Annotated in this window: 54 protein-coding genes (1 of these 54 running past the window's edge); 28 read left to right on the top strand and 26 right to left on the bottom strand. The window is 73.6% G+C overall.

Annotation, left to right across the window (positions count from 1 at the left end):
- The 4 genes from ACPXCS_RS25035 to ACPXCS_RS25020 all read left to right on the top strand — a co-directional run.
- Positions 1-475, top strand: partial view of a hypothetical protein gene (locus tag ACPXCS_RS25035; protein WP_425949401.1) — the 3' portion only. It extends 71 nt beyond the left edge of the window; only the last 475 of its 546 coding nucleotides appear in the window; the start codon falls outside the window, past its left edge; it ends in the stop codon at positions 473-475.
- Between the two features lie 232 nt (positions 476-707).
- Positions 708-3,356, top strand: a complete 2,649-nt coding sequence (locus ACPXCS_RS25030) for a SpoIIE family protein phosphatase (RefSeq protein WP_425949400.1) — start codon at positions 708-710, stop codon at positions 3,354-3,356.
- 128 nt (positions 3,357-3,484) lie between these two features.
- The gene (locus ACPXCS_RS25025; RefSeq protein ID WP_425949399.1) at positions 3,485-4,849 is read left to right on the top strand and encodes an FAD-dependent oxidoreductase; all 1,365 of its coding nucleotides are present in this window, start codon (positions 3,485-3,487) and stop codon (positions 4,847-4,849) included.
- 144 nt (positions 4,850-4,993) lie between these two features.
- A complete protein-coding gene (locus ACPXCS_RS25020; protein ID WP_425949397.1) occupies positions 4,994-5,497 on the top strand; it encodes a lamin tail domain-containing protein in 504 nt (167 codons plus the stop codon).
- 78 nt (positions 5,498-5,575) lie between these two features.
- On the opposite strand, the gene ACPXCS_RS25015 is transcribed toward ACPXCS_RS25020, so the two are convergent.
- On the bottom strand, positions 5,576-6,175 hold the full coding sequence (locus tag ACPXCS_RS25015) for a TetR/AcrR family transcriptional regulator (RefSeq protein ID WP_425949396.1): 600 nt from the start codon (positions 6,173-6,175) through the stop codon (positions 5,576-5,578).
- Positions 6,176-6,303: 128 nt separating this feature from the next.
- Between ACPXCS_RS25015 and ACPXCS_RS25010 the strand changes: the two genes are divergently transcribed.
- Positions 6,304-7,746: an FAD-dependent monooxygenase gene (locus ACPXCS_RS25010; RefSeq protein WP_425949394.1), complete on the top strand. Its 1,443-nt coding sequence runs from the start codon at positions 6,304-6,306 to the stop codon at positions 7,744-7,746.
- A 2-nt stretch (positions 7,747-7,748) separates the two neighbouring features.
- On the opposite strand, the gene ACPXCS_RS25005 is transcribed toward ACPXCS_RS25010, so the two are convergent.
- Positions 7,749-8,168, bottom strand: coding sequence for an arsenate reductase ArsC (locus tag ACPXCS_RS25005; protein WP_425949393.1), 420 nt, complete (start codon positions 8,166-8,168; stop codon positions 7,749-7,751).
- 79 nt (positions 8,169-8,247) lie between these two features.
- Between ACPXCS_RS25005 and ACPXCS_RS25000 the strand changes: the two genes are divergently transcribed.
- Positions 8,248-8,562: an ArsR/SmtB family transcription factor gene (locus tag ACPXCS_RS25000; RefSeq protein WP_425949391.1), complete on the top strand. Its 315-nt coding sequence runs from the start codon at positions 8,248-8,250 to the stop codon at positions 8,560-8,562.
- A 77-nt stretch (positions 8,563-8,639) separates the two neighbouring features.
- Positions 8,640-9,452: an aquaporin gene (locus ACPXCS_RS24995; protein WP_425949389.1), complete on the top strand. Its 813-nt coding sequence runs from the start codon at positions 8,640-8,642 to the stop codon at positions 9,450-9,452.
- Between the two features lie 47 nt (positions 9,453-9,499).
- Here the strand turns inward: ACPXCS_RS24995 and ACPXCS_RS24990 are convergent, their stop codons facing one another.
- Positions 9,500-9,889, bottom strand: a complete 390-nt coding sequence (locus ACPXCS_RS24990; protein WP_425949387.1) for an ArsR/SmtB family transcription factor — start codon at positions 9,887-9,889, stop codon at positions 9,500-9,502.
- Between the two features lie 135 nt (positions 9,890-10,024).
- Between ACPXCS_RS24990 and ACPXCS_RS24985 the strand changes: the two genes are divergently transcribed.
- Both ACPXCS_RS24985 and ACPXCS_RS24980 read left to right on the top strand, forming a co-directional pair.
- Positions 10,025-11,419, top strand: a complete 1,395-nt coding sequence (locus ACPXCS_RS24985; RefSeq protein WP_425949385.1) for an NAD(P)-binding domain-containing protein — start codon at positions 10,025-10,027, stop codon at positions 11,417-11,419.
- A gap of 114 nt (positions 11,420-11,533) precedes the next feature.
- On the top strand, positions 11,534-12,553 hold the full coding sequence (locus ACPXCS_RS24980) for an alpha/beta fold hydrolase (RefSeq protein WP_425949383.1): 1,020 nt from the start codon (positions 11,534-11,536) through the stop codon (positions 12,551-12,553).
- 93 nt (positions 12,554-12,646) lie between these two features.
- On the opposite strand, the gene ACPXCS_RS24975 is transcribed toward ACPXCS_RS24980, so the two are convergent.
- From ACPXCS_RS24975 to msrA, 5 genes are all read right to left on the bottom strand, one after another.
- On the bottom strand, positions 12,647-13,021 hold the full coding sequence (locus tag ACPXCS_RS24975) for a hypothetical protein (protein WP_425949382.1): 375 nt from the start codon (positions 13,019-13,021) through the stop codon (positions 12,647-12,649).
- A gap of 142 nt (positions 13,022-13,163) precedes the next feature.
- The gene (locus tag ACPXCS_RS24970; protein ID WP_425949380.1) at positions 13,164-13,742 is read right to left on the bottom strand and encodes a roadblock/LC7 domain-containing protein; all 579 of its coding nucleotides are present in this window, start codon (positions 13,740-13,742) and stop codon (positions 13,164-13,166) included.
- A gap of 38 nt (positions 13,743-13,780) precedes the next feature.
- Positions 13,781-14,719 (bottom strand): hypothetical protein, encoded by a 939-nt coding sequence (locus ACPXCS_RS24965; protein ID WP_425949378.1) that lies wholly within the window; start codon positions 14,717-14,719, stop codon positions 13,781-13,783.
- Positions 14,716-15,120 carry a hypothetical protein gene (locus tag ACPXCS_RS24960; protein ID WP_425949376.1) on the bottom strand — a complete coding sequence of 135 codons (405 nt, stop codon included), beginning with the start codon at positions 15,118-15,120 and terminating at the stop codon, positions 14,716-14,718. The genes ACPXCS_RS24965 and ACPXCS_RS24960 overlap by 4 nt, the downstream gene beginning before the upstream one ends.
- Positions 15,121-15,417: 297 nt before the next feature.
- Complete coding sequence (msrA, locus tag ACPXCS_RS24955) at positions 15,418-15,933, bottom strand: peptide-methionine (S)-S-oxide reductase MsrA (protein WP_425949374.1); 516 nt, start codon at positions 15,931-15,933, stop codon at positions 15,418-15,420.
- 250 nt (positions 15,934-16,183) lie between these two features.
- On the opposite strand from msrA, the gene ACPXCS_RS24950 reads away from it, so the two are divergent.
- From ACPXCS_RS24950 to ACPXCS_RS24930, 5 genes are all read left to right on the top strand, one after another.
- The gene (locus tag ACPXCS_RS24950) at positions 16,184-16,672 is read left to right on the top strand and encodes a TetR/AcrR family transcriptional regulator (RefSeq protein ID WP_425949632.1); all 489 of its coding nucleotides are present in this window, start codon (positions 16,184-16,186) and stop codon (positions 16,670-16,672) included.
- Positions 16,673-17,046: 374 nt separating this feature from the next.
- Positions 17,047-18,219 (top strand): hypothetical protein, encoded by a 1,173-nt coding sequence (locus ACPXCS_RS24945; RefSeq protein WP_425949373.1) that lies wholly within the window; start codon positions 17,047-17,049, stop codon positions 18,217-18,219.
- Positions 18,220-18,310: 91 nt separating this feature from the next.
- Positions 18,311-18,841 carry a (2Fe-2S)-binding protein gene (locus tag ACPXCS_RS24940; RefSeq protein ID WP_425949372.1) on the top strand — a complete coding sequence of 177 codons (531 nt, stop codon included), beginning with the start codon at positions 18,311-18,313 and terminating at the stop codon, positions 18,839-18,841.
- The gene (locus ACPXCS_RS24935) at positions 18,838-19,842 is read left to right on the top strand and encodes an FAD binding domain-containing protein (protein WP_425949371.1); all 1,005 of its coding nucleotides are present in this window, start codon (positions 18,838-18,840) and stop codon (positions 19,840-19,842) included. The genes ACPXCS_RS24940 and ACPXCS_RS24935 overlap by 4 nt, the downstream gene beginning before the upstream one ends.
- On the top strand, positions 19,839-21,941 hold the full coding sequence (locus ACPXCS_RS24930) for a xanthine dehydrogenase family protein molybdopterin-binding subunit (RefSeq protein ID WP_425949370.1): 2,103 nt from the start codon (positions 19,839-19,841) through the stop codon (positions 21,939-21,941). Before ACPXCS_RS24935 ends, ACPXCS_RS24930 begins: the two co-directional genes overlap by 4 nt.
- Before the next feature lie 60 nt (positions 21,942-22,001).
- On the opposite strand, the gene ACPXCS_RS24925 is transcribed toward ACPXCS_RS24930, so the two are convergent.
- A complete protein-coding gene (locus tag ACPXCS_RS24925) occupies positions 22,002-23,948 on the bottom strand; it encodes a hypothetical protein (protein WP_425949369.1) in 1,947 nt (648 codons plus the stop codon).
- A 246-nt stretch (positions 23,949-24,194) separates the two neighbouring features.
- On the opposite strand from ACPXCS_RS24925, the gene ACPXCS_RS24920 reads away from it, so the two are divergent.
- The 3 genes from ACPXCS_RS24920 (at position 24,195) to tgmB (ending at position 25,829) form a co-directional block, all read left to right on the top strand.
- Positions 24,195-24,506, top strand: a complete 312-nt coding sequence (locus tag ACPXCS_RS24920) for a YkvA family protein (protein WP_425949368.1) — start codon at positions 24,195-24,197, stop codon at positions 24,504-24,506.
- Between the two features lie 132 nt (positions 24,507-24,638).
- Positions 24,639-24,830 carry a putative ATP-grasp-modified RiPP gene (gene tgmA / locus ACPXCS_RS24915; protein WP_425949366.1) on the top strand — a complete coding sequence of 64 codons (192 nt, stop codon included), beginning with the start codon at positions 24,639-24,641 and terminating at the stop codon, positions 24,828-24,830.
- Between the two features lie 15 nt (positions 24,831-24,845).
- Positions 24,846-25,829, top strand: coding sequence for an ATP-grasp ribosomal peptide maturase (gene tgmB / locus ACPXCS_RS24910; RefSeq protein ID WP_425949365.1), 984 nt, complete (start codon positions 24,846-24,848; stop codon positions 25,827-25,829).
- A gap of 45 nt (positions 25,830-25,874) precedes the next feature.
- On the opposite strand, the gene ACPXCS_RS24905 is transcribed toward tgmB, so the two are convergent.
- Together ACPXCS_RS24905 and ACPXCS_RS24900 are read right to left on the bottom strand one after the other, a co-directional pair.
- Positions 25,875-26,078: a hypothetical protein gene (locus ACPXCS_RS24905; RefSeq protein ID WP_425949363.1), complete on the bottom strand. Its 204-nt coding sequence runs from the start codon at positions 26,076-26,078 to the stop codon at positions 25,875-25,877.
- Positions 26,079-26,217: 139 nt separating this feature from the next.
- Positions 26,218-26,691, bottom strand: a complete 474-nt coding sequence (locus tag ACPXCS_RS24900; RefSeq protein ID WP_425949361.1) for a hypothetical protein — start codon at positions 26,689-26,691, stop codon at positions 26,218-26,220.
- 184 nt (positions 26,692-26,875) lie between these two features.
- On the opposite strand from ACPXCS_RS24900, the gene ACPXCS_RS24895 reads away from it, so the two are divergent.
- Complete coding sequence (locus ACPXCS_RS24895; RefSeq protein ID WP_425949359.1) at positions 26,876-27,886, top strand: GlxA family transcriptional regulator; 1,011 nt, start codon at positions 26,876-26,878, stop codon at positions 27,884-27,886.
- A 2-nt stretch (positions 27,887-27,888) separates the two neighbouring features.
- Here the strand turns inward: ACPXCS_RS24895 and ACPXCS_RS24890 are convergent, their stop codons facing one another.
- The 3 genes from ACPXCS_RS24890 to ACPXCS_RS24880 form a co-directional block, all read right to left on the bottom strand.
- On the bottom strand, positions 27,889-28,140 hold the full coding sequence (locus ACPXCS_RS24890; RefSeq protein ID WP_425949357.1) for a DUF5133 domain-containing protein: 252 nt from the start codon (positions 28,138-28,140) through the stop codon (positions 27,889-27,891).
- 114 nt (positions 28,141-28,254) lie between these two features.
- Positions 28,255-30,024 carry an ABC transporter ATP-binding protein gene (locus tag ACPXCS_RS24885; protein ID WP_425949356.1) on the bottom strand — a complete coding sequence of 590 codons (1,770 nt, stop codon included), beginning with the start codon at positions 30,022-30,024 and terminating at the stop codon, positions 28,255-28,257.
- A gap of 144 nt (positions 30,025-30,168) precedes the next feature.
- Positions 30,169-31,026 carry an aldo/keto reductase gene (locus ACPXCS_RS24880; RefSeq protein WP_425949354.1) on the bottom strand — a complete coding sequence of 286 codons (858 nt, stop codon included), beginning with the start codon at positions 31,024-31,026 and terminating at the stop codon, positions 30,169-30,171.
- A gap of 782 nt (positions 31,027-31,808) precedes the next feature.
- On the opposite strand from ACPXCS_RS24880, the gene ACPXCS_RS24875 reads away from it, so the two are divergent.
- Entirely contained in the window at positions 31,809-32,039 is a 231-nt protein-coding gene (locus ACPXCS_RS24875; RefSeq protein ID WP_425949352.1) for a hypothetical protein, read from the top strand.
- Positions 32,040-32,127: 88 nt separating this feature from the next.
- On the opposite strand, the gene ACPXCS_RS24870 is transcribed toward ACPXCS_RS24875, so the two are convergent.
- Positions 32,128-32,988, bottom strand: coding sequence for an aldo/keto reductase (locus ACPXCS_RS24870; RefSeq protein ID WP_425949350.1), 861 nt, complete (start codon positions 32,986-32,988; stop codon positions 32,128-32,130).
- Between the two features lie 173 nt (positions 32,989-33,161).
- Here ACPXCS_RS24870 and ACPXCS_RS24865 point away from each other — a divergent pair, with 173 nt between their 5' ends.
- Positions 33,162-33,575: a VOC family protein gene (locus ACPXCS_RS24865; protein ID WP_425949348.1), complete on the top strand. Its 414-nt coding sequence runs from the start codon at positions 33,162-33,164 to the stop codon at positions 33,573-33,575.
- A gap of 427 nt (positions 33,576-34,002) precedes the next feature.
- A complete protein-coding gene (locus ACPXCS_RS24860; RefSeq protein WP_425949346.1) occupies positions 34,003-34,887 on the top strand; it encodes a Gfo/Idh/MocA family protein in 885 nt (294 codons plus the stop codon).
- A gap of 5 nt (positions 34,888-34,892) precedes the next feature.
- Here ACPXCS_RS24860 and ACPXCS_RS24855 read toward each other — a convergent pair whose 3' ends face one another.
- The gene (locus ACPXCS_RS24855) at positions 34,893-35,801 is read right to left on the bottom strand and encodes a GNAT family N-acetyltransferase (RefSeq protein ID WP_425949344.1); all 909 of its coding nucleotides are present in this window, start codon (positions 35,799-35,801) and stop codon (positions 34,893-34,895) included.
- 372 nt (positions 35,802-36,173) lie between these two features.
- On the opposite strand from ACPXCS_RS24855, the gene ACPXCS_RS24850 reads away from it, so the two are divergent.
- Positions 36,174-37,370: a glycoside hydrolase family 64 protein gene (locus tag ACPXCS_RS24850; protein ID WP_425949342.1), complete on the top strand. Its 1,197-nt coding sequence runs from the start codon at positions 36,174-36,176 to the stop codon at positions 37,368-37,370.
- 72 nt (positions 37,371-37,442) lie between these two features.
- Positions 37,443-38,555, top strand: coding sequence for a PP2C family protein-serine/threonine phosphatase (locus ACPXCS_RS24845; protein WP_425949340.1), 1,113 nt, complete (start codon positions 37,443-37,445; stop codon positions 38,553-38,555).
- Between the two features lie 64 nt (positions 38,556-38,619).
- On the opposite strand, the gene ACPXCS_RS24840 is transcribed toward ACPXCS_RS24845, so the two are convergent.
- Positions 38,620-38,856 (bottom strand): chaplin, encoded by a 237-nt coding sequence (locus ACPXCS_RS24840; RefSeq protein WP_425949338.1) that lies wholly within the window; start codon positions 38,854-38,856, stop codon positions 38,620-38,622.
- Between the two features lie 218 nt (positions 38,857-39,074).
- On the opposite strand from ACPXCS_RS24840, the gene ACPXCS_RS24835 reads away from it, so the two are divergent.
- Entirely contained in the window at positions 39,075-39,281 is a 207-nt protein-coding gene (locus ACPXCS_RS24835) for a hypothetical protein (RefSeq protein ID WP_425949337.1), read from the top strand.
- An 80-nt stretch (positions 39,282-39,361) separates the two neighbouring features.
- On the opposite strand, the gene ACPXCS_RS24830 is transcribed toward ACPXCS_RS24835, so the two are convergent.
- The 4 genes from ACPXCS_RS24830 to ACPXCS_RS24815 form a co-directional block, all read right to left on the bottom strand.
- Positions 39,362-39,853, bottom strand: coding sequence for a DUF5709 domain-containing protein (locus ACPXCS_RS24830; RefSeq protein ID WP_425949630.1), 492 nt, complete (start codon positions 39,851-39,853; stop codon positions 39,362-39,364).
- Positions 39,854-40,419: 566 nt separating this feature from the next.
- A complete protein-coding gene (locus ACPXCS_RS24825) occupies positions 40,420-41,898 on the bottom strand; it encodes a hypothetical protein (protein WP_425949335.1) in 1,479 nt (492 codons plus the stop codon).
- Positions 41,899-42,003: 105 nt separating this feature from the next.
- A complete protein-coding gene (locus ACPXCS_RS24820; RefSeq protein ID WP_425949333.1) occupies positions 42,004-44,358 on the bottom strand; it encodes a glycoside hydrolase family 65 protein in 2,355 nt (784 codons plus the stop codon).
- The gene (locus tag ACPXCS_RS24815; RefSeq protein ID WP_425949331.1) at positions 44,355-45,092 is read right to left on the bottom strand and encodes a beta-phosphoglucomutase family hydrolase; all 738 of its coding nucleotides are present in this window, start codon (positions 45,090-45,092) and stop codon (positions 44,355-44,357) included. Before ACPXCS_RS24815 ends, ACPXCS_RS24820 begins: the two co-directional genes overlap by 4 nt.
- A 120-nt stretch (positions 45,093-45,212) precedes the next feature.
- Here ACPXCS_RS24815 and ACPXCS_RS24810 point away from each other — a divergent pair, with 120 nt between their 5' ends.
- Together ACPXCS_RS24810 and ACPXCS_RS24805 are read left to right on the top strand one after the other, a co-directional pair.
- Positions 45,213-45,857, top strand: coding sequence for a nucleoside/nucleotide kinase family protein (locus ACPXCS_RS24810; protein WP_425949330.1), 645 nt, complete (start codon positions 45,213-45,215; stop codon positions 45,855-45,857).
- Positions 45,858-45,896: 39 nt separating this feature from the next.
- A complete protein-coding gene (locus ACPXCS_RS24805) occupies positions 45,897-46,406 on the top strand; it encodes a GNAT family N-acetyltransferase (RefSeq protein ID WP_425949329.1) in 510 nt (169 codons plus the stop codon).
- 119 nt (positions 46,407-46,525) lie between these two features.
- Here the strand turns inward: ACPXCS_RS24805 and ACPXCS_RS24800 are convergent, their stop codons facing one another.
- The 4 genes from ACPXCS_RS24800 to ACPXCS_RS24785 form a co-directional block, all read right to left on the bottom strand.
- The gene (locus ACPXCS_RS24800; protein ID WP_425949328.1) at positions 46,526-48,241 is read right to left on the bottom strand and encodes a hypothetical protein; all 1,716 of its coding nucleotides are present in this window, start codon (positions 48,239-48,241) and stop codon (positions 46,526-46,528) included.
- Positions 48,242-48,246: 5 nt separating this feature from the next.
- The gene (locus ACPXCS_RS24795; protein ID WP_425949326.1) at positions 48,247-49,149 is read right to left on the bottom strand and encodes a carbohydrate ABC transporter permease; all 903 of its coding nucleotides are present in this window, start codon (positions 49,147-49,149) and stop codon (positions 48,247-48,249) included.
- A complete protein-coding gene (locus ACPXCS_RS24790; RefSeq protein WP_425949325.1) occupies positions 49,146-50,060 on the bottom strand; it encodes a carbohydrate ABC transporter permease in 915 nt (304 codons plus the stop codon). Before ACPXCS_RS24790 ends, ACPXCS_RS24795 begins: the two co-directional genes overlap by 4 nt.
- Before the next feature lie 116 nt (positions 50,061-50,176).
- Entirely contained in the window at positions 50,177-51,505 is a 1,329-nt protein-coding gene (locus ACPXCS_RS24785) for an extracellular solute-binding protein (protein ID WP_425949323.1), read from the bottom strand.
- A gap of 71 nt (positions 51,506-51,576) precedes the next feature.
- On the opposite strand from ACPXCS_RS24785, the gene ACPXCS_RS24780 reads away from it, so the two are divergent.
- Positions 51,577-51,744, top strand: a complete 168-nt coding sequence (locus ACPXCS_RS24780; protein ID WP_425971019.1) for a hypothetical protein — start codon at positions 51,577-51,579, stop codon at positions 51,742-51,744.
- Between the two features lie 41 nt (positions 51,745-51,785).
- On the opposite strand, the gene ACPXCS_RS24775 is transcribed toward ACPXCS_RS24780, so the two are convergent.
- Positions 51,786-52,907, bottom strand: coding sequence for an ROK family protein (locus ACPXCS_RS24775; protein WP_425949322.1), 1,122 nt, complete (start codon positions 52,905-52,907; stop codon positions 51,786-51,788).
- A gap of 241 nt (positions 52,908-53,148) precedes the next feature.
- Here ACPXCS_RS24775 and ACPXCS_RS24770 point away from each other — a divergent pair, with 241 nt between their 5' ends.
- Positions 53,149-54,048: an N-acetylglucosamine kinase gene (locus ACPXCS_RS24770; RefSeq protein ID WP_425949320.1), complete on the top strand. Its 900-nt coding sequence runs from the start codon at positions 53,149-53,151 to the stop codon at positions 54,046-54,048.
- Positions 54,049-54,375: the final 327 nt, after the last annotated feature.

Raw genomic sequence — 54,375 nt, 5'->3', positions numbered from 1 at the left:
CCGGAAGACACCGCTCACGGCACTGGACCGCGTGCCGTGGAGTGACATCCAGGACTCCACCGGTTCGGCGGCGGCCATTCCCGTGCTGCTCAGCGGCATCGCCTGCGGCGACGCCGACACCGCCCGCTCCGCCCTCGACGACCTGCGGAAACGGATCTGCCAGTTCGGTTTCGTCGTGGAGCAGGCGACCGCCGCCACGGTGCCGTTCCTGTGGGAGCTGGCGAAGCTGCCGCAGGTGACCGTCCGCGCCCAGATCATCCAGTTGCTCAAGAGCATCGCCGACGCCCGGCAGTGGGAGAGCACCGCCGCGGTCTACCCCAAGTTGCTCAACCACCGGGAGAACCCGGTGGTGTGGGAGCGGGCGGCGCGCCAGGCGGTGCGGGCCCGCAGCGGCGAGCTCGGCCGGCTGATGGCGGACGAGGACACGGAGATCGCACGGGCCACCACCGAGCTGGCCCGCTCACTGGGGGCCTGACACCGGCGAACCGTGTGCGTGGCCGTGCCCCCGCGGTGTCCCGGAGACGTGACGATACGGTGAGGGCCCCCTGCCACCACGGGTGATGCCCCTCGCCTCCCGGGGCCGGGCAGTGTAGACATGGCACATGGTCCGACTCTTGGGTCGATCCGGGACTCGATCGCCCCTGCGGCCCGGCTCCGCGCCGTCCGCACGGCAGCGGAGCGAGCCGGGTCCGTCGCGGTGGCATCCGATGGCGGGGCTGCGGTCGGTGCTGGGCGGGCGCAGCGTCGCCGGGCAGGTGTTCCTGCTGGTCGTGGTGATCGTGGTGCTGCTGGTCGTGTCGGCCGTGGTCGCCCTGGTGCTGCAGGTGCGGCACGACACGACGCAGGAGGCCCGCAACCGCTCGCTCGCCGTGGCGGAGACCTTCGCCAACGCGCCGGGCACCGTCGAGGCGCTGCGGGGCCCCGATCCCACAGCCGTGCTCCAGCCGCGCGCCGAGGCCGCCCGGGAGCGGTCGAAGGTCGACTTCATCGTCGTGATGAACACCGACGGGATCCGCTACACCCACCCCAAACCGGACCGCATCGGCAAGCAGTTCGTCGGCACGACCGCGCCCGCGCTGGCCGGCAAGGCGGTCACCGAGGAGATCGAGGGCACCATCGGGCCCCTCGTCCAGGCCGTGGTCCCGGTGACGGCCCCGGACGGCCGGGTGGTGGGCCTGGTCTCCGCGGGCATCACGACCAAGAACGTGGGCGGGACCGCCGACCGGCAGCTGCCGCTGGTGCTGTCGGCCGCCGCCGCGGCGCTCGTGCTGGCGACCGCCGGCGCCGCGCTGGTGAGCAGGCGGCTGCTGCGCCAGACCCACGGGCTCGGGCCGCACGAGATGACCCGGATGTACGAACATCACGACGCCGTGCTGCACGCCGTCCGGGAGGGCGTGCTCATCGTCGACGACGAGGGCACCCTGGTCCTCGCCAACGACGAGGCACACCGGCTGCTCGGGCTGCCCGACGACGCGGAGGGGCGGCACGTCCTCGGGCTGGGTCTGGACCCCGGCACCGCCGACCTGCTCGCGTCGGGCCGCGTCGCCACGGACGAGGTGCACCTGGTCGGCGACCGGCTCCTCGCCGTCAACCAGCGGACCACCGACCGGGCCGGTGTGCCGCCCGGCAGCGTCGCCACGCTGCGCGACTCCACGGAGCTGCGGGCCCTGTCCGGCCGGGCCGAGACCGCGCGGGAGCGGCTCAACATGCTCTACGACGCCGGGGTGGGCATCGGCACCAGCCTGGACGTGACCCGGACGGCCGAGGAGCTGACCGAGCTGGCCGTCCCCCGGTTCGCCGACTTCGCCGCCGTGGACCTGTTCGACGCGGTGCTGGGCGGCGGGCAGCCGGACGCCGCGGCCACGCTCAGCCGCGCGGCGCTCGGCGGTATCCGCAAGGACGCCCCCCTCTATCCCGTCGGCGAGCGGATCCGGTTCGTCCCGTCCTCCCCGCAGGGCCGCAGCCTCGGCACCGGCCGGCCCGTCCTGGAACCCCGGCTCGGCGAGGCGCCCGGCTGGCAGGCGCAGGACCTGGAACGCTCGGCGCAGATCGTGGAGTACGGCATCCACTCGCTGATCACGGTGCCGCTCAGGGCCGGTGCGCTGGTGCTGGGCGTGGTCAGCTTCTGGCGCTGCGAGAAGCCGGAGCCCTTCGACGAGGACGAGCTGGCGCTGGCCGAGGAACTGGTCGCGCGGGCCGCCGTCTCCATCGACAACGCGCGCCGCTACACCCGCGAGCACAGCATGGCGGTGACGCTGCAGCGCAGCCTGCTCCCCCGCAACCTGCCCGAGCAGGGCGCGCTGGAGATCGCCTACCGCTATCTGCCCGCCCAGGCCGGAGTGGGCGGTGACTGGTTCGACGTGCTGCCGCTGTCCGGGGCCCGGGTCGCGCTCGTGGTCGGGGACGTGGTCGGGCACGGGCTGCACGCGGCCGCCACCATGGGGCGGCTGCGCACCGCCGTGCACAACTTCTCCTCGCTCGATCTGCCGCCGGACGAACTCATCGCCCTGCTGGACGAGTTGGTCGGCCGGATCGACCAGGACGAGACGGAGGAGGAGGGCAGCGCCCCGGTCACCGGCGCGACCTGCCTGTACGCCGTGTACGACCCGGTCTCGCGGCGGTGCACCGTCGCGCGGGCCGGGCATCCGCCGCCCGCCCTGATCCACCCCGACGGCACGGTGGAGTTCCCGGACGTGCCGGCCGGTCCCCCGCTCGGGCTCGGCGGGCTGCCGTTCGAGACGGCGGAGCTGGAGCTGGCCGAGGGCAGCCGGCTCGTGCTGTACACCGACGGGCTGGTCGAGGACCGGGAGCGGGACATCGACGTCGGCCTGGAGATGTTGCGCGAGGCCCTGGGCCGGGCCGGTGAGTCGCCGGAGGACACCTGCCGGGTGGTGCTCGACGCGCGGCTCACGGCCCGCTCCCGCGACGACATCGCGCTGATCGTCGCCCGGACCCGGGCTCTCGCCGCCGACCACGTCGCCGAGTGGCCGGTGCCGGCCGACCCGGCCGCCGTGGGCGAGGTGCGGGCGGCGGTGAGCCGCCGGCTGGCCGCCTGGGGCCTGGAGGAGCTGTCGTTCACCACCGAGCTGATCCTGAGCGAGCTGGTCACCAACGCGCTGCGGTACGGCGGCGGTCCGATACGGGTCCGGATGCTGCGCGACCGCAACCTGATCTGCGAGGTGTTCGACAGCAGCAGCACCTCACCGCACCTGCGGTACGCCACCATGACCGACGAGGGCGGACGCGGGCTGTTCCTCGTCGCCCAGCTCGCCGAGCGCTGGGGGACGCGCTACCTGCCCGCGGGTAAGGTGATCTGGGCCGAGCAGCCCCTGCCCACAGCCGGCCGGGGGTCATAAGCCGGACCGGGGACTGCTCATAAAGTAACCTTATGAGCTCATAGACTGGACCCGCGTACCAAGTAAGGCTTGCCTTAGTTTAGGCTTCCCGTCGAGATCGCTTGTCGCCGCTCGAAGGGAACCTGACCATGCCCCGCCCCCTGCGGGTAGCCATCGTCGGATCCGGCCCCGCCGGGATCTACGCCGCCGACGCCCTGCTCAAGTCCGAGGTGGCCGCCGAACCCGGCGTGTCCATCGACATCTTCGAGCGCATGCCGGCGCCGTTCGGACTGATCCGGTACGGCGTCGCCCCCGACCACCCGCGGATCAAGGGCATCATCACGGCCCTGCACCAGGTGCTCGACAAGCCCCAGATCCGGCTGTTCGGCAACGTGGACTACGGCACCGACATCAGCCTGGACGACCTGCGGGCCTTCTACGACGGCGTGATCTTCGCCACCGGCGCGATGGCGGACCGGTCGATGTCGATCCCCGGCATCGACCTGGACGGCTCCTACGGCGCCGCGGACTTCGTCTCCTGGTACGACGGCCACCCGGACGTGCCGCGCACCTGGCCGCTGGAGGCCGAGAAGGTCGCCGTGCTCGGTGTCGGCAACGTGGCGCTGGACATCGCCCGCGTCCTGGCCAAGACGGCGGACGAGCTGCTGCCGACGGAGATCCCGCCGAACGTCTACGAGGGCCTGAAGGCCAACCGGGCCAAGGAGATCCACGTGTTCGGCCGCCGGGGCCCGGCGCAGGCCAAGTTCAGCCCGATGGAGCTGCGGGAGCTGGACCACTCCCCCACCATCGAGGTCATCGTCGACCCCGAGGACATCGACTACGACGAGGGCTCGATCGCCACCCGGCGCGGCAACAAGCAGGCCGACATGGTCGCCAAGACGCTGGAGAACTGGGCGATCCGCGACGTCGGCGACCGTCCCCACAAGCTCTTCCTGCACTTCTTCGAGTCGCCGGTGGAGATCCTCGGCGAGGACGGCAGGGTCGTCGGCCTGCGCACCGAGCGCACGGAACTCGACGGCACGGGCAACGTCAAGGGCACCAGCACCTTCAAGACGTGGGATGTCACCGCGGTCTACCGGGCCGTCGGCTACCTCTCCGACAAACTCCCCAAGCTGCCCTGGGACATCGACTCCGGCACCGTCCCGGACCAGGGCGGCCGGGTCGTGCAGGAGTCCGGTGAGCACCTGCAGTCCACGTACGTCACCGGCTGGATCCGGCGCGGTCCCGTGGGCCTGATCGGGCACACCAAGGGCGACGCGAACGAGACCGTGGCCAACCTGCTGGACGACTACGCGAACGGCCGGCTGCACACGCCCGCCACCCCCGCCCCCGAGGCGGTGGACGCGTTCCTCGCCGAGCGGAACGTCCGCTTCACCACCTGGGACGGCTGGTACAAGCTGGACGCCGCGGAGAAGGCGCTGGGCGAGCCCGAGGGCCGCGAACGCGTGAAGATCGTCGAGCGTGAGGACATGCTGCGCGCCAGCGGCGCCTGACCTCCTCCACACCCCCGGGGCGGATTCGGTGGCAGTGTCACCGGATCCGCCCTTCCGTGTTCTTGAACCCTGTACGATCCGGAGTGCTTCACCAGATCATCACATCGCCTTCACCAGAGGGCCATGCAGGGGGGACGAACGTCCATGCGCATACGCCTTGTCACCACCGCCGCCGTCGCGGCCGCCGCGGCCGGCGCCCTGACCGCGCTGAGCGCGGTTCCGGCGCACGCCGCCGAGTACAACTCCGCGCTGAAGATCCGCGGCATCCAGTACGACGCTCCCGGCAGCGACTCCAACCGGTGCTCCGGGGGGAACACCAAGGACGAGTTCCTGACCATCAAGAACTACTCGCGGTCCACGACGGTCAACCTCAAGGGGTACGTCGTGAAGGACGCCGCGGGGAACCGGTTCACCTTCACCGCGAGCCACACGCTCCAGCCCGGCGACTACGTGAAGCTGCGCGGCGGCAACGGGACCGACTCCGACGCGGGCAACGTCGTCTACCGCGACAACTGCAACTTCATGTGGAACAACGACAAGGACACGATCTACGTGTACAAGCCGTCCGGGGCCGGCGCCGACGTGCATTCCTACACCAAGAGCGGCTCCGACAAGGACGGCAACGGGTACATCACGTACCACGGCTGAGTCAGGCCGAGTCGAGATCCGTCACGAGCCCGGGTTCGTCCGCCACGAGCCCGGGCTCCGTCATGCGCTCGGGCTCCCTCAAGGGCTCGGTGCCGTCAGGTACCGCTGCAGGGTCGGGGCCAGCCAGGCCACGATCTCCTCGCGGGCCAGCCCCACGGCGGGCGGAAACCTCAGGACGTAGCGCGCGAGCGCCAGTCCGAGGAGCTGGGCGGCGCAGAGCCCGGCCCGGGTGGACGCCTGCTGGGGATCGGGGCAGACAGCGCGGGCGACCGGGACCAACTGGTCGCGGAAGACCGACTGCATCCGCTCGGCCCCGGCGCTGTTGGTCACGCCGACCCGGAGCAGCGCCGTCAGCACCTCGTTCTCCTCCCACATGCCGAGGAAGTGCGTCACCAGCGCCTGTCCCACGTCTTCGCGGGGCAGGGCGGCGAGGTCCGGCATGGACAGGTCGATGGAGACCGCCGCGGCGAACAGGCCCTCCTTGTTGCCGTAGTAGCGCATGACCATGGAGGGATCGATCCGCGCGTCCCTGGCGATCGCGCGGATGGTGGCCCGGTCGTAGCCGTCGGTGGCGAAGCGCTCCCGGGCGGCCGTGAGGATGGCGCCGCGGGTGTCCTCGGAGCGGCGGCGCGCACCGCCGGACCCCGGGTCCGCGCTCCTGGCATTGCTGACGTTCATGTCGGCCAGCGTAGGCCAACGCGTGTTTGCCAACAACTGTTGACCTGAGGGGCGGTCAGCCCTACTTTGGTCAACAGGCGTTGGTCAACGGACGTTGGCCAACAAGTGTTGGCAACAGGAGGCCTCTCATGCAGACCCAGCCCTCCGTGCTCGTCGTCGGAGCCGGCCCCGCCGGTCTTCTCCTGGCCGGCGACCTCGCCGCCGCCGGGGTCCCCGTCACGCTCCTGGAGAAGCGCCCGTCCAGGATCAGCAACCTCTCCCGCGCCTTCGTCCTGCACGCCCGCACCCTGGAGCAGCTCGACGCCCGGGGGCTCGCGGACGAACTGGAGGCCGCCGGACGCCCGCTGGACAGCCTCCGCCTCTTCGGCCGCCTCAGCATCGACCTGCGCACCCTCCCCTCCCGCTTCAACCACCTGCTGGTCATCCCGCAGTACGAGGTCGAGAAGGTGCTGCGGCGGCGCGCCGACGAGGCCGGGGTGGTCTTCCGTCACGAGACCGAGCTGACCGGGCTGGTGCAGGACGCGGACGGGGTGACGGTGGAGGTCCGGACGGCCGGCGGGGAGACGCAGCGCCTGCGGGCCGCCTACGTGGTGGGCACCGACGGGATGCGCAGCGCCGTGCGGGAGGCGATCGGGCTGCCCTTCCCCGGTCGGTCCGCGATCCGCTCCGTCGTTCTCGCGGACGTCCGGCTCGCGGAGGAGCCGGAGAACCTGCTGACGGTCAACGCCGCCGGCGACGCGTTCGCCTTCCTCGCGCCGTTCGGGGACGGCTACCACCGGGTCATCGCCTGGAACCGCGCCCGCGACGTCCCCGACAGCGAGCCGCTCGACCTCGAGGAGATCAGGGAGGTCACCCGCCTCGCCCTGGGCCGTGACTTCGGCATGCACGACGCGCGGTGGATGTCCCGCTTCCACAGCGACGAACGCCAGGTGCCCGCCTACCGCGTGGGCCGGGTCTTCCTCGCCGGGGACGCGGCGCACGTGCACACCCCGGCCGGCGGCCAGGGCATGAACACCGGCCTGCAGGACGCGGCCAACCTCGGCTGGAAGCTGGCCGCGGTCGTCCGGGGCCACGCGGACGCCGCACTGCTCGACACTTACCAGACCGAACGGCACCCGGTGGGCAGGGCCGTGCTGCGCAGCAGCGGCGGCATCGTCCGCCTGGCCATGGCCAAGCGCCCCTGGACGCTGGCGCTCCGGGCCGCGCTCACCGGCTTCCTGAACGCGGTCGGCCCGGCCCGCCGCAAGGCGGTCGGTGAGATCACCGGCATCGGCTACCGCTACCCGGCGCCGAGGGGATCCCACCGCCTCACCGGCAGCCGCGTCCCGGACGTCGCGCTGGAGAGCGGCCGCCTGTACGAGGCCCTGCGCGGCGGCCGGTTCGTACTGATCACCCCGGAGGCCTACCGGGACGGCGGCGCCCGCGAGGACCGGCTGACCGTGGAGCGCCTGCGCAGCGACCGGCGCACGACCCTCCTGGTCCGCCCCGACGGATACGTGGCGTGGGCGTCGGACTCGGCGGACCCGGGTGCGATCGCGGAGGCGCTCGCCGCGCACGTGGGGTCCCGCTGAGGCTACGGCGTCCGCTCGGCGTCGATCTCGGCGATCAGGGCCTCGACGCGGGCGCGGATCTCGTCGCGGATCGGGCGCACGGCCTCGACGCCCTTGCCCGCCGGGTCCTCCAGGGCCCAGTCGAGGTACTTCTTGCCGGGGAAGACCGGACAGGCGTCGCCGCAGCCCATGGTGATGACGTAGTCGGACGCCTGGACGGCCTCGGGGGTCAGGACCTTCGGCGTGGCCCGGGAGATGTCGACCCCGGCCTCCCTCATGGCCTCGACGGCGGCCGGGTTCACCCGGTCACCGGGGACGGAGCCGGCGGAGCGGACCTCGATCCGGTCGCCGGCGAGGTGGGCGAGGAACCCGGCGGCCATCTGCGAGCGGCCGGCGTTGTGGACACAGACGAACAGCACGGACGCGGGCGGGTCGGAGGACATCGGTTCTTCCTTCGTACGCGGGTCCCCGAAGGGCGAGCCGGGTGGAGGGCGGCTCGGAGCGATGTGACAGTATCAGCCCATGATGATGTCAGTCGACACTGATCTGTTGCGGGTGCTCGCGGACCCGCTGCGCCTCCGGATCGTCACGCTGCTGGCCCGGGAGACGCTCTGCAGCACGCATCTGATCGAGGAGACGGGGGCCCGGCAGACCAACCTCTCCAACCACCTGAAGGTGCTGCGCGAGGCCGGTGTCGTGGAGACGGAGCCCTGCGGCCGCTTCACGTACTACCGCCTCAAGCCCGACGTCATCGCTTCACTGGCGGGCGGGTTCACCGCCCTCGCGGAGACCGCGCGCGCCACCGCCGAGAACAACGTCAAGCGATCCTGCCCCTGATGCCGCAAACGACGCCGTCCGCCCGCGAGGCGTCGCCCCGTCCGCACGCCGCCTCCCCACCGCACCGAGGAGTCCCGTTGTCCGCGACCGAGGCCCCAGGGGTCACCGATCCCGACCGAGGCGACGAGTCCACCGCAGCCGCAGCAGCCGACGCTCCGGGCGCCGAGCCGCAGCCCGCGCCGGGTGCCACCCCGCCCCGGACACCGCCGCTGATCGCCCGGGCGGCGGCCGAACTGGTCGGCACGGCGGCCCTCGTGGCCGTGGTGGTGGGCTCCGGTATCCAGGCCACCACCCTCACCGACGACGTGGGCCTGCAGCTGCTGGCCAACTCCCTGGCCACCGTCTTCGGGCTGGGCGTGCTCATCACGCTGCTGGGCCCGGTCTCCGGTGCGCACTTCAACCCGGCCGTCACCGCGGCCGAGTGGTGGACCGCCCGGCGCGGCGGGGCCGGGGTGGGCCCGCGCGAGGCGGCCGTGTACATACCGGCCCAGGTGACCGGTGCGATCGCGGGCGCGATCCTGGCGGACGCGATGTTCGGCGAGCCGCTGGTGAAGTGGTCCACCCGGGACCGTTCGGCAGGGCATCTGCTGCTCGGCGAGGTCGTGGCGACGGCCGGGCTGATCCTGCTGATCTTCGGCCTGGCCCGCACCGACCGGCTGCGGTTCGCGCCCGTGGCCGTCGCCTCGTACATCGGGGCCGCGTACTGGTTCACCTCGTCCACGTCGTTCGCCAATCCCGCGGTGACCATCGGCCGCGCCTTCACCGACACCTTCGCGGGCATCGCGCCCGGCTCCGTGGCGGGGTTCGTCGGGATGCAGCTGATCGGCGCGGCGGTCGGGCTGGCGCTGGTGGCGGTCATCTTCCTGCCCGGCCGGGACGACACCGCGTGACGTGACTCGCCGGTCCTGAGGTTTCCCGCCGAGGACCGGCGGGTCGCTCAGGCTGCGGCCGTCCGGGCGGCGGGCGCCGCGACGGTCAGCAGCCGGCCCATCGCGGCCAGCACGGACGGCTCCACCCGGTAGTACACCCAGGTGCCGCGCCGCTCGGAGGTCAGCAGCCCGGCCTCCTTGAGCTTCTTCAGGTGGTGGGACACGGTCGGCTGCGAGACGCCGACGTCGGAGATGTCGCACACGCACGCCTCGCCGCCCTCGTGCGAGGCGACGGCCGAGAACAGCCGCAGCCGGACCGGATCGCCCAGCGCCTTGAACATCCGCGCGGCCGTCTCGGCCTCGTCGGCGGTGATCGGGCGCTCGTTCAGCGGCGGGCAGCAGGGCACCAGATCGTCGCCGGCGGGGTCGAGCAGCGGCAGCGGCTTGGCATTCGACATGCGTCTATGTTGACACACGTCGAAACAACAAGAGCCTTTGATTCGACGAGTGTCTATGTTGACGCCCGTCGAATCAGGATGCCATGCTGACGGCACCCGATATCGACAGACGTCGAAACAAACAGGAGTGCCGCCGTGAACTCGTCCACCGCCGAACTGCCCGTCGTCGTGATCGGAGCCGGTCCCGCCGGTCTGGCCGCGGCCTCGCACCTCACCGACCGCGGGCTCGCCTCGATCGTCCTGGAAGCGGGGCCCGTCCCCGGTGCGTCGGTGCGCGAGTGGGCGCACGTCCGGCTCTTCTCCACCTGGGGCGAACTCACCGACCCGGCCGCCGAGAAGCTTCTGGCCCCGACCGGCTGGACCCGGCCCGACCCCGCGACGTACCCCACGGGTGGCGACTGGGCGGAGCGGTACCTGCGGCCGCTCGCGGACGTCCTCGGCGACAGGGTGCGCACCGGCGCCCGGGTCACCGGCGTCTCCCGGGCCGGGCGGGACCGCACCGTCGACGCCGACCGCGAGACTCAGCCCTTCGTCGTGCATGTCAGCCACGCCGACGGCCGCCAGGAGCGGCTGTTCGCCCGGGCGGTCATCGACGCCTCCGGCACCTGGGCCACGCCCGGCCCCGCGGGCGGCAGCGGGCTGCCCGCCCTCGGCGAACAGGCCGCCGCGGACCGGATCACCTACCGCGTCCCCGACCTGAAGGACCCGGCGGTGCGTGCCCGGTACGCCGGCCGGCGCACCGCCGTCATCGGCTCCGGGGCCTCCGCCTTCACGGCCCTGGCCTCCCTCGCCGACCTGGCGAAGGCGGACGGCGGGGCGGGCACCGAGGCGGTGTGGATCCTGCGCCGCGGCATCTCCGGCTCCACGTTCGGCGGCGGGGAGGCCGACCAGCTCCCGGCCCGCGGCGCGCTCGGACTCGCGGCGAAGGCCGCCGTCGACGCGGGACACGCCGACGCGGTCACCGGCTTTCGCACCGAGGCGATCGAGCGGGACGGCGACGGCCGCCCGGTCCTGGTCGCCGAGGACGGCCGCCGTCTGGACCCGGTCGACGAGGTGATCGTGCTCACCGGGTTCCGCCCGGACCTGTCGTTCCTGTCCGAGGTCCGCCTGGGCCTGGACGAGCGCCTCCAGGCTCCGGTCGCGCTCGCCCCGCTGATCGACCCCAACCAGCACTCCTGCGGCACGGTCTACCCGCACGGCCACCGCGAACTCGCCCACCCCGAGCCGGGCGTCTACCTGGTCGGCATGAAGTCCTACGGCCGCGCCCCGACGTTCCTGGCGCTGACCGGCTACGAGCAGGTGCGCTCCGTGGTCGCCGCGATCGCCGGCGACCTGGAGTCCGCCGACCGCGTCGAACTCACCCTCCCGGAAACGGGCGTCTGCGGCGGAGCCGGGCTGTTCGACGACCCGGAGGCCGACCCGGACGGGGGCGGCTGCTGCGCGCCGGCTCCGCAGCTGCTCCAGCTCGGCGCGCCCGTCCCGGCGGGCTCCGGCGAGCAGGCGGCGACCGGGGGCTGCTGCGGCTCCTGACCCCCGCCCGGGGGGACGCGTGATTTGCCGAACCGGCAACGCCCTTCGGGTCCGGGCCGGTGTGCGCCGGAGGATCGGTGGCAGAGCGTCCGTTACCGAGCGCGGGAGGAACCCATGCCCCAGACGTCCACCGACGGCCGCACGCACCGCCTGGTGCCGTCACCGGCCGGTCGTGTCCACCTCGTCGAGCAGGGGGCCGGGCCCCTCGTGCTGTTGCTGCACGGGTTCCCGGAGTCCTGGTACGCCTGGCGCCACCAGCTGCCGGCGCTGGCCGGGGCCGGGTACCGGGCGGTGGCCGTCGACGTACGCGGTTACGGGCGCTCGTCCCGGCCCGCGGCCGTGGCGGACTACCGGATGCTCGCGCTGGTGGAGGACGCCGTCGCCGTGGTGGAGGCGCTCGGTGAGGAGTCGGCCGTGGTCGTCGGGCACGACTGGGGGGCGAGCATCGCCGCCGCCTGCGCCCTCGTTCGGCCCGACGTGTTCCGTGCGGTGGGGCTGCTGAGCGTGCCCTACACCCCGCCCGGCGGTCCGAGGCCCAGCGACGTCTTCGCGGGGATGGGCGGCGACGAGGAGTTCTACGTCTCCTACTTCCAGGAGCCCGGCCGCGCGGAGGCGGAGATCGAACCCGACGTGCGCGGCTGGCTCACCGGGTTCTACTCGGCCCTGTCCGCCCCCGCCGCGCGGCACGGCGGAGCCGAGCCCTACTTCGTGGCCCGCGGCGGGACACTGCGCGAGCGCTTCCCCGCGGGACGCCTGCCGGACTGGCTGAGCGAGTCCGAACTGGACGTCTTCGCCGGTGAGTTCGAGCGCACGGGGATGACCGGCGCGCTCAACCGGTACCGGAACATGGACCGGGACTGGGAGGAACTGGCGGCTTTCGCCGGTGCTCCCCTCACCCAGCCGTCGCTGTTCCTCGGCGGCGCTCTGGACGCGTCGCTGACCTGGCTGGCCGACGCCGTCGAGGCGTTCCCGGTCACGCTGCCCGGCCTGACGTCCCATCATGTGCTGGACGACTGCGGGCACTTCGTCCAGCAGGAACGGCCTGCGGAGACCAGCCGGCTGCTGGTGGAGTGGCTGGCCGGTCTGCCCGCCCGGGCGTCCGGCAGCCGGCGCGGTCCGGGGAGCGGTCGATGATCCGGAACGGGGTCCCGTAGGCGCGGTGGCCCGGCGTGCCGGGGCCCTCCGCGGTGTGTCCGGGGCGGAGGGCTCCCGTCCCGTGGTGCCGGTTCAGACCTCCAGGTCGGCCTCGATCCGGCGGAGCTGGTGGCGGGCCATCGCGAGGTTGGCCCGGCTCCCGTCGAGCACGAGGTAGAGGAACAGCCCGCTGCCGCCGCGTCCCTTGAGCAGGCGGATGAGGTGGTACTGGGTGTTCAGGGTGATGAGGATGTCCTCGATCTCCTCCTTCAGGCCCAGGAGCTCCATGGTGCGCAGCTTGGCCCGTACGACGTCGGTGTTGCCGGCTGCGGCGACTTCGAGGTTGAAGTCCTTGGTGCCCCCGAGGGTGCCGAGGGCCATGCCGCTCGTGTAGTCCACGAGGGCGGCGGCCGTGGCTCCGTCGATGGAGCTCAGGCATTCCTTCAGCGCGGTCTCGGTGTTGGCCATGCGGTCGGTTCCTTTCCTTGGGTCCTGCTTCGGTGGGTGTGGCTTGTGTGAATGTGGCTTGCGCGGATGTGGCTCTGGTGGGTGCGGCTCAGGTGCGTGTGGCTTGGCGCCGGGCGGTCGAACGGCGGCGGTGCCGGGCGGTTCAGGTGCCGGCTTGGGGGCGCGGCTGGTGGGCGGGGCGCTGCGGGGTGCGTACCGGCAGGGTCCCGATGGGGCGGGGGGTGGTGGCCGGGGGTGCCGCGGTGCGGTGTTCCTCGGCGTCCGGGGCGGGCTCGGTCACGGACCGGGCGGCCGGCGTGGCGCCGGGTGCGGTCGCCGGCCGGTCGGCGTGGCGGCCGGTGCCCGGCCCGACGCGCGTCGCGACCAGGTCGGCGATCCGGGCCCCGCTGCGCCGGCCCTCCAGGTGGAGGCGGCCGACGTTGACCCGGTCCTCGGCGAGCAGGGTGAGGACGGCGGTGGTGCCCGCCGCGTAGGTCGCGACGTAGCCTTTCGTGCCGCGGACGAGCAGTTCGCGGAAGTCGCCGCGGGCGGCGGCGTCGGTCATGCGGTGGGCGACCCCGAGGGCCGCGGCGGTGAGGGCCGCGAGTCCCTCGGGCTCGGTCCCGGGCACGTCGTGGGCGAGGACGAGTCCGTCGACGGTGGCCGCGAGCGCGCCGGTCAGCCGGGGTATGCGGGTGCGTAACCCGCGCAGTTCGTCCAGGACGTCGGTCTCGACGGCCATGAGCAGTCTCCTTTCGGCACGCTGTCGTCGCGCGCGGATCACAGTGCCTCCAAGGCGTGCAGGAGCCGTCGCAGCAGAGCGGTGTCGGGCTCGTCCGGGAACACCGGGCGAGGGGCGGACCCCGGCGGGGCGGTCGCGGCGGGCGCGGTGGTGGCGGCGGTGGCGGCCCCGAACGCCACCGGCACTGCGGGCGCCACGATGGCCGAGGCGGTGGTGGGAGCCGGGGTGGTCGCGGGGGCCGAGGTGGTCGCGGGGGCCGCGGAAGCCGCGGGCGTCGCGGGGACTGCGGGCGCCGGTCGGGCTGCCGGGGCGACCATCCCGGCGGCGGCCAGGCGGCGGAGCTCGACCAGGGTGTGGAAGGTGCGGCAGGCGAGGACCGTGGCGATCTGGGCGGCGGTGCGGACACCGTCGACCTGGGCGAGGATCCGGCTGCGCCGGGCGGGCAGGTCCACGGTCCGGGCGCCGGGGACCCGGGCGAGCGGCGCCAGGTCGACGGCGGGCTGGGGCCATATCCGGTGCAGCAGTTCGCGGCGGCGTCTGGACTCGCGCAGCACGGTGTCCACCGGTACGGAGCGGACGGCGCCGAGCCAGTGCGCGACGCCCGGGCGGAAGCGCAGGGCCGGACCGTCGTGGGCGAGGACGAAGTACGCCGCGTCGAAGAGGGCGCCGAGGTGGCACAACTCCAGTGCACCGGCGGCGAGATGACCGCTGTCCACCAGCTGCCGCCCCACGCGGCAGCGGCGTCCGGCCCGGTCGATCGCCTCCCACCAGCCGTCCGGGGCGAGTGCTCCGCTGTGGGTGAGCAGGTCACCGAGGGCGGGGGTGAGCGCGGACTCGACGTGGACCACGTGGCCGGCGGCCAGGTACACGATCCCCGCCTCGGTGGACAGGGCGCCGCTCGCGCGCTCCGCCGCCAGGGTGGCGAGCTGGGCCGAGGCCGGTTCACCGGTGCGCGAGGTGAGGATCTGCGTGATCATCCGAGCACCAGTCTGTCCGCCATCTCGGCCAGCCGTATGCGGGCCAGGGCCAGGTTCCCCTCCGTGCGGTCGAGCCATAAGTGCAGGAACACGGTGCTGTCGAAGGTCGTGGTGACGAACCTCAGCAGGTGGTACGAATCCGCGTTCGTGAGGATCAGGTCCTGCACGGGTGGTTCCTTGCCGGAAGCGCCGCCCGCGCCGCCGCCTTCCGGGGCGAGCACGCCGCTCTCCGTGGCGAGCCGGGCGAGTTCGGCGGTCTCCGCCGCCGTCGCCTCCGCATCGCCGCCCGGAGCGTCACCCACCGCACCCAGGGCAAGGCCGCTGATCCAGTCGACCACCGACGCCCCTCGGGCACCGGGCAGCCGCATGGCTTCCAGCAGACTCTCGTCGATTCCGGGCACGCCGAATCCCCTCCCCCTGCACGGCCGTTCCCGCGAACGTGAGCACGACACTACGGTGGGTGCTCGGCCCAGGTGAACGCTTTGGCATTTTCCAAAGGAATGTGCAGAGAAGCTGGCGAGGCGTGAACGGGGTTGACCGGAAGCGGGCACGATACGTCGCCGGATCCGACCGAGTGCCCGGCCTTGCGGTGAGGCCGGCCGGTGCGCCGCAGCGGTCGGCCGGGGCCGTACGAGGCGGAAAGACGAACGCGGCCGGGAAGGTGGTCCTTCCCGGCCGCGCTGGTGAGGTCTGCTGGTTCAGGACTCCGCGCGCTTGGGCAGCCGCCAGTTCGGGCGCGGGAAGTGGCAGGTGTAGCCGTCCGGGTAGCGCTGGAGGTAGTCCTGGTGCTCCGGCTCGGCCTCCCAGAACGCCCCGGCCGGCACGACCTCCGTCACCACGGGGCCCGGCCACAGCCCGGACGCCTCGACGTCGGCGATGGTGTCCTGCGCGACGCGCCGCTGCTCGTCGTCCAGGTAGAAGATGGCGGAGCGGTAGCTGGCCCCCACGTCGTTGCCCTGGCGGTCCTTCGTGGTGGGGTCGTGGATCTGGAAGAAGTACTCCAGGATCGCGCGGTAGTCGGTGGCCGCCGGATCGAAGACGATCTCGATCGACTCCGCGTGCCGCCCGTGGTCGCGGTAGGTGGGGTGGGGCTTGCCGTCGTCACCGCTGTAGCCCACCCGGGTACGCACCACTCCGGGCAGCGACCGGATCAGCTCCTGCATCCCCCAGAAGCAGCCACCCGCCAGCAGCGCCCTCTCCTCGACGTCGCTCATGGCGCATCCCCTTTCCGTCTGCGTCGATCCACGCGGTCCAGCCTCGCACATCGGCGGCGGAACACCGCCAGCGCGTCACTGTCCGGACTGGTGACGAGTCTTTCAGGCGGAGCGTGTGGCATTTACACTCCGCTCCTCCTCGAATGCGAGGCACTTCGGAATTCAGGTTCCACAGGGTGCGATTAGAATCGCTGCGGTGAGAGCCGACGCAGCACGCAACCTGGAAGCCGTCCTGACCACCGGGGCGCGGATGCTCGCCGCCGACCCGGGCGCGAGCATCGCGAGCATCGCCGCCGAGGCGGGTGTGGACCGGCGTACCGTCTACCGGCGTTTCGCCTCCCGCGAGGACCTCCTCGCCGCCATCCACGCGTCCCGCCTCACGGCCGTCGAGCACGCCATCGAGGACGCGCGGCTGCGCGAGGCACCTGTCGCCGTCGCCCTGCACCGCTACGTCGAGAACATCATCGGCGTCAACCGCGCGTGGCCCGTCGACCTGGCCCGGATGCTCGCCGACGACGAGGTCCGCGCCCGCCGCGACGCCTCGGTCCGCGAGGTCGACGCCTTCCTCGAACGCGCAACCCGCGAAGGGCTGTTGCGCGCCGATCTGCCCGAGGGGTGGGCGAGCGCGCTGCTGACCCAGCTCATGCACCTGGTGTCCCGGCAGATGCCCGAACTGAGCCCCGGCCGGGCCGCGGACATCGTCGTCGACACCCTGCTGCGCGGCCTCGGCGCGTCCTGAGGCACCGGCCCGGCCGGGCGCTGGAGGATCTGCCACGGTTCGCGCTCCTGCTCGCCGGGGCGCCCGGCCCGGCGAGCAGGGCCCGCCCCGATGCGGATGGTGGGCGGGCCCTGCTCGTGCGCACCATTGTCGGGAACTCCCGCCGGGCGGGACACGAGTGAGATCGGCGGATGTGTGTGCGGCGCGCACACCCCGCGCGCGGGGCGCGCACCTCGCCCCGCCGCGGGGCGCCGCCGCGTGCCGCACCGCGCCGCCTCCGGCGCACATGCCGCGGCGCAGCCGGGGTAGGGACTGCGTGACCCCCGGGTCATACCCACCTGCCTGCGGCGACGATACTGGCAGGCGCACGTTTCCCCCCGCTCTCAGATGGACCCATGCCGACATCCGACACAGCCCGCCCCCTGACCCCCGCCACGGTGTGGCTGGCGCGCGGCCGCCACACCTCGGGCGCCGCGGTGGACGTTCTCCGGCGCTCGCTGCAACGGCGCAAGGACGACCAGGACATCGACGACTTCCTCGAACTGCCCGAGCCCGGGCCCCGGCCCGGCACCGACAGCGGGACCGGGAACGGGTCCGCCGCGGCCGAGCGGGTCTTCGAGGCCCGCTGGCGGGTCGGCGACGGCGTGACGGTGCGCGCCCGGCTCAGCGTCACGGCAGGGGCGGGTGACCGGCAGGAGTGGCTGCTGGCCGCCGAGGCCGAGGAGCCGTGGCGCGACGACTGGCCCTCCCCCGCCGCGCTGTTCTGGCCGGACGGGCCGGACACCGCCTGGGACCAGGACGGCACCGCGGGGCTGTCGCTCGGGAAGATCAACCCGCTCCCCCGGGACGACAAGGAGGTCCGGCGCCTGCTGCGCGGCGCGGTGCGGGGCGGCTGGCACATCCATGTGGTCGTCCACGAGGCGATGACCACCGACGACCGCGGCCGGGTGCCGGTGACGCGCTGGCTCCCGCCGGGGCTGGTCCACCGCGTGGTGGAGCACCGCGCCGCCCCGCAGCAGTTGCGGGGCCTGAACTGGGCGCTGCGGGACCTCGGCGTGGAGGTGCCGCGCGGCGGCGCCGTGGTGCTGCCCGGCAGCCCCGCGCCGGAGGGTTACGACGCCCGGGACCACTCCGTGCGGGCGGTCTTCCTCGACGGCTCGGAGCCGGCCGACCTGGTGGACGCCATCCGGCGGTTCGCCGCACTGCCCCGGCCCCTGCCCGACGGCGCGGCGGACGCCCTGACGGCGCTGCGGGAGGACTGGCACCTGCTGACGCTCCAGGAGGAGCTGGACCGCCAGCGCGGCCTGGTCGCCATGTACGCCGAGGCCCTGGAGGCCATGACGAAGTCGCGCGACCTGTACCGGGAGGCGGCCGAACGGGCCCACGAGGCGCTGGCGGCCTACCAGGAGTCGGCGGCGGCCCCTCCCCGGCAGCCGTCCGACGCGCCCGTCGCCTCCCCCCTCCAGCAGATCACCCGGACGTTCGAGCGCTTCAAGGCGATCCTGCCCGCCACGCCGGCCAGGGACGGTGACAGCGCCGACGCCCAGCAGGTGGGTTCGGAGCGGTGACGCCTTCCCGGCGGGGCGCACGTGTCAGTCGTGGTCCGGTGGATACGCGGTCCGTACGGCACCACGGCCCGCCCGGGAAGGTCATCCACGCATGGGCAACGACCAGCACCGCTCGGAGACGACGCTCCGCGTCAACGGCAAACCCCACACCCTCACCGTCGATCACCGGCGGGTCCTGCTGGACCTCCTGCGTGAGGACCTGGACCTGACCGGCGCCAAGAAGGGCTGCGACCACGGCCAGTGCGGCGCCTGCACGGTCCTGGTGGACGGGCGGCGCGTCAACAGCTGCCTGCTGTTCGCGGTCGCCCTGGACGGCTGCGAGGTCACCACCGTGGAGGGCCTGTCGGGTGACGGGGAGGAACCGCATCCGCTGCAACGGGCCTTCCTGGAACGCGACGCCTTCCAGTGCGGCTACTGCACCCCGGGGCAGATCTGCTCCGCGGCCGGCATGCTCGCCGAGGCGGCGGCCGGCCACCCCTCGCACGTCACCGACCCGGCCGCGCCCTCGGGGACGGCCGTGCCGCTGGACCGTGCGGAGATCCGGGAGCGGCTGAGCGGCAACCTGTGCCGGTGCGGCGCGTACCCGAGGATCGCCGAGGCGGTCGAGGACGTGATCCCGTGAAGGAGTTCGCCTACGTCCGCGCCCGGAGCGTCGAGGAGGCCACCGGCGCGTACGCCGCGCATCCCGGCGCCCGCTACCTCGGGGGCGGCACCAACCTGGTCGACCTGATGAAGCTCGGCGTCGAGACGCCCGCCGCCCTCGTCGACGTCACCCGTCTGCCACTGGACACGGTCGAGGAGCTGCCGGACGGCTCGCTGCGGATCGGGGCGCTGGTCCGCAACAGCGATCTCGCGGCCCACCCGCTCGTCCGCGACCGGTACCCGGCACTGTCCCAGGCGGTCCTCGCGGGCGCCTCCGGGCAGTTGCGCAACGCCGCCACGACCGGCGGGAACCTGCTCCAGCGCACCCGGTGCCCGTACTTCCAGGACCTGTCGAAGCCGTGCAACAAGCGCGAGCCGGGCAGCGGCTGCGGCGCGCGTGACGGCGTCCACCGCGACCACGCCGTGCTCGGGCACTCGGAGCACTGCATCGCCACCCACCCCTCGGACATGGCGGTGGCGCTGGCCGCCCTCGACGGGCGTGTCGAGCTGTCCGGGCCCGAGGGCGCCCGGAGTGTCGCGGCGGCGGATTTCCACCGGCTGCCCGGGGAGCGGCCCGAGCAGGACACCGAGATCCGGCCGGGCGAGCTGGTCACCGGCGTGGTGCTGCCGGCCGCGACGGCCGGGCTGCCGTCGGCGTACCGCAAGGCACGCGACCGGGCCTCGTACGCCTTCGCGCTCGCGTCCGTCGCGGTCGTGCTGCGGCTGGAGGGCGGCGTGACCGACCGGGTGGGGATCGCCTTCGGGGCGCTGGCGCACCGGCCCTGGCGGGCCCGGCGGGCGGAGGAGGCGCTGGCCGGGGCCGCTCCGACCCTCGCCGCGTTCGAGCACGCCGTCGACCTGGAGCTGTCCGCCGCGCGGCCGCTGCGCGACAACGGCTACAAGGTGCCGCTCGCCCGGAACCTCGCCGTGGACGTGCTGTCCCGGCTCGCGGACACCGCGCTCACCAGGAGGGCCTCATGACCGGCAGCGTGGGAGCTCCCGCCGAACGCCGGGAGGGACGCGAGAAGGTCAGCGGCACCGCCCGGTACGCCGCCGAGTTCCACCACCCCGGCCGGGCGCAGGCCTGGCCCGTGCCGGCCGCCGTGGCCCGCGGCCGCGTGACCGGCGTCGACACCAGGGCCGCGCTGGCCGTGCCCGGTGTGCTCGACGTCCTCACGCACGAGAACGCGCCCCGCCTCGAGGAACCGGACGACGCCACGCTCGCCGTGCTGCGGGACCCGCGGGTCCCCCACCGCGGCTGGTTCGTGGCCCTGGTGGTGGCCGAGACGCTGGAGGCGGCCCGGGCGGGCGCCGCCGCCGTCCGCGTCGACTACGCCGCCGAGGAGCACGACGTCGTCCTCGACGAGTCGCACCCGGGTCTGTACGTGCCCGAGGAGGCCAACGCGGGACAGCCGGCCGTCCGTGAACAGGGCGATCCCGACGGCGCGTTCGGCACGTCGGCCGTCCGGGTCGACGTCGCCTACCGGGTGCCGCCGCTGCACAACCACCCCATGGAACCGCACACCAGCACCGCCCGCTGGGAGGACGGCCGGCTCCTGGTGCACACCTCCAGCCAGGGCGCCCACGCCGTACGGGCCGTGCTCGCGGGGATGTTCGGGCTGCCCGAGGAGCGGATCGTCGTCACCGCCGAGCACGTCGGCGGCGGCTTCGGTTCCAAGGGGACCCCGCGGCCCGACGTGGTGCTCGCCGCGATGGCCGCGCGGCGGACCGGCCGGCCCGTCACGGTCGCCCTGCCCCGGCGCTTCCTGCCCGCCGTCGTCGGGCACCGCGCGCCCACCCTGCACCGGCTGCGGCTCGGAGCCGAGCCGGACGGACGTCTGGTCTCCCTCACGCACGAGGTCACCACGCACACCTCGCGCGTCAAGGAGTTCGTGGAGCAGGCGGCGGTGCCCGCGCGGGTGATGTACGCCGCACCGCACCGCCGGACGCTGCACCGGGTCGCGGCGCTGGACGTGCCCTCGCCCTCCTGGATGCGGGCGCCGGGCGAGGCGCCGGGCATGTACGCCCTGGAGTCCGCCCTGGACGAGCTGGCCGACGAGCTCGGCCTCGACCCGATCGAACTGCGCGTGCGCAACGAGCCGGACGTCGAGCCCGACAGCGGCAGGCCGTTCAGCAGCAGGCACCTGGTCGAGTGCCTGCGCGAGGGAGCCCGGCGCTTCGGGTGGGACGGGCGCGACCGCCGCCCGCGCTCCCGCCCCGACGGGCCCCTGCTGCTGGGCACGGGCGTGGCCGCGGCGACGTACCCCGTGATGGCGAGCCCGTCCACGGCCGAGGCCCGCGCGCTGCCCGACGGGACGTTCCTGGTGCGGATCGACGCCACCGACATCGGCACCGGCGCCCGGACCGTGCTGGCGCAGGTCGGTGCCGACGCGCTGGGCGTGCCGCTGGAGCGGGTGCGGGTCGAGGTCGGCAGCACCGAACTGCCCCGGGCGCCGCTGGCGGGCGGCTCGTCCGGCACCGCCTCCTGGGGGTGGGCGGTCCACGAGGCCTGCGCGCTGCTGGCACGGCGGCCGGCCGGGCACACCGGGCCGCTCCCCGAGCAGGGCGTGGCGGCCCGGGCGGACACCACGGGCACCGCGGACGCCGAGAGCGAGTGGGCGCGGCACGCCTTCGGGGCCCACTTCGCCGAGGTCGCCGTGGACACGGTCAGCGGCGAGGTCCGGGTCGGCCGGCTGCTCGGCGTGTACGCGGCGGGGCGGATCCTCAACGCCCGTACCGCGCGCTCCCAGTTCGTCGGCGGCATGACGATGGGTCTCGGCATGGCGCTGACCGAGGGCAGCACGATGGACGCGGCGTTCGGCGACTTCACCGAGTCGGACCTGGCGTCGTACCACGTGCCCGTGCACGCCGACGTCGCCGAAATCGAGGCGCACTGGCTCGACGAGGACGATCCGCACCTCAATCCGATGGGCAGCAAGGGGATCGGGGAGATCGGCATCGTCGGGACGGCCGCGGCGATCGGCAACGCGGTGCACCACGCCACGGGCGTCCGCTTCCGCGAACTGCCCCTCACCCCCGACCGGGTGCTGGCCGGGCTGCTCGCCCACCGGACGCCGTAGCGCACGGGCCGGACCGGAGCCGCGGCGAGCGGATCCGGTCCGGTACGAGGCCCGCGGGGTTCACTCCGCCGTGCCGGGCGCCTCGGGCGACGGCACCGCCGCCCACTGCCGGTCCGCGATCGGGGCCAGCACGCGGAAGACCAGGGCGACGAGGGCCAGCAGGGCCGCGCACACCGCGCTCGCGGCGGCGAGCCACGGTGGGGCGAGTGCGAGGTCCACCGCGCGGGACAGGGAGGACGACGGAAAGGAACTCCCGTACGCCTGGGCCCCGGCCAGCACCGTGGGCACCAGCACCGCCCCGGCCAGCACCACGGCGACCGGGCGCAGGGCCAGCAGCAGCGCCAGCACGGTGCACAGCACCGACAGGCCGAGCGCGAGCGCGTGCAGGCGCAGGGACGCGTCACCGCGTTCCAGCGGGAAGTGGGCCACCGCGCACATGGCCAGCGCCAGGGCGGCCAGCCAGCCCGTCCAGGACACGCACCGGGCGAGCCGGTCGGTCGCACGGCCCTCGTTCCCGGGCGTGGCGGCGTCGAGCGTCCGGTGGGTCTCGCGCTCCGGGGCGGTGCGTGCCGAGCGGCGCCTGCCCGGGCGGTCCTGCTTGTCGGGCCCGCCGTTGCCGGACTCGGGGCGCGGAGTGCCGTGCGGCAGGCGGCCGTCGCGGTCCAGGCGCTCCAGGCCGAGGCGGTCGATCAGCTCGACCAGTTCCCCGACCGACCGGCCGGTGGCCGCCGCCCGGAGGGCCTCCTCCCGGACGTGGGGCTCCTGCGGCTCCTTGTGCAGCAGGGTCACCAGCCGGGTCACCTCCTCGACGGGGCGGTGGGCGGCCGCGGCCCGGATCGCCTCGTCGGCGCACTCGGCGTCGCGCGGAGGCTTCGTCAGCAGGGCGATCAGCCGGGACACGTCCTCCACGGGCCGGGCCACCCCGGCCGTGCGGAGCGCGTCGACCCGGGCCTGGGTATGGTCGTCGGACTCCTCCAGGGAGGTGATGAGGTCGACGACCTCCTCCAGCGGCCGGTCGGCCACGGCGGCGTGCACGAGGTCGCTGACCGCGTCACCGTACGGCACGGCACCGGTGCCGGTACCTGGCCGGAGTTCGACCGGGTTGTCGTCCAGGGAGCGGATGACGAAGGGCCGGGCGGCCGAGGGCTCGTCCCCGCCCGCGCCGGGCGCGGCGGAGGCGGCGGGCGCGGCGGAGGCGGCGGGCGCGGCGGAGGCGGCGGGCGCGGCGGAGGCGGCGGGGCCGTCGAGGCCAGGGGCGGAGGACGCGCCGGGCTGGTTCCGACCGGACGCGGGAGCCGGGGCCGCGGCCGGCGCAGTCGGAGCGGACGCGGACGGATCAGAGGCGGACGGATCGGACACAACGGGCACGGACGCATCGGCCGCGGACGGCGCGGAAGGATCCGACTTGGCCGACCGCTCGGGTCCGGCCGCCGGGCCCGCGGGCTCGTGCCCGGCAGCGACGGGCGAGGCCTCGGCCGGATCCGCCCAGTCCTGGCCCGGAGCGACCGCCCTGGCCTGCGCGGAATCCGGCCGTTCCGGACCGGGAGCAGACGGCGAGGCCTCGGCCGGGTCGGCCCAGTCCTGGCCCGGAGCGACCGCCCCGGCCTGCGCGGAATCCGGCCGTTCCGGACCGGGAGCAGACGGCGGGGCCTCCGCCGGATCCGCCCAGTCCTGGCCGGGCGGAGCGGGCCGGGCCGGCGGGCGGTAGGGGTCGGGGGCCGGCGGCGGCGCGGGCGCGTGGCTGGGCCGTTCCGGCACGGCCGCGACGGGTTGCGGGCCCGCCGTCGCCGCCGGGTGGGCACCGGGGGCTCTGGGGTCGGGGCCCGTGGGGGCGTCCTGGGCGGAGCCGTACGCCTGGTACGAGCCGGCGGCGGCCTGCGTGCTCGTCTGCTCCACCGGGTGCGTGCCGGTGGCGGCGGTTGTCTCGGCGGACGGCTGGGCCGACCCGTTGGGCTCCTGGGATATGGCAGGTCCGTTCGAGCGGGGTGATGAAGAGCAGGTGGTCATACTCGCCTCCATGGGAAGAGTGCGGCCGCTCCTGCGCCCCCCGTCGTGCGACGAGCGACGTTACGCTGACCATTACTAGGCGTCCCCGTCACGCCGTGCCACTCGGGTGAGCCACCGGGATGACCGCGGCACGGGAGAATCCACCGACACGCCGACATGTCGGGCCCCTAGCGCAATACAGCCGCCGGAAACGGGAATCCAGAAGGTGACACCCCGGGTCGCGGCACGCCAGGAGGGGGCAAGCCCGTGGATACGACCACAACGGTGATCACGGTGGCCGCGGTGCTCGCGGCGCTCGTCCTCGCCTTCGCCGTCGGCGTCCTCGTACGCCTCGTGCGCACCCGGCGCGATCTGCGGCGTGCGGGGCTGCCCACGGGACCGCGCTGGGTGTTCTGGGGCGCGGTGCTCTATCTGGTGCTGCCCGTCGACCTGTTGCCCGACCCGGTGTACCTGGACGACATCGGCGTTCTGCTGCTCGCTCTGCGCACTGTCCGCGGCTCCCTCGGCGAACGGGAGCGCAGCGCGGCACCCCCGCCGGACCGGCAACCGGCGCGATGACTACGGAAAGTAAGGAAACCAACCACCCGTTCGATTCGTATAAGTCTCTGGAAGCCGAAACGAGCCGGCGGGCCGGGTGGCCGCACCGCCGGGCCGCCGTTTGGTCGGCGCAGCACCGACGAGGGAGAGACGATGCAACCGTTCGCGCTCAACTACGCGCGCCCGGCAGTGGAGTTGGACGCTGCCATTCCGTACGTGTACGACGCCGGACTGCAGTTGAACGTGCTCCGCGACGGACGGGTCGCGGCCTCCGACTTCGCCCTGCTGAGAGAGTTCGGCACCACGACCTCCACCGCCGGTTCCAAGACGCACTTCGACGACTGACCACGGGTCGCCGACATGACCGTTCTGATCCTCACCTGTGAGGAGGACGTGACCGCGGACATGGTGGTCGTGCACCTGAACGCGACAGGGGTCCCGGTGGTCCGCGTCGACCCCGCCGATCTGACCGGCGGCGTCGCACTGTCCGGGGAGTACGTGCACGGCCGGTTCCGCGGCCATCTGTCCGCCGGGGGGCGGCTGGTGAGCATCGGGGGGCTCCGGTCGGTCTGGGTGCGCAGGCCCGGCACCCCGGCCGCACGGGCGGCGCAGCCGTCCGCCTGGCTGACCGAGGAGGCCGCGCAGGCGCTGTACGGCATGCTGCGCGGTTCGGACGCGCGGTGGATGAACCATCCCGACGCGGCCCGCAGGGCCCGGCACAAGCCCTGGCAGCTGCGACTGGCCCAGCGGTGCGGCCTGCCCGTGCCCGCGACGCTCATCACGACGTTTCCGCGTGCCGCGCGCGAGTTCGCCGAGCGTTATCCGGACCTGGTGGTCAAGCCGGTGTCGGGCGCGCATCCGCAGGATCCGCCGCGAGCGGTGCCGACCAGCCGGGTCGCGCCGGACACGGACTTCTCCGCGGTGGCCTTCGGGCCGACGCTGCTGCAGCGGCGGATCGCCAAACGGGCCGACATCCGGCTCACCGTCGTGGGCGAGCGGATGCTGGCCGCCCGCAAGGCGGCCGCGGTGGACGCGGATCCCGACGACGTCGACGTGCGGTTCGCCGCGCCCGGTACCCCGTGGGAGCCGGTCGAGGTGCCGCCGCGCAGTGCGGCGGCCGTCCGGTCCTACCTGGCCGAGGCCGAACTGGCTTACGGCGCGTTCGACTTCGTGGAGGACGCGGACGGCACCTGGTGGTTCCTGGAGTGCAACCAGTCGGGGCAGTTCGGCTTCGTCGAGGTGGAGACGGGACAGCCGATCGCCCGCACCATCGCCGAGTGGCTGGCCCGGCCCGTCCCGGAGCAGCCGGCACGCGTCAACAGCGCGGACTCCACGGTTCGTTGAGCACCGGGCCCGGTGCCGGCACCGGGCCCGTCTCCGGTCGGAGGATCACTGCGGCCGCGGTCCGGGGAGCATCGCCGTGCGCTGCCAGCCCGTGCCCGGGGAGTGCGGACGGTCGTAGCCGAGGGACTGTGCGGGCCGCATGACCAGCTCCAGTTCCCTGCTCACACGTTCGGCCTCGCGGCGCACCTGTGCGGGGACATCGCCGCGCTCCGCGATGAGTCGGTCGTAGATGGGGGAATCCTGGAACACCCGTCAACGTGCCTTTCTGCTCGTCGGCCCCGAGCGGGGGCGAGACTGCGAGTGTAGGCGGCACGGAGTCCCGGAGTGTGAATTCCTTGGGATGACTTGACGCAGACCGGACATCTGTGACAGGTGCGCGCGCGGCCTTTCACGCCCCCGTCGTGGAACCGGGCCGGACGATCATCAGGACGGTGACGGTGGCCCACAGCAGGTTGAAGATGCCGGTGAACATGGCGAGTTGCACGGTGTCGCGGTGGTCGACGGCCCCCTCGCCCCGCAGTTCACCGAGGAGTTCCTCCTGGCGGGGCAGGACGAAGGCCGCCAGGACGCCCGCGGCCGCCGCCGTCAGGGCGATGGAGGTGACGAGCCACCCGCTGCCGAGGACGCCCATCGCCGCCCCGGTGGCGAGGCCGAGGACCGGGACGGTCACCCCGACGCCGGCGTAGACGCGGCAGATGCGGTGGAGCAGCGCGACCGTGCCGACCGCCGACGGGTCGGGGACGCCACCGCCCGCCGGGGCCGCGCGCCGGGCCGCCGGCGGGAACATGCTGGCCGCGACGGTCACGGGACCGATGGCGACGATGGCGGCCAGCACATGGAGGGACAGCAGGAACTTGGTCACCGGGGCTCTTTCCACGAGAACGATCGACGGCGCTCACGTTAGGGAGGCCCGCCGTGATCGCCCAGGGGCTGGAACGACAGCTTCCAACGGATTCCCGCCAACCCGGTGACCTGTCCACTCGTGGCCCGGGACACCGTCGGGCCCGGTGTCCGGGCCTGGCGGGAATGCCCCTAGGGTGGCGGTCATGCACTCTGTGGCGATCCTCGTCCTCGATCACGTGGTGCCCTTCGACATGGCGGCTCCCCAGCAGACGTTCGGCTGGACCCACCTGCCGGACGGGCGCCCGGCCTACCGGGTCCGGCTCTGCGCCGAGACGCCGGAGGTGCGTGCGGACGGTGGTTTCACGCTCCGCGTCGAGCGAGGGCTGGAGGCGCTGGCGGAGGCCGACACCATCATCGTGCCCGGCTGCTCACCCGAGGCGGCGCCGCCGTCCGCCCGCGTGCTGGCGGCCCTGCGGCAGGCGGCCGAGGCCGGTACCCGGATCGCGTCCGTGTGCGTGGGGGCCTTCGTCCTGGCGGAGGCGGGGCTGCTGGACGGGCTGCGCGCCACCACGCACTGGGTGGCCGCGGGCGATCTGGCCCGCCGCTACCCGCGCATCGAGGTGGAGCCGGACGTGCTGTACGTGGACAACGGGCAGATCCTCACCTCGGCCGGTGCGGCGGCCGCGCTGGATCTGTGCCTGCACATGATCCGCCGGGACCTGGGCTCTGCGGTGGCGGCGAACATCGCCCGGATGTCGGTCATGCCGCTGGAACGGGAGGGCGGGCAGGCCCAGTTCATCGTGCACGAGCATCCGCCCGTGCCCCGGGGGTCGGAGCTGGAGCCGGTGCTGGAGTGGATCGAGGACCACCTCGCGCAGGAGGTGACCCTGGGGGCGCTGGCGGCACGCGCGGGGATGAGCGAGCGGACGTTCAGCCGCCGCTTCCGCGAGCAGACCGGCACCACGCCGCTGCAGTGGCTGCTGCGGGCGCGGGTGCGGCGCGCCCAGTACCTGCTGGAGAACACCGGCCACTCGGTCGAGCGGATCGCGCGGCAGGCCGGTTTCGGCTCCCCGACGGCGTTCCGGGAGCGGTTCCGCAAGGTGGTGGGCACCACGCCGTACGCCTACCGCACGGCGTTCCACGGGAAGACCGCTGCCCCGGCGGTCCGTTCCGGGACCGCCGGGGCAGCTCCGGGTCCGGGCCCGGATCCCTGATCTCAGCCGACCAGCGTCAGGCCGTTCTCCCCGTCCGTGTCCGCGGCAGCGGACCGCTCCCTGGTCAGCAGCAGCACGTCCGCCTTGGCGATGGCGTCACTGATGTCGGACGTCCCCATCATCACGCACAGCGTGTAGCTGACGTCGTCCAGCTCGCGTGCCGTCGCCGGCGTGTGCCTTTCCGCCTGAGCGATCCTCAGCGACGCGTATCGCGTCAGCAACTCCCTGACGGCCTTCCGGTCCGGTACGAGCACGTAGCGCCCCTCTCTGTGGGTTTGCGCTGCGTATGCCCGAACCACGCGGAAACATTCACACCTTTTTCTCAGCAGGGGCGGAACTGACGAGAAATGACCACTTGATGATCGTCGTCAGGTGAGCTGGCCGCTGTGCAGGGCCGTGTAGGCCCCGCCCCGGCGCAGCAGTTCCTCGTGCGTGCCGACTTCCCGGATCCGGCCGTCGCCCATCACCACGATCCGGTCGGCGCCCTGGACGGTGGACAGCCGGTGCGCGACGACGAAGGTGGTGCGCCCGCGCAGCAGCCGCGCCAGCGCCTGCTGGACGAGGGCCTCCGAGCGGGTGTCGAGCGCCGAGGTCGCCTCGTCCAGGACCAGCACCCGCGGGTCGCGGATCAGGGCCCGGGCGATGGCGAGCCGCTGGCGCTGCCCGCCGGAGAGCCGGGCGCCGTGCTCGCCGACCAGGGTGTCGAGGCCCCGGGGCAGCCGGTCGACGAACTCCAGCGCGTTGGCGTCGCGCAGGGCCGCCCGCACCGTCTCCTCGTCGGCGTCGTCCATGCCGTAGGCGACGTTCTCGCGGACGGTCCCGTCGAAGAGGATCGACTCCTGCGGCACGACCGACAGGAAGCGGCGGTAGGTGCGCAGATCGAGGGTGTTCATGTCGGTGCCGTCGAGCAGCAGCCGGCCCGAGGTGGGGCGGATGAAGCCGATGACGAGGTTGAGCACGGTGGATTTGCCGGCGCCGGACGCGCCCACCAGGGCGACGGTCTCGCCCGGCCGCACGTCCAGGGTGAAGTCCCTCACAGCGGTGCGCCCGTCGGTCTCGTAGGCGTAGTCGACGTGCTCGAAGGTGACGGCTCCGCGCAGCGCGGAGAGCTCCGCCTTGCCCTGGTTGTCCTCCAGTTCCGGGGCCTGGAGCACCTCGCCCACGGAGCGGACCGACTCCAGGCCCTTGGTGATGACGGGGGCGAGTCCCGCCAGCGTCGTCGTGGAGTTGGTGAGGGTGGTCAGGAACGCGCTGAGCATCACCACGTCGCCGGGGGTGACGCCCCAGACGCCGTGGTACGAGATGAGCGCCGCCCCGGCCAGGACCAGCACGCCGACCACGTTGAGGACGACCCAGGCCAGGGAGCCGAACCGGCCGTTGACCAGGTCGAGGCGGAGGCCGGAGGTGAGCAGCCGGTTGAGGGTGCCGTCCATGCGGCGCAGGGCCTTGCCCTCCAGGCCGTGGGCGCGGGTGACGGGGATGAGCCGGGTCATCTCGGTGACGCGGGACGACAGGGCCTCCACCTCGTGGCGGAAGTGCTCGTTGTGGGTGCGCAGCCGCGCCCGCAGCCGGGCCACGAGCAGCGCCGCGGCGGGCACGACGACGAGGAAGACGGGGAGGAACTCGGGGGTGCGCACGGCGATGATGACGAGGCCGCCGGTGAGCACGGTGGTGGCGCCGAGCCCGATCTCGGCGGTCTGCTGCACCATCTGCTCGACGGTCTCCACGTCCCGGACCACCTTGGCCTGGAGCACGCCGGCGCTGACGCGCGAGTGGTAGCCGATGGAGAGCTGCTGCATGCGGGTGCACAGGGCGGAGCGCAGGGCGGTGCCCATGCGGCGGACGCTGCCGTACAGCAGGCGGACGTACAGCACGTGCAGCGGGTAGTTGACCAGCAGGATGAACATGATGAGCCCGGTGCTGGTCCACAGGCGGCTGAGGGGCTGGTGCTGGACGACCGTGTCGATGATGGACGCGGTGACCAGCGGCAGCAACCAGATCGGGCTGTGCTTGACGGTGAAGACGACGACGGCCAGCGCGAGCCGGCGGCGGTCGGCGCGGAACAGGTAGGCGAGCGTGCGGATCGGGTGCTCGCCCCGGTAGCGGTGGTCGAGGGGTCTTTCTGTCGTCGACGCCATCGGCGGTGGTCCTCCCCGGTTGCCGGTGGGTGTGGCAAGCGCTTTCTTCCCAGGCGGCTCCGGAGTACACCACGGGCCGGGGCGGCGACGCCGCAGCGCGGGACCCGGGGCGAGACGGGTGCGCCGCCCCGGGCCGCGGGCCGCTCAGGCCGCGTCCAGCTCCGCCTGCTCCTCCGGCGTCAGGACGAGACCGGTGGCGGCGGCCGAGTCGCGGATGGTCTCGGGCCGGCTCGCGCCCGGGATCGGCACGACCACCGGCGACTTGGCGAGCATCCACGCCAGGCACACCCGCTGCGGGCTCACCCCGCGCTCCGCGGCGATGCGGGCGAACGCGCCGTGGGCCGAGCCCAGCTCGCCGGCCTTCGCGATCCCGCCGAGAGGGCTCCAGGGCAGGAACGCGATGCCGAGCTCGTCGCACAGGCGCAGTTCCGGCTCGCTGGAGCGGAAGGCCGGGGAGAACTGGTTCTGCACGGCGACCAGACGGCCCCCGAGGATCTCCTGGGCCTGGCGGATCTGGTCGGGGTCGGCGTTCGAGATGCCCGCCATCCGGATCTTGCCCTCGTCGAGCAGGTCGCGCACCGCACCGACCGAATCGGCGTAGGGCACCTTCGGATCGGGGCGGTGGAACTGGTAGAGCCCGATGGCCTCCACGCCGAGGCGGCGCAGGGACGCCTCGCACGCCTCCTTCACATGGCGGGGGCTGCCGTCGAGCGTCCAACTCCCGTCGCCGGGGCGCAGATGACCGCCCTTGGTGGCGACCAGGACCTCGCCGCCGCGCTCGTGGGAGGCGAGGGCCTTGGCGATGAGGCTCTCGTTGTGACCGACCTCGTCGGCGTGCAGGTGGTAGGCGTCCGCGGTGTCGATCAGGGTCACGCCGGCGTCGAGCGCGGCATGGAGGGTGGCGAGGGAGCGTTCCTCGTCCGGGCGTCCCTCGATGGACATGGGCATCGCGCCCAGCCCGATCGCGCTGACCTCGACATCACCGATACGGCGGGTGTCCATGGGCTCGTGACCTCTTCCGGCTGTCGTTTCGGCTGTTCGGGCGATGGCCGACTCCAGCCTGGACGTCCCGCGCGCGGACGTCCAATAGAAGAAGGAGAACGCATTCAGCAGCCGCGCAACTGAATGCCTCCCCACGGCCCTCCACCCGGGACCCCGTCTCCTCGCCGCCAAGTGCGGGATCCGCTTCGCAGGTGGTCGTGAGCACAGAGATGACAGCGTGACGGCATCCGCCCGCGGCAGGGGAACAACAGGGCGCGCCTGCCCGCCCTCATGTTCGCGATCACGGCCCGTTCGGACCTGTCGGCCGCTTCCTCAAGAGGTCATCCCTGGCGGGACGTCAACTCGGGCTGTCAGGCCTGCGCCTCACGCGGCACCGCTCCGTCCCTCCCTTCCCGGGGGCGGCAGCGCCGATCCGCTGCCCGGGGCGCGGGAGGGTCTGCGGTGGCCCTCGTGGAGGCGGGTCGGGTCCCCCGTGGTTCTGCCGGGCCGGGCGATCAGCGCGTCGAGATGCCGGTGCCGCCGGCGACGACGGGGTCCGGCGCGGGCGGGACCCGGCCGGCAGCACCTCCGTCCCGTTCCTCCGGCGTTTCAAGCACGTCATCCATGCCATGGACGCCAGGGCGGTTGCGGATGCGCCTCAGGGAGTGCTGATGAGAACTCAGTTCTCGGCACTCCCCTTGTCACCCGCGTACCGCCCGTCCGGGTCGCGACGGAGGAGAACTGCTACCGCTTCTGGACGCGACCGAGCTGCGAACCGGCCGTTTCGGGCGCATGGTGGGGCTATGGACGGTCAACCCCCTGTGGTCGTGCAGCCGCCCGCGTCGGACGGCGGACGGCTGGTGACCATCCGCGGCGAGGACAAGGGCGTCGCCTACAGCCTGTTCGACGTGCTCGACCTGGTCCACCGCGAGGGCCTGCCCACGGCCGACACGGCGGTGGACGACACCGAGCTGATCGAGTGGCGGGGCGGTGGCCCGTACGACTGGAGCAGCGGGACGCCCGAGGAGGCGTGAGCCACCACGCACCGCCCGGTTCCTCAGCCGCCCCGCGCCCTCTGCCACCGGGTTCCTCAACCAGCCCCGGCCCCCGCTGCCCCGTTCCTCAACCGGACCCGGCCCCCGGCTCCCCCGCCGCCCCGGCCGACGCGTCGAGACGCGCCCTGTGGGCAGGCGTCAGTTCCAGGTCGGCCGCGGCGACGTTCTCCTCCAGGTGCTCGATCCGGGCCGTGCCCGGGATCGGCAGGACGACCGGCGAGCGGTCCAGGAGCCAGGCGAGCGCGACCTGGGTGGGCGTGGCCCCCAGCTCGGCCGCCACGTCGGCGACGGGCGTCTCGGCACCGGTTTTCCCCCAGGCGACGGGCCGCCACGGCAGGAAGGCGATGCCGGCCGCCGCACAGGCGTCGAGCACCGGCTCGTGCTCACGGTCGAGCAGGCTGTACCGGTTCTGCACGCTCGCGACGTCGACGATCTCCCGGGCCCGCTCCAGCTCGTCGACGGAGACCTCGGACAGCCCGATGCGCCCGATGAGGCCCTCCGACTGCAGCTCCCGCAACGTGCCCAGCTGGTCGGCGAGCGGGGTGTCGGGGTCGATACGGTGCAGCTGGAGCAGCTCGATCCGCTCCACGCGCAGTCGGCGCAGGGCCTGCCGGACCTGGTCGCGCAGGATCTCGGGCCGCCCGTCGAGCTTCCAGTCGCCGCCGGGCCCGGTGCGGGCGACACCGACCTTGGTGGTGATCAGCAGCCCCTCGGGGTAGGGGTGCAGCGCCTCGGCGAGCAGTTCCTCGTTGGCTCCTCCGCCGTACAGGTGCGCCGTGTCGATCAGGGTGACGCCCAGTTCCACGGCCCGCCGGGCCACCGCGAGGGCCCGTGCGCGGTCCGGGCCGGGCCCGGTCGGCAGATGCATGGCCCCGAACCCGAGCCTGCGCACCTCCAGATCCCCACCGATGCGGAACGTCGATGCCATGAGCGGTCTCCTCCCCCTTGAGCCCAAGGGGCCACGCTAACAGCGCCGTTGGCGCGGGAGCGGGGCACGGGGACGGGTCCGGGCGCCTCGGGCGCGGGGCGGTCGGCGAGCCGTTGTCAGTGCCCGGCGATACGCTGCGCGCACGACGACCCTGTCCCTTTTGGGAGGCTTTCATGGTTTCGCGTCTCAACCCCTACCTCACCTTCGGCGGCGACGCCCGGCAGGCGATGGAGTTCTACAAGGAGGTCTTCGGCGGCACCCTGACCCTGAACTCCTACGGCGACTTCGGCCAGGGGGACACCCCGCACGCCGACCAGATCATGCACGGCATGCTGGAGACCCCCACCGGCTTCACCCTGATGGGCGCCGACAACCCACCCGGCATGGAGACGCCGCAGGGCGGTTCCTACTCCGTGAGCCTCAGCGGCGACGACGACGCCGAGCTGCGCGGCTACTGGGAGAAGCTCTCCGAGGGCGGCTCGGTGTCGGTGCCGCTGGAGAAGCAGATGTGGGGTGACGAGTTCGGCATGTGCACCGACCGCTTCGGTGTGCCGTGGATGGTCAACATCAGCGGCAAGGAGAGCTGAGCACCTCCGGCGGAGGCACCACCGGCAGAGCACCGCCGCCACCGCAGCACCCCACCGCAGCGCCCCACCGGATCGGACCACCGGAGCACCGAACCCGACCAGGGCCGCCCGCGCGCACCGCAGCCGACCGCGCGCACGGGCGGCCCTGCCGCGTTCGCGGTGCCCCTCAGGACCACCCGGCTCGCGTTGGGAGGAGCGGGCCCGGGAGTCCTCGGCGTTCATGCTGGACCGCATCCGCGAGGAGCTCGCGGCGTAGGGCTCCGGCCGGGGCCTGCCGCGGGTCCCGGCCGGACGTCAGGGCGGTGGCCGGGGACGCCTGCGGCGGGGAGGGAGACCGGTACGCCCTTCCGGGTTGTCCGCACCCGCTCCCCCGCCGGCCGCCGGTGTGTGTCACGCTCTTCGCCCAGGCACTGGGAAAGGCGGCAGCATGCGGATAGGACTTCTCGGCACCGGACCCTGGGCGCAGATGGCCCACGCCCCCGCGCTGAGCAGGCATGACGAGCTGGACTTCGCGGGGGTCTGGGGCCGTCGTCCCGAGGCCGCGAAGGAGCTGGCCGAGCGGCACGGTGTGCGCGCGTACGACGACGTCGACGCGCTCCTGGCCGACGTGGACGCGGTCGCCGTGGCACTGCCCCCGCAGGTGCAGGCCGAGCTCGCCGTGCGGGCGGCGCGGGCCGGGTGCCATCTGCTGCTCGACAAGCCCCTGGCGCCCACGGTCGAGCAGGGGCGGGCCGTCGTCGAGGCCGCCGAGGCGGCCGGGGTCTCCTCGGTCGTGTTCTTCACGACCCGGTTCCAGCCCGGGCCGCAGACCTGGATCGCCGAGCAGGCGGCGGTGGGGGGCTGGTTCACGGCGCGGGCGCAGTGGCTCGGCGCGGTGTTCACCAGCGAGAGCCCCTTCGCGACGCCGTGGCGGCGGGAGAAGGGCGCCCTGTGGGACGTCGGTCCGCACGCCCTGTCCGTGCTGCTGCCGGTGCTCGGTGACGTGCGGCACGTGTCGGCGGCGGCGTACGGGCCCGGGGACACGGTGCACGTGGTCCTCGACCACGTGCAGGGCGCGTCCAGCACGCTGACCCTGAGCCTGACGGCACCGCCCGCCGCGGCCGGTGCCGCCGTCGAGCTGCGCGGCGAGGCCGGGGTCGCGGTCCTGCCGGACGGCGGCGACGGTGCCGTCCCGGCCCTGATGCGGGCCGCGGACGCCCTGCTCGCCGCCGTCCGGACGGGCCGCCCGCACCGCTGCGACGCGGCGTTCGGACTCCGGGTGACGGAGATCCTCACGGCGGCCCAGGAGCTGCTGGACGACGGCGAGCGCTAGGCGCCTCAGGGCGTGCGGGCCTCCTGCGGTGCCGGCTCGAAGTTGAGGCGTTCGCGGATCACCGGGTAACCGGCCTTGGCGAAGTTCGCTGCCATGGGCACGTTGCCCCGGTCCGTGGCCGCGGTGACGAACTCCGCTCCCCGCTCCACGAGGAAGTGGGTGCACTCCGCCAGGAGGTCGTAGGCGTAGCCCCGGCCGCGCTGGTCCGGCAGGACGCCGATGAAGCCGACGCAGGGGCCCGAGGGGTTGTGGGCCGGGATGTGGATGCCGACCGGCTCGCCCTGGGGCGTGTACGCGACCTGCCACCACTCGCGTGGTGACGGGCACCAGTGGAAGAAGTCGAGTTCCTGCTGGGCGGCCCGGTCGAGTCCGCCCTCCTCGATCGCCTTGAGCGCGTGGGCGTCGAGGGTGGCGGAGTGGATGCGGCGCAGCGCGTCGAAGAAGACGGCGTCGTCCGGTTCGGCGCGGAACTCCAGGCGCCCGGGCCGCTCCGGCAGGCCGTCGCCGGGGGTCCAGCGGTACAGGAGACGTTCGACGAGGAGGTCGTACCCGGCCTTGCGGGCGGCGGCGACGCGCGTTTCGGCGGCGGCGCGCAGCGCCGGGTCCTCGCGCCAGCCGGCCGGCGCGTTCAGTTCCAGTTCGACCTGCCAGGGCGCGGAGCGCAGGAGCGCGGCGCCCGCCTCCTCCTCGCCTTCCGCCACGTCGAACCAGTTGATGTTGAGGGGCTGGGTGTCGTCGGGGCCGCCCCACCAGGCGCCGCGGGCGACCACGCGGCCGTCGCGCAGCGCGACCCGTTTCCATTCGGGGCGGTGCCGGGTCAGCCGGTGGCCCTCACGGGCGCCCAGCGGGTCGGGCAGGGTGTCGAAGAGTGCGGCGTCGCTCGCGTCGAGCGCGCGGATGACCGGATCGGTCATGGGATGTCCTCCGGGAAGTATGCTGCGAAGTGCGCTCCCGGTCGGTCAGTCGAAGCACGCCGGGACAACGGGGAGGGAGCGCGGGGTCGGTGTGAACTGCACGGCTCTGCCCTCCTTCCGTCGGTCGCGGGCGTGGCGGGCCACACGTTACGGGATCACCGGGCGGGTCGTCCACGGGTTTGCCTGTCGGCCTCAACCGACCCTTAAGCGCGGGTTAAGCGATCTTTAAGGCGCCCAAGTGGGCGATGGTACGGGGGGTTTGTCCGTGACGGACGGGTTGGCTGGGACGCCGCTGCTCCGTAACATCCGGGACGGTCGGACTGAGAGCGCTCTCATCCGATCTCCCCACCCGCACAACAGGAGGCCCCCCACATGACTCCTCGTCACCAGCGTCCCCTCGCCCGCCGTAAGCTCCTCGCCGGTCTCGGCGGTGCCGTGGTCGCCGCCCCGGCGATCGCCGCGCTGGCCCCCCACGCCCTCGCGGAGACGGCCCCCGGCACGCCGAAGGCGGCAGCGGCCCTGCCCGTGACGCTCGTCAACAACAGCGGCTCGTTCGGCAACGCGAGCGTCCACGTCTACGTCGTGGGCAACGCCGACGGCCGTCAGGTACGGCTGCGGCCCGACGGCACCCTCGCCCCGGTGGCCCTGTCCGACAACGGCCCCGACGGTTTCACCGACTACGCGATACCGCTGGCCGGCAGCGGGGAGACCCGGCTGTCCCTGCCGTACATGTCGGGCCGCATCTACGTGTCGCTCGGCGCGAAGCTCAAGTTCAAGGTCGTCACCGACGGCGCCGGCAACGCGGCGCTGCAGTACCCGGCCGGCTGGGTCTCCTCGGACCCCAACTACGGGGTGCTGCACGACTGCGCCGAGTTCACGTACAACTCGGCCGGCATGTTCTGCAACACCACCATGGTCGACATGTTCAGCGTGCCGATGAGCATCCGGCTGACCGGCGCCAAGGACCAGACGACGGGCGCGCTGCGCGACGGGGGCCGGGCGGCCGCGTTCGCCGCCGTCCGGCAGGTCCCGGAGTTCGCCCGGCTCGTGGTCGACGACACCCGGATCATCGCCCCCGGGCACGGCCTGGACGCGGGGCTGTTCGCCAAGGACTACTTCGCGCCCGCCATCGACGAGGTGTGGAGCACCTACACCGGCCGGGACCTGAAGGTGACGACCAACGCCGGTACGTTCACCGGCCGGGTGCGCGGCGAGCGGCTCACCTTCACCGGGCCCGCCGAGGTCTCCTTCGCCAAGCCGTCCACGCGGGACGTGCTGTTCTGCGACGGCGCCCTCGCCGCCCCCAACGACGGCACGACCGGACCGGTCGCCGCGATCCTGGGGGCCGGGTTCAACCGCTCGACGCTGCTGGCCTCCGCCGCCCAGCCGACGACCGACCCGGCGTCGTTCTACCGTGCCGAGCTGACCAACCACTACGCCAAGGCCATGCACGCGGCCGCCGAGGACGGCAAGGCGTACGGCTTCGCCTTCGACGACGTGGCCGACTTCGCCTCCTACATCCAGGACACCGCGCCCACGGCCTTCCGGCTGACGCTCACGCCGTTCTAGCCGGGGCGCGGCCGTCCCCCGGCGGCGCGGCCCCGGCGTGCGGTGGCCGGTCGCCCGGGGCAGCGTGGTGGTGTGAGAAGCACGCGCGGCCGGTCCCGCACGGCCCCCGACCGGGACCGGCCCGGCTGGCTGCGCGGGGCACCGCCGCCGAGATGGGCCCGGGTGCTGCCGTCGGCCCTGCTGGCGGGCGTCTGCCTGGCGGAGCTGGTCAGCCCCGAACCGCTCGACATCGGCTTCCTGCTGGGTGCCATCCCGCCGCTGGCCGTGCTGGCGCACGGACCGATGACGACGGCCGTGCTCGGGGTGCTGACGGTGCTCGTGCTGACCGTGCCGGTCTTCGACCTGGACGATCCCGGCAGCACCGACGTCCTGACCGTGTGCTTCGTGTCGGTGCTCAGCGTGCTGCTGTCGTACGTGCGCAGCCGGCGGGACGCGCAGCTGGTCACCGAGCGGGCCGTGGCCGAGGCGGCGCAGCGGGCCGTCGCGCCGCCGCTGCCGCGGCGCGTCGGGCCGGTGGGGTGCGCGGGCCTGTACCGGGCCGCGCAGCGCGGGACGCTGGTCGGGGGTGACTTCTTCGACGTACGGGCGGGCCCCCACGGCGTCCGTGCGGTCATGGGCGACGTCCAGGGGCACGGTCTGTCGGCCGTCGCGACGGTCGCCTCACTGCTGGGGGCCTTCCGGGAGGCGGTGCTGGACCAGACGGACCCGGAGGCGGTGGCGGCCCGGCTCGACCGCAGGCTCGCGGTGGACTCGGCGGACGATCCCCACACCGAGCTGTTCGCCACGGCGGTGCTGCTGGACTTCTCCGCCGACGCCCGGGTGGTGCGGATCGTGGCGTGCGGGCAGGAGGGACCGCTGCTGATCCGGGACGGGCAGGTCGTCGAGCTGGACGTCGAGCCCGGGACACCGCTCGGGCTGGGACTCGCCGGGCCCGTCCCGCCCCGGGTGGTCAGCGTGCCGCTGCGCGCCGGTGACCGGCTCTTCCTCGCCTCCGACGGCGTCACCGAGGCCAGGGACGCCCAAGGCGCGTTCTACCCGCTGGCCGAGCGGCTGCCCGGCCTCACCGCCGAGGACCCGGCCGCCCTGGCCGAGCGGGTGTGGTCCGACCTCGTGCGGCACTGCCCGGACGTACGCGACGACGTCACGATGCTGGTGCTGGCGCCGTGCCCGCCGTCCGGGCCGTGACGACGGCCGGCGGCGGCCCGCGCCGATGCGCGGGCCGCCGCCGGTGAGCCGTGCGTCCGGTACGTCAGTCCTTGATCGTGCACTCGTTGCCGAACGCCGGGTTCAGCAGCCCGATCACGTTGATCGAGTTGCCGCAGACGTTGGCGTTGATGTCGACCGGGATCTGGATGACGTTGCCGGAGAGGACGCCGGGGCTGTCGGTGGCGATACCGACGGTGCCGTCGTCGGCGCTCGCCGTACCGGCGAAGGCCAGCAGGGCGGCGCAGGCCAGGCCGGCAGCGGCGGTCACACGTGTGCGCATGGAAAAGCTCCTGTCATTCGCAGGGACACGTGTCTCCACCGTCACCCGGAAACCGGGGATGCGACATCGGTGGGCGTCCGAACGGGGTGCCGGGGGTCCGCGAGGGCCCGGGCCGCGCTCTCCGGATGCACGCCGGGCTCCCGCGGTGAATGGTGAGAGCGGACCCGTTTTTCAGCACCGGGGCCGCACCAGCGATCCGGACCCTAGGAGCAGAGAACATGTCGACGTCACAGCCCCCCGCGTCCCGGCAGCCCGAGGACAGCACCACCCCGGACCGCCTGCTCCACGCCCGCACCGGCACCGATGTGTCACCGGAGGACCTCGTCCTGGCCTCGGGCAAGGACCTCACGCCGCACAACCTCGAATGGGCCAAGCGCAAGCTGGCGGCGGAGGGACCGGCCGCGCTCGAGAAGCTGCTGCCCTAGCGGCCCGCACGCGGAGGCCACCGCACCCGTCATGGGTGCGGTGGCCTCCGCGTGCGGGGTGGGTCAGCCGCCGTCGGCGGTCACGCCCTGCCGTCGTCCTCGGGCAGTGCGCCGTCGTCCTCCACCACGTGGACGGCGGCCTCCTCCGCGCCGGCCGCTCCGCCGTCGATGCCGACGTCGGTGGCGACGGTCTCCTTGGTGGTGTCCGGGTGGACGCCCTCGTCCGGGGCGACCAGGCGGCCGGCCCGGACGGTGCCCGCCTCGGGGTCCACCGGTTCGCCGTCGCCGTCGGGGCTGTCGCCCACGCCGTCCCCGAGGGGCTCGGCGGACACGTCGGGGACCTCCTGCGACAGCCGCTGGTCGAGCGTCTCCCCGTCGTGCTGCTCCGCGGCGGTGGTGCCGTGCTTGGTGACGCCGAGGGGCTTCTCCGGCGGGGAGTAGCCCTCGTCGAGGGTGTCGTCGTAGGTCCGCTCGTCGACGGCGTCCTGCAGGTCGAGCGGCGCGGCGTCCTCCTGCTCCTCGTTGGTCCCGGTGGGCTGGTACGCGTCGTCCGCCATCGGTTCGGGGCGCATCGGTTCCGTGCCCATCACTCCTGCCTCCCTGTCGCGCTACGCCGGCTCGTTCGTCCCGGCTGTCCGTTCCGCGTTTCCCGTAACGGGCGCTCTAACCTCGGCGGACGGCGGGATCCCCCGCCTGCCCGAACGCGCGACGTGCGGGCCGGCGATCGACGCGGCCGTCCCCCGGCCCCGGTCCACTCCCGCCACGTCATGGAGGTGCGGACGCGGCGCCGGGCCGTGCGCTGGACGGCGGCCGGGGCGGGGAGGCGCGGAGTGGACTCAGGGACGGCCGTCATCGGGGGGAAGGTCCTTCGGTCGGACGGACGGCCGCGGCACAAGCCTCGTGCCATCCCCCGGCACCTGCAAGCACTGTGCAGTAAAGCCGGCGGCAGGTCTTGCCCATGGAACCGGAAATTCCGCCGGGACGGCCCGTCCCCGCGCCGGTGTCACCCGCGCGCCGCCCGCGATCAGGACACCGTCGCCTAGGCGAGGGCGAGCACGGTCGTGCCGTGCGGGACTCCTCGGCGCGGACGCCGTCCGGCAGGATGCGACGGGGCTCAGCAGGCCGGGGCGGTGGGCCGTCAGGGGTGCGGGGCGACGCGGACGTCCAGGTCCGAGACGCGGTGCACGGGCCAGGTACGGGCGTACCCGGGCGGGGTGCCGCCGGCGGGCGCCAGGTGGGCGACCGGGAGCCGGTCCGCCGTGCGCAGGATCTCCGGCACGGTGGTGTTCTCGTTGTGCCCGCTGGTGGCGCCGGAGGAGCAGCCCGTGTAGTAGCCGATGGGGATCGCCTCGTGCCCGGTGAGCAGGCAAGGCGGACGGACGCCGAGGCGGTGCAGCGCGCCGGCCGTGCGGTCCCAGTCGCGGCGGCTGTCGGTGTTGCGGGCCACGGCGCCTTCCAGGACGGCGATCTGCACCGCCAGGTGCCCGGCCAGGCCGAGCGCGACCAGGGCGGCGGCCACCGGGCGCCAGGTGCCGCCCGGCTTCCTGGCCAGGTGCCACAGGGCGTCCGCGACCGGGATCGCCAGCAGGGCGTAGGCCGGCTGGAGGAAGCGGGGGGCGGCGTAGCCGATCATGAACAGGTACGGCACGGCGGCCGTAGCGGCGCAGGCCAGCGGGACCAGGGTCCGTTCCAGGCGGCGGGCCCGGGCCGCGACGGCCAGTCCGAGCCCGGCCAGGACGGGCAGCGCGAACCACCAGACGGTGACCACCGGGTGGGGCACCGACCCGGTGCACGGCCGGCACAGGGCCCGTCCGCCCAGGCTGCGCAGCTGGTCGTCCACGGCGATCTGCCAGCCGAGCCCGCCCTGGATGCGGGAGGCGTCCGAGAGCCGCTGCGCCAGGCCGCCGTGGCCGGTCCACGCCTCGATCACCCAGGGCAGCGCACCTGCCGCGAGCCCCGCCGCGAGCGCGAGCAGCAGGCGCCCGTGACGGCGGGCCAGGGCGAGGACCAGCAGCGGCAGGGCCACCCAGACCGCGTCGCCGGGCCGCATCAGGGCCATGAGCGCGCCGCCCGCCGCGACGCCCCACAGCGAGGCCCGGGCGGAAGGTTCCTCCCGGGCGCGCAGGAAGCAGCCCACGCTGATCAGGGCGCCGATCGCGACCCAGTAGTTGGGCATGGCCTGCGGGCCGTAGAAGAGGGTCATCCACAGGGAGGCGAACAGGGTGCCGCCGACGACCAGGACCCGGGTCGGGAACAGGCCGCGCCAGGTGCGCAGGGCGAGGAAGAGGGCCAGTCCCGACAGGACGGCGAGGTAGACGCGCAGGAGCGGGACGGACTCCGACCAGGAGGCGACGGGCGCGACCAGCAGGGAGACGCCCCGGGAGCGGGGTGCGCTGAAGAACGCGGCAGGCGTGTGGGAGGTGACCTGGCTGACGTAGACGATCTCGTCCCAGCCGAGGCCCAGCTCGGGCCGTACGAGGGCGAGCTGCGCGAGGGTGAAGACGGCGGCGAGCCAGGCGAGCGCGCGGGCGCCGCGCTTGTGGCCGGCCGTGCCCGGCGCCGGCGGGTGATCACGCCGCCGCATGCGGACAAGGATGGCGTTCGCGCCGTCGGCCATGTTCCGCCCCTTACCCCGTGAAGTCGGCAAACACGGACAAACTAACGTGCCGGTTCTGAGGGTGCAGGGCGGAATACGGCCAAGCGCCTGACGCGCCCGGCGGGGTCAGCGGACGTGCGGGGCCCGGTGCGGTGGCTGCTCGGGAGCCGGGCGCTGGGGCGTCGGCGGCACGGGCCGGCTCACCGGCGCCTCCTCGCTCACCGTCAGCTCGGTGCCGTGGTGACGGATGGTCAGCGGCGGTCCGGAGCGCAGGGTGTAGGTGGCCCGGCCGGCGGTCAGCTCCACGCGCAGGGACCGGCCGAGGAACCGGACCGTGAAGGCCAGCCGGCTGTACCTCGCGGGCAGGCGCGGGGCGAAGCGCAGGCCGCCGTCGGCGTACCGCATGCCGCCGAACCCGGCGACCAGCGCCATCCAGGTCCCGGCCAGGGAGGCGATGTGCAGCCCGTCGCGGGTGTTGTGCTCCAGGTCCCCCAGGTCCATCAGCGCGGCCTCCGCCGTGTACGCGCAGGCCAGGTCGAGGTGACCGGTCTGGGCGGCCATGACGGCCTGGACGCAGGCGGACAGGGAGGAGTCCCGCACCGTCAGCGGCTCGTAGTAGGCGAAGTTGCGCGCGATCTGCTCCCGGTCGGCGTACTCCTCGAAGAAGCTGCCGCAGGTGTACATCGCCAGCACCAGGTCCGCCTGTTTGATCACCTGCTTGCGGTACAGGTCGAAGTACGGGAAGTGCAGCATCAGCGGGTACTGGTCCGGCCGTGTCCGGGCGAAGTCCCAGCGCTGGTAACGGGTGAAGCCGGCGTGCTGTTCGTGCACGCCGAGCTCCTCGTTGTAGGGGACGTGCATCGCCTCGGCGGCGTCCCGCCAGGCGGCCATCTCCTCCTCGTCGGCACCCAGCCGCGCGGCCTCGTCGGGGTGGCGCTTGCAGGCGTCGGCGGCGGCCAGCAGGTTCGCCCGGGCCATGAGGTTGGTGTACGTGTTGTCGTCGGCGATCGCGCTGTACTCGTCCGGGCCGGTGACGCCGTCGATGTGGAAGACGCCCCGGTCGTCGTGGTGGCCGAGGGAGCGCCACAGTCGGGCGGTCTCCACCAGCAGTTCCACGCCCACCTCGCGTTCGAAGGTCTCGTCCCCGGTGGCGGCGACGTAGCGCACGACGGCGTCCGCGATGTCGGCGCCGACGTGGAAGGCGGCGGTGCCGGCCGGCCAGTAGGCGGAGCCCTCCGACCCCTCGATGGTGCGCCAGGGGAACGCGGCGCCGCGCAGGCCGAGCTGGGCCGCGCGCTCGCGGGCGGCGGGCAGGGTGTCCAGGCGCCAGCGCAGGGCCTCGGCGGCGGCCTTCGGCTCGGTGCAGGTCAGCACGGGCAGCACGAACGCCTCGGTGTCCCAGAAGGCGTGGCCGTCGTAGCCGGAGCCGGTGAGTCCCTTGGCGGGGATGGCGCGCTGCTCGGCGCGGGCGCCGGCCTGCAGCACGTGGAAGAGGGCGAAGCGGACGGCCTGCTGGATCTCCTCGTCGCCGTCGATCTCGACGTCGGCGCGCGCCCAGAAGTCGTCCAGGTACGCCTTCTGCTCCGCCAGCAGCCCCTGCCAGCCACTGTGCGCGGCCGCCGCCAGGGCCGCCTCGACCTGGTCGCTCATCGCGGGCCGGGAGCGGGCGCCGGACCAGCCGTGCGCGACCAGCTTCTCCACCCGCAGCCGCTCGCCCGGTTCCAGGACGGAGGTGATGGTCAGCCGGGAGACGTCGACGTTGCTCTCGCTGCTGGTGGTGGTCCGCTCGGGGCCCGTCACGGTGTGGTCGGCGGCGACCGCGACCCGCAGGCCGCTGCGGCGGGTGCGGTGCACCAGGCGCAGCCGGCTGCCCGAGGCGAGGTCCTCCTCCGGCTCCAGCGGCGACTTCAGCGCCCGGGCGGCACGCGGGTCGCCGTCCGGCTCGGGCAGGCTCTCGTTGGCGACCAGTTCCGACTGCACGACCACGCGGGTGCGGCTGTCGACGGGCTCCACCTCGTAGGCCACGGCGGCGATCGCCCGCTGGGTGAGGGAGACCAGCCGGGTGGAGCGCACCCGCACGGTCGAGCCGGCCGGGGAGGTCCACTCGCAGATCCGCTCCAGCACGCCACGGCGCAGGTCCAGGGTCCGCTCGTGGGTGACCAGCCGCCCGTAGCGCAGGTCGAACGGCTCGTCGTCGACGAGCAGGCGCAGCACCTTGCCGTTGGTGACGTTGATGACGGTCTGCCCGGACTCCGGGTAGCCGTAGCCGGCTTCGGCGTAGGGCAGCGGGTGCAGTTCGTGGACGCCGTTGAGGTAGGAGCCGGGCAGGCCGTGGGGTTCGCCCTCGTCGAGGTTGCCGCGCCAGCCGACGTGGCCGTTGGAGAGCGCGAACACGGACTCGCTCTGGGCCAGCAGGTCCAGGTTGAGCTCCGTCTCGCGCACGGCCCAGGGTTCGACGCCGTACGCCCGCTGGGTTATCACGCGGTGCCTCCCAGTTCGGCGAGGTCCCGCACCACGATGTCGGCGCCGTGCGCGTACAGCGCGTCGGTCTGCCCGACGCGGTCGACCCCGACGACGTACCCGAAGCGGCCCGCGCGGCCCGCGTCCATGCCGGCCAGCGCGTCCTCGAAGACGGCGGCCTGGGCGGGGCGGACACCGAGGTCCTCGGCGGCCGCGAGGAACGTGTCGGGGTGCGGCTTGCCGGGCAGTTCGCGCTCGGCGGCGACGACGCCGTCGATGCGCACGTCGAAGAAGTGCTCGGCGCCGATCGCGTGCAGCACGTCCCGGCAGTTGGCGCTGGAGGAGACGATCGCGGTGCTCAGGCCGTGGGCGCGGACGGCCTCCAGGTACCGCAGCGTGCCCTCGTACGCCTCCACCCCGTCGGTGCGGATCTTCTGAAGGACCAGCTGGTTCTTGCGGTTGCCGAGGCCGTGCACCGTCTCGGCGCCGGGCGGGTCGTCCGGATCGCCCTCGGGCAGGTCGATCCCGCGGGAGGCCAGGAAGGTGCGCACGCCGTCGGCGCGCGGCCGGCCGTCGACGTACTCGTCGTAGTCCGCCGCCTCGAACGGCCGGAAGTCCTCGCCGTCGCGGTCGCGCAGGAAGGCGTCGAACATCTCCTTCCACGCGGCCGCGTGGACGACGGCCGTCTTGGTGACGACTCCGTCGAGGTCGAACAGGCAGGCGTGGATGTCGTCGGGTAGACCGAGCTGCGTCATACAGGATCGGTTCCCCTCCCGGCGTCGATCCAAGGAGTGGCGCACGCCACACGCACCGCGGCCCGGGGACCGCGGGCCTCACCGCACACCCGCCCGGGCCCGGATGACACACTCTCCGGTGTGCCGCTCACCTTCGACGATCTCGTCCAGCGCGCCCGTGGTCTGGCCCGGGACCGCAGGCGCGCGGTCCTGGGCATCGCCGGCAGCCCCGGCGCGGGCAAGTCGACGCTCGCCGAGCACCTGGTCCGGGAACTGAACGGATCCGGCGAACCCTGGGTCGCGTACGTCCCCATGGACGGCTTCCACCTCGCCGACGCCGAACTGGAGCGCCTCGGTCTGCGCGACCGCAAGGGCGCTCCCGACACGTTCGACGCGGCGGGCTACGCGGCCCTGCTGGCGCGTCTGCGCGAGGAGGCGCACGCCGGAGACATCGTCTACGCCCCCGGGTTCGAACGCGTCCTGGAGCAGCCGCTGGCCGGGGCGATCCCCGTCCCGCCCTCGGCCCGACTGGTCGTCACCGAGGGCAACTACCTCCTCCTGGACACCGGTGCCTGGGCCCGTGTCCGCCCTCTCCTGGACGAGGTGTGGTTCTGCGAACTCCCGGAGCCCGAGCGCGTCCGCCGCCTGGTCGCGCGGCACGAGCGGTTCGGCAAGACCCGCCGGGAGGCCGAGGCCTGGGTGGCCCGCTCGGACCAGCCCAACGCGGAGCTGGTCGCGGCGACCCGGGGACGGGCCGACCTGGTGGTCCCGGCGGACCGGGCCTGACGTTCCCGTTGTCCCGGACGGACCAGTCATGATGTGCCCATGATCAGGTCCGCGACGCCGAACGACATCCCCGAGATCCGCGCGATGATCCGCGAACTCGCCGCGTACGAACGGGCCGAGGAGCAGGCCCGGGCCACCGAGGACCAGCTGCGCGAGGCGCTGTTCGGTGCGCGTCCGGCCGCCCACGCCCTGATCGCCCAGGACGACGACTCCGGCCGGGCCGTGGGCTTCGCCCTGTGGTTCCCGCGGTTCTCGACCTGGACGGGCAGCCGCGGCATGCACCTGGAGGACCTCTACGTACGCCCCCAGGCGCGCGGTTCGGGCCACGGCAGGGATCTGCTCGCCGCCCTGGCCGCGATCTGCCGGCGCGACGGCTACGACCGCTTCGAGTGGTGGGTCCTGGCCTGGAACAAGCCCACGATCGACTTCTACACGTCCCTCGGGGTGGAGCTCCTGGAGGAGTGGACCGTGTGCCGGCTCAGCGGCGAGCCCCTGGAGGCACTCGCCGCCCGGGCACCGAGGGTGGCGGACCCGGCCAGCGACGCGTGAGCCCCCGGCCCGGCCGGGCGGGGTCGGTCGTGTGCCGCCCGGCGCGGTCGGTCGTGTGCCGCCCGGCGCGGTCGGTCGTGTGCCGCCCGGCGCGGTCGGTCCCGTACGGCCCGGCGCGGTCAGTCCCGTGCGGCCCGGCGGGCGCGCAGCGCGACGGTCACGGTGTGCGGGCCGAGTCCGCCGATGTGGACGCGGTTCCCGGTCGTGGCGTCGGTGCCGCCCACCACGGTGTAGTCCTGCCCCGGGTCGTAGCGCAGGATCTCGCTCCGGTCCGGCCCGGCCGGCGGTTCGCCCGCCTCCACGCCGGCCTCGACCCGGATCTCGTCGGCACCGACCCGGTAGCTCATCGGCCCGGTCGTCAGGCACCAGCGCCCGTCGCCGAGCGGTACGGCGCCCTCGAACACGCCACCCGGCCGGAAGGTCAGTTCCAGACACCAGGGCACCCGTGGTCCGCTCAGGTCGATCCGCAGGTCGGCGCCGTCGTCGCGCAGGTCCACCTCGACGCTGGTCGTGTGGGAGACCCCGTCCCGGGGCCGGTCGGGGAAGGCCATCGCGGCCGAGAAGCGTCCCTCGTCGGTCACCCGGTAGGCGCCGTCGTCCGCGCGCCGGTCCGGCGGGAGCGGCTGGTAGTAGGCGGCCGAGAGGGTCTCGGTGAGCCGGTAGCGGCCGCCGCCGAGGGCGTGCATGCCGGCGGCGCGGAACGGACCCAGGTCGAAGAAGCCCCGGGACAGGCGGACCGCGTCGAGGACCGCGTCCCCGGCGAACAGGCGCAGGAAGGTGGGATTGCAGGCGAGGCCGGAGCGGACGCGCCGGTGCCGGGGCACGTCGGAGCCGCCGTACACCACCGTGTGCGCGGTGGCCGAGGCGTGTGCGGCGAGGCGGGCGGTGCCGAGGTACCGCGCGCGCGGGAGTTCCTGCGCGGCCGGTGGCGGCAGGACGCGGCACAGGTCGGGGGTGAGGAGGCTCTCGGGGAGCAGGCCGGGGTCGTCGATGCCGCCGGCGGCCGCCTGCCGCGCCGCCCGGCTGAAGTCGCCCCGGCCGGTGCGGATCGCGAGCAGCCGGTAGTGCGGCAGGTAGGGCGCGAGCGGGAACGGCCGGTTCTGGTCCTGGCGCCGCGAGTGGACGGTCTCGACCGTGCCGTCGGGCCTGATGAGGTCCAGGGTGGCGGTGAGGTTGCGTTCGACGGCGTCCCGCAGGTCCTCGCGGCCGAGCACCTCGGCCAGCAGCAGCAGCGAGGGGTTGGACACATGGGCCGCGTAGTTGGCGCTCCGCTCCGAGTACAGGCCCTCCGCGTCGATGTCGACGCCCTCGGCGAGCCACTGCCCGACCCGGTCGAGCAGCCGGCCGTCGGGGAACGACCGGTGCAGGCGGGCCAGCGCGGCGCACAGCTCCCAGCGGTGGTTGGGGGTGTGCACCCCACCGGTCAGCAGGCTCCCTGAGGCGGCGCCGGCGATCTCGGCGAGCGCGGCGGCGACGTCCCCGAGGTCCGCTCCCGCGCCCGCGGCGAGGACGTGCGCGTCGCACACGTCGTTGACGGTGAACGCGGAATCCGGCGGTGACTGCACGTTGTCGCCGCCGGCGAACAGGCCGGTGCCGGTCTGCGCGGCCCTCAGGGCGCGGAGGTGGGCCGTCGCCGCGGCGACGGCCCGCCCGCTGCCGTGCAGTGCCGAGTCCGGGGAGCGGAACGCCGCGAGCAGGATCTTCACCCGGCGCGCCAGGGTGCGGTGGGGCAGACCGGCCGGTTCCTCGTCGGGGCGGGCCGCCAGCGGGACGGCGAACCGGTCGGCGGCGCCGGCCACCGTGCGGACGAACTCGTGGTCGAGCGGGGTGGGCACGGTGGTCAGTCCTTCAGTCCGGCGTTGATGTCGGCGTTCATGACGTAGCGCTGGAACACCAGGAAGACGACGATCAGCGGGACCATGGAGATGACCGATCCGCCGAGCAGCACCGACCAGTTGATGTTTTGCGCCCCGACGAGGCTCTGGATGCCGATCTGCACGGTGAACTTCTCGGGGTCGTTGAGCATCAGCAGCGGCCAGATGTAGTCGTTCCACCGCCACTGGAACGACAGGATGGCCAGGGTCAGCATGATGGGCCGGGAGATCGGCACCATGATCCTCAGGAAGATCGACAGCTCACGCGCGCCGTCGATGCGGGCGGCCTCGATGAGCTCGTCGGGGACCGTCAGGAAGAACTGGCGGAACATGAAGCACCCGGTCGCGGTGAGCACGGCCGGGAGGATGATGCCGGCGAGGGAGTTGTACAGGCCGAGGTCGCGGACCACCAGGAACTGCGGGGCGAGCATGACCTCGGACGGCAGCATGGTAGTGGCCAGGATGCAGACGAAGAAGACCTTGAGCCACTTGTTGTCGTACTTGGCCAGCGCGTACCCCGTGCAGCAGCTGACTCCCACCGTGAGGACCGTCGCGATCACGCACACGACGGTCGTGTTGATGAAGTACTGGGAGAAGTTGGCGCTCTCCCACGCCGCCTTGTACCCCGACACGGTGGGGTCGTGCGGGAGCAGGGTCAGCGGGAGGGAGAACAGGTCGCCGGCCGGCTTGAAGGAGCTGAGGACGAACCACAGCACCGGCACGCCGTAGAGGGCGGCCAGGACCCACAGCAGGGTCGTCGCGGGGATCGCGCGCCGGATGCCGCCGCGGGCCGCGCCGCGGGGCCGCTTCTTCGACACGGCCCGGGCGGGCCCGGCGTCGACGGGGCGGGGCATGTCTGTGGTTGTCATCGGTTCTCCACCCGCCGGTTGACCATCAGCTGGACGACCGCGACGGCCATCAGGATGAGCATGAGCACGAACGACGCGGCGCTCGCGTAGCCGATCTGCCCCGACTTGAAGCCGGTCTGGTAGATGTACTGGACCAGCAGGTTGTTGGAGGTTCCGGGTCCGCCGTTGTTGAGGGAGGCGAAGAGCGGATACTCCTTCATCGCGTGGATCGTGTTGAGCAGGATGACGATGAAGGACGTGGGTGCGATGCTCGGCAGCGTGATGCTGGTGAACTGGCGCCACGCACCGGCCCCGTCCAGCGCGGCCGCCTCGTAGTACGACACCGGGACGTTCTTGATCGCCGCGATGAACAGCAGCATGGAGAAGCCCGTCCAGGCCCAGGACGCGGCCACCACCACCACGAGCAGCGACAGGTCCGCGTCCGACTGCCAGGGAACGGCGCTTCCGCCGACCTTCTCGATCAGGTAGTTGACCAGCCCGAAGTTCTCGCCGAACAGCCACCGCCACAGGACGCCCACGACGATGGGCGACAGCAGCCACGGGATGAAGAAGAAGACCCGGGCCACCGACACGCCCTTGGCGTGCCTGCTCACCAGCAGGTTGGCGATGAGCAGGGAGAACACGAAGTTCAGCGGGACGAAGAGCACGGTGTACAGCAGCGTCCGGGTCACCGCGTCGTAGAAGGTGGAGTCCCCGAACAGGGTGCTGTAGTTGTCGAGTCCGACGAACTGGAACGCTCCCACGCCCGTGTAGTTCGTGAAGGAGTAGACGAGCCCGATCACCGCAGGCCAGACGAAGAACAGCGCGAAGAGCACGACATTGGCCGCGATGAGCACGAGCGGCGCGAAGGTGTGGCGACTGCGTCTCCTGGGCGGCGGGCTCACGGACACGTCCGGGGCGCGTTTGGTCATCTTCCTGACTCCGTGCTGGTGGAATGGGTTCCGGTGGGCTCAGGCCGTGAGCCCGGCGTCACGCGGGTGGCCGGGGCCGGGCGGCGCGGTCGCGGACCCGCCGCCCGGCCCCCGGCTCACGATCCGCCCCCGACCTGCTGGTTGTAGCCGGCCACGATGTTGTCCAGGGCCTCGTCGACCGACTGCTGGCCGTTGATCGCCTTGCCGAGCTCCGTCTTGGTCGGGTCCTCGGTGAGGCTCTTGCCCTTCAGCACCCAGTTCGTCTGCGCGGTGTTGAAGTAGCCCGAGATCGGCGCGTAGAGCGGGATCGACTCGTTGTAGAGCTTGAACGCCGCCTGCGCCGCCTCGGAGGTGAAGGGGTACTGCGGGTTCAGGCCGGTCTCGACGGGCAGGAAGCCGGACGCCTCGCACAGCTCGCGGTAGTGGTCCGGCTCGTACAGCCAGGACATGAACTTCTTCGCGGCGCCGGCCGCGGCCTCGTTGTTGTTGAAACCGACCATCATGCCGCCGCTGTTGACGTCGCTGGCCTGCACCGGCTCGGCGGGGGTCGGGACGCCGGCCCACTCGAACTTCTTGATGCTCTCGGCGAAGGCGGGGACCTGCCACACGCCGGACCAGTAGGCGACCACGTCACCGCTCTGGAACATGGCGGACGGGTCGGCGCCGCTGGTCCACACCGACTTCGGCATGGTCTTGTCGTCGTTCAGCCCGACGAACCGCTTCACGGCCTTCCTGGTGGCGGCGTCCACCGAGAACTTCCCGGAGGAGTCGGCGTGGACGTACTTCCCGCCGAGTTCGTACACCATGGCGCGCAGCCGGGACGGCGACTGGTCGAACGTGAGGGAGTACTTGGCGCCGGTCTTGTCCCGGACCTTGTCCGCGGCCCTGACGAACTCGGTCCAGGTCCAGGTCTTCTCGGGCGAGGTCGGGAAGGGGACGCCGGCCTTCTCGAACAGCGTCTTGTTGATGTACATGCCGGACGCGGTGATGTCCGAGGGGATGGACAGCACCTTCCCGGACGAGTCCTTGGCGACGAAGTTGGCGTTGATCTTGTAGCTCTTGTTGTCGGCGATGGAGCTGAGGTCGATCAGCTTGTTCGCCCAGATCGGGTCCAGGGCCGGCACGGCCGCCACGTCGGGCAGGGAGTTCGCCTGCGCGGCGTTGTGCAGCTTCGCCGGGTATCCGTCGTAGGGGATGTTGACGAGCTTGACGCTGACGCCGGCTTCCTTCTTGTACTGCGCCACCATCTTCTTCCAGCCGGCGTCCTGGCCCGGGACCGTGGAGATCCAGAAGGTCAGCGACTTCTCGTCGCCACCCGAGCCGGACCCCGACCCGCAGGCGGAGAGCAGCAGGGCACCTGCCGTGGCCACGGCGGCGAGGGGAACCAGGCGGCGTATGCCGCCGCGGCCGAGCCGGCGGGAGCGCCGCACACCCACACTGATCATCTTCGATCCCTTTTCTCGTAGCGGAGGAAGCACGGCGCCAGCCGAGGCGGCACGGGTGCATTGTGCAGGAGATGTCGAATGTCGCTTCCCGGGGCGCGGCCTCGCCCGGCCGCGTCGTCTTCACGGGTGGGGTCCCCGGCCATGGCGGCCGAGCGTCGCACAAGCTCGCCCTCGTGCGGCTGCCGTACTTCGCGTACGAGCGGGAGGCTTACCCGGAGTCGGCGTCCCGGCCGACTTAGAAAGCGCTTGTCCGGACATTGGCAGACCGACGGCGCACCCGTCAATGCCTCGTCCGCACGGCTCCGGTCACGGTTTGAATTCCGTGGGCCACCGCCAGCCTGCTCGCGCCGGCCACGGTGCCGGTGTCCCCCACGACGCTGCTGACCACCTCCGTGGGCCAGCTCAGCCGGGCCAGCTCGGCGCGCACACCCGGCAGGAGCTGCGGATCCGCGCCGGTGCCGCCGCCCAGCACGATCAGCCCGGGATCCAGCACGGCGGCGACGGCGGCGGCGAGCCGGCCCACGTCGGCGGCGTGCGCGTCGACCACGGCACGGGCCGTGGCGTGCCCCTGCGCGGAGAGGGCGAGCAGCCGGTCCGCGGTGCGCGGGCGGGGCCCGTCACCGTCCCGCCAGGCCTCGGCGGCCCGGCGCAGCAGGGTGCGCGAGCCCATGCGCTGCTCCAGGCCCTCGTGGCGCGGGGCGCGGTCGTCGTCCCAGGGGTAGGGCAGGCGGGCCACCTCACCGGCGGCGCCGTTCGCGCCGCGCAGCACCCGGCCGCCGATGACGACGGCGAGACCGACGCCGACGCCGATGCGCAGATAGCCGAAGGTGTCACGGCCGACGGCTGCGCCCTCGTGCAGTTCGGCGAGGGCGGCGCAGTTGACGTTGTTCTCCAGGTGGACGGGGACGCCCTCGGGCAGGGCGACGGCCATGGCGTCGAAGACGGGACCGGCCTTGGCGGTCGCGGGGCGCTCCCCGGCGCCCTCCCCGTCGCGCGTGGGGACGTCGCCGACCGCGACGACGACCGCCCTCAGCGGGGCCCCGGAGGGCAGCGCGCCGAGGACCTCGCGGACGGTGGCGGCCGCCTCCGGGCGGGACCCGGTGGCCTCCGCGAGGAGCGTGCCGTCCAGGGCGCAGGCGCGCACCCGGGTCCTGGCGGGGCCGAGGTCGACCGCGAGCACGGCGCCGGCGGCCGGGCCGAGCCGGTAGACGGCGGCGCTGCGGCCGGTGGAGCCGGAGGCGCGCCCCGAGTGGGCGGCGAGCCCGGCGGCCTCCAGCTCGGCCACCGCGGCGGAGACGGTCGGCTTGGAAAGGCCCGCACCGGCTGCCAGCTGGGGGCGGGTGGCCGTGCCCGTCCCGGCCAGTACGTCGAACACCACACGGGCACTCTCACTCAGCTGCATGGTCTCCCCAGGTCGTCCTGCGGCCGAGCGGGGCGGCCGGCAAGGGTGGCGCGGCATCGGGCATTCCGTGCCTCTTGACGCACCCTACTTCGTTAGTTAACTTCCTAACGAACTTCACGGTACTCGCCTGCCGTGCCCCGCAGAAGCCCGTCCCGGGGCTTCCCTACCTCTTCAACTGCCGTGGTCCGGCGGGTGGTTCGCCTGCCACCCGCCGAAACCGCGCGAGGACGAAAGAGGACCCGTGCAGGACTCCACTCCTTACGCGGTCGGAATCGACGTGGGCGGCACCAAGACGCAGCTGCGCGCCCTCGCGGACGGCGGGGCCGTCGTCGACCGTGTCCGCAGCAGTGCGGGCTGGCGCCCGCACGACGCCGGGGCCGCGGCGGACTGGCTGGCCGCGCTGGTCCGGGACGCCCTGCCCGCGCACGCCCGGCCGTCCGCGGTCGCCGTGGGCGGGCACGCCTGCGAAACACCCCACCAGTGCGCGGGCATCCGGGCCGCGCTCCAGGAACGGCTGGGCGTGCCCGCGCTGGTCGTGGGCGACGCCGAACTGCTCGTCCCGGCCGCCGGCCTGGACCGGGGCGTCGGTCTGGTCGCCGGTACCGGTTCGGTCGCGGTGGGACGCTCCCGCGAGGGCGTCGCGGTGCAGGTCGGCGGCTGGGGCGCGGTGCTCGGCGACGAGGGCGGCGCGGCCGGGCTCGTCCGCGAGGCCGCGCGGGCCGTCTGGGCGGCGCACGACCGCGGCGAGGAGCCCGACGCGCTGGCCCGCGGTCTGGTCGCCGCCTTCGGCGTGGCCGAGGTGCCCGCGCTCGGCGCCGCCCTGGAGGCGGCCACGGACGTCTCCGCCGAGTGGGGGCGCCACTGTCCCGTCGTGTTCGCGGCCGCCGAGGCCGGCTCGCCGCTCGCCCGGGCCGTTGTCGCCGACGGCGGGCGGTCGCTCGCCGCCCTCGTGGTCCGGCTGGCCGCCCGCGGGGTCCCGGTGGACGACGTCGTGGTGGCGGGCGGCACGGTCCTCGCTCAGCCCGCGCTGTACGAGGCGTTCACCTCCGCTCTCGCCGAGACCCTGCCGGCGGCCCGTGCGCAGCGTCTGCGGGTGGCGCCGGTGGCGGGCGCGCTGGCGCTGGCCCGTTCGCTGCGGTGAGCCGGATCCGCCGCTCATCCGGCGGACCCGCTCCCGTGACCGCCCTCTGCGGCGGGTCGCACCGGGGTGCCGGATCCGGGCGGCGGCTGAACGGCCGTGCAGCCGCCGCGCGAGTGGGACCGCGGTGCAGACCGCCCCGTCCGCGTCCGCCCCGGCCGCGGGTCTTCGCCCGCCCTCGGCCGTACAGCCGGATCGGCCGTGGGTCTTCGCCCCGTTCCCCGGCCGCACGGCCGGATTGGCCGTGGGTCTTCGCCCGTCCCCCGACCGCACGGCCGGATCCGCCGTAGGCCTCCGCCAGCGCCCCGGCCGTACAGCCGGATCCGCCGT

Origin of the sequence: Streptomyces sp. DT190, assembly GCF_049846985.1 — a bacterium.
GTDB lineage: Bacteria > Actinomycetota > Actinomycetes > Streptomycetales > Streptomycetaceae > Streptomyces.
This window is presented reverse-complemented; position numbering and strand designations above follow the sequence as displayed.

Excerpts from the sequence above, each read along its gene's own strand:
- ACPXCS_RS25030 (WP_425949400.1), top strand. The coding sequence starts at position 708 with ATGGCGGGGCTGCGGTCGGTGCTGGGCGGGCGCAGCGTCGCCGGGCAG.
- ACPXCS_RS25025 (WP_425949399.1), top strand. The coding sequence starts at position 3,485 with ATGCCCCGCCCCCTGCGGGTAGCCATCGTCGGATCCGGCCCCGCCGGG.
- ACPXCS_RS25020 (WP_425949397.1), top strand. The coding sequence starts at position 4,994 with ATGCGCATACGCCTTGTCACCACCGCCGCCGTCGCGGCCGCCGCGGCC.
- ACPXCS_RS25015 (WP_425949396.1), bottom strand. The coding sequence starts at position 6,175 with ATGAACGTCAGCAATGCCAGGAGCGCGGACCCGGGGTCCGGCGGTGCG.
- ACPXCS_RS25010 (WP_425949394.1), top strand. The coding sequence starts at position 6,304 with ATGCAGACCCAGCCCTCCGTGCTCGTCGTCGGAGCCGGCCCCGCCGGT.
- ACPXCS_RS25005 (WP_425949393.1), bottom strand. The coding sequence starts at position 8,168 with ATGTCCTCCGACCCGCCCGCGTCCGTGCTGTTCGTCTGTGTCCACAAC.
- ACPXCS_RS25000 (WP_425949391.1), top strand. The coding sequence starts at position 8,248 with ATGATGATGTCAGTCGACACTGATCTGTTGCGGGTGCTCGCGGACCCG.
- ACPXCS_RS24990 (WP_425949387.1), bottom strand. The coding sequence starts at position 9,889 with ATGTCGAATGCCAAGCCGCTGCCGCTGCTCGACCCCGCCGGCGACGAT.
- ACPXCS_RS24980 (WP_425949383.1), top strand. The coding sequence starts at position 11,534 with ATGCCCCAGACGTCCACCGACGGCCGCACGCACCGCCTGGTGCCGTCA.
- ACPXCS_RS24975 (WP_425949382.1), bottom strand. The coding sequence starts at position 13,021 with ATGGCCAACACCGAGACCGCGCTGAAGGAATGCCTGAGCTCCATCGAC.
- ACPXCS_RS24970 (WP_425949380.1), bottom strand. The coding sequence starts at position 13,742 with ATGGCCGTCGAGACCGACGTCCTGGACGAACTGCGCGGGTTACGCACC.
- ACPXCS_RS24965 (WP_425949378.1), bottom strand. The coding sequence starts at position 14,719 with ATGATCACGCAGATCCTCACCTCGCGCACCGGTGAACCGGCCTCGGCC.
- msrA (WP_425949374.1), bottom strand. The coding sequence starts at position 15,933 with ATGAGCGACGTCGAGGAGAGGGCGCTGCTGGCGGGTGGCTGCTTCTGG.
- ACPXCS_RS24950 (WP_425949632.1), top strand. The coding sequence starts at position 16,184 with ATGCTCGCCGCCGACCCGGGCGCGAGCATCGCGAGCATCGCCGCCGAG.
- ACPXCS_RS24945 (WP_425949373.1), top strand. The coding sequence starts at position 17,047 with ATGCCGACATCCGACACAGCCCGCCCCCTGACCCCCGCCACGGTGTGG.
- ACPXCS_RS24940 (WP_425949372.1), top strand. The coding sequence starts at position 18,311 with ATGGGCAACGACCAGCACCGCTCGGAGACGACGCTCCGCGTCAACGGC.
- ACPXCS_RS24930 (WP_425949370.1), top strand. The coding sequence starts at position 19,839 with ATGACCGGCAGCGTGGGAGCTCCCGCCGAACGCCGGGAGGGACGCGAG.
- ACPXCS_RS24925 (WP_425949369.1), bottom strand. The coding sequence starts at position 23,948 with ATGACCACCTGCTCTTCATCACCCCGCTCGAACGGACCTGCCATATCC.
- tgmA (WP_425949366.1), top strand. The coding sequence starts at position 24,639 with ATGCAACCGTTCGCGCTCAACTACGCGCGCCCGGCAGTGGAGTTGGAC.
- tgmB (WP_425949365.1), top strand. The coding sequence starts at position 24,846 with ATGACCGTTCTGATCCTCACCTGTGAGGAGGACGTGACCGCGGACATG.
- ACPXCS_RS24895 (WP_425949359.1), top strand. The coding sequence starts at position 26,876 with ATGCACTCTGTGGCGATCCTCGTCCTCGATCACGTGGTGCCCTTCGAC.
- ACPXCS_RS24885 (WP_425949356.1), bottom strand. The coding sequence starts at position 30,024 with ATGGCGTCGACGACAGAAAGACCCCTCGACCACCGCTACCGGGGCGAG.
- ACPXCS_RS24880 (WP_425949354.1), bottom strand. The coding sequence starts at position 31,026 with ATGGACACCCGCCGTATCGGTGATGTCGAGGTCAGCGCGATCGGGCTG.
- ACPXCS_RS24875 (WP_425949352.1), top strand. The coding sequence starts at position 31,809 with ATGGACGGTCAACCCCCTGTGGTCGTGCAGCCGCCCGCGTCGGACGGC.
- ACPXCS_RS24870 (WP_425949350.1), bottom strand. The coding sequence starts at position 32,988 with ATGGCATCGACGTTCCGCATCGGTGGGGATCTGGAGGTGCGCAGGCTC.
- ACPXCS_RS24865 (WP_425949348.1), top strand. The coding sequence starts at position 33,162 with ATGGTTTCGCGTCTCAACCCCTACCTCACCTTCGGCGGCGACGCCCGG.
- ACPXCS_RS24860 (WP_425949346.1), top strand. The coding sequence starts at position 34,003 with ATGCGGATAGGACTTCTCGGCACCGGACCCTGGGCGCAGATGGCCCAC.
- ACPXCS_RS24855 (WP_425949344.1), bottom strand. The coding sequence starts at position 35,801 with ATGACCGATCCGGTCATCCGCGCGCTCGACGCGAGCGACGCCGCACTC.
- ACPXCS_RS24850 (WP_425949342.1), top strand. The coding sequence starts at position 36,174 with ATGACTCCTCGTCACCAGCGTCCCCTCGCCCGCCGTAAGCTCCTCGCC.
- ACPXCS_RS24840 (WP_425949338.1), bottom strand. The coding sequence starts at position 38,856 with ATGCGCACACGTGTGACCGCCGCTGCCGGCCTGGCCTGCGCCGCCCTG.
- ACPXCS_RS24835 (WP_425949337.1), top strand. The coding sequence starts at position 39,075 with ATGTCGACGTCACAGCCCCCCGCGTCCCGGCAGCCCGAGGACAGCACC.
- ACPXCS_RS24830 (WP_425949630.1), bottom strand. The coding sequence starts at position 39,853 with ATGCGCCCCGAACCGATGGCGGACGACGCGTACCAGCCCACCGGGACC.
- ACPXCS_RS24825 (WP_425949335.1), bottom strand. The coding sequence starts at position 41,898 with ATGGCCGACGGCGCGAACGCCATCCTTGTCCGCATGCGGCGGCGTGAT.
- ACPXCS_RS24815 (WP_425949331.1), bottom strand. The coding sequence starts at position 45,092 with ATGACGCAGCTCGGTCTACCCGACGACATCCACGCCTGCCTGTTCGAC.
- ACPXCS_RS24805 (WP_425949329.1), top strand. The coding sequence starts at position 45,897 with ATGATCAGGTCCGCGACGCCGAACGACATCCCCGAGATCCGCGCGATG.
- ACPXCS_RS24795 (WP_425949326.1), bottom strand. The coding sequence starts at position 49,149 with ATGACAACCACAGACATGCCCCGCCCCGTCGACGCCGGGCCCGCCCGG.
- ACPXCS_RS24790 (WP_425949325.1), bottom strand. The coding sequence starts at position 50,060 with ATGACCAAACGCGCCCCGGACGTGTCCGTGAGCCCGCCGCCCAGGAGA.
- ACPXCS_RS24785 (WP_425949323.1), bottom strand. The coding sequence starts at position 51,505 with ATGATCAGTGTGGGTGTGCGGCGCTCCCGCCGGCTCGGCCGCGGCGGC.
- ACPXCS_RS24780 (WP_425971019.1), top strand. The coding sequence starts at position 51,577 with ATGTCGAATGTCGCTTCCCGGGGCGCGGCCTCGCCCGGCCGCGTCGTC.
- ACPXCS_RS24775 (WP_425949322.1), bottom strand. The coding sequence starts at position 52,907 with ATGCAGCTGAGTGAGAGTGCCCGTGTGGTGTTCGACGTACTGGCCGGG.